This is a genomic window from Streptomyces sp. NPDC044064 (genome assembly GCF_056434245.1).
Genome location: NZ_JBWKFN010000021.1, coordinates 126,025 through 170,745 on the forward strand (window position 1 = coordinate 126,025; position 44,721 = coordinate 170,745).

At 70.2% G+C, this 44,721-nt stretch carries 43 protein-coding genes, 1 rRNA gene and 1 pseudogene (1 of these 45 only partly in view); 27 read left to right on the forward strand and 18 right to left on the reverse strand.

Annotated elements, in window-relative coordinates; translation table 11 throughout:
- The 3 genes in view from AC07DS_RS30475 to AC07DS_RS30485 are tightly spaced (at most 25 nt apart) and all read left to right on the forward strand, a layout consistent with a single transcriptional unit that may run on beyond the window.
- Positions 1–927 carry the 3' portion of an ATP-binding protein gene (locus AC07DS_RS30475; RefSeq protein ID WP_479150428.1) on the forward strand. It extends 342 nt beyond the left edge of the window, so only the last 927 of its 1,269 coding nucleotides appear in the window; the start codon falls outside the window, past its left edge; the stop codon is at positions 925–927.
- Positions 924–2,048, forward strand: a complete 1,125-nt coding sequence (locus tag AC07DS_RS30480) for a tetratricopeptide repeat protein (protein ID WP_479150430.1) — start codon at positions 924–926, stop codon at positions 2,046–2,048. The genes AC07DS_RS30475 and AC07DS_RS30480 overlap by 4 nt, the downstream gene beginning before the upstream one ends.
- Positions 2,049–2,073: 25 nt before the next feature.
- Positions 2,074–2,796, forward strand: a complete 723-nt coding sequence (locus tag AC07DS_RS30485) for a hypothetical protein (RefSeq protein ID WP_479150432.1) — start codon at positions 2,074–2,076, stop codon at positions 2,794–2,796.
- An 11-nt stretch (positions 2,797–2,807) separates the two neighbouring features.
- On the opposite strand, the gene AC07DS_RS30490 is transcribed toward AC07DS_RS30485, so the two are convergent.
- From AC07DS_RS30490 to AC07DS_RS30500, 3 genes are all read right to left on the reverse strand, one after another.
- Positions 2,808–4,589, reverse strand: a complete 1,782-nt coding sequence (locus AC07DS_RS30490) for an ABC transporter ATP-binding protein (RefSeq protein ID WP_479150433.1) — start codon at positions 4,587–4,589, stop codon at positions 2,808–2,810.
- Positions 4,590–4,684: 95 nt separating this feature from the next.
- Positions 4,685–4,807, reverse strand: a complete 123-nt coding sequence (locus AC07DS_RS30495) for a hypothetical protein (RefSeq protein WP_479150434.1) — start codon at positions 4,805–4,807, stop codon at positions 4,685–4,687.
- A 153-nt stretch (positions 4,808–4,960) separates the two neighbouring features.
- Positions 4,961–6,754: a bifunctional metallophosphatase/5'-nucleotidase gene (locus AC07DS_RS30500; protein ID WP_479150436.1), complete on the reverse strand. Its 1,794-nt coding sequence runs from the start codon at positions 6,752–6,754 to the stop codon at positions 4,961–4,963.
- Between the two features lie 169 nt (positions 6,755–6,923).
- On the opposite strand from AC07DS_RS30500, the gene mshD reads away from it, so the two are divergent.
- The 8 genes from mshD (at position 6,924) to AC07DS_RS30540 (ending at position 15,156) form a co-directional block, all read left to right on the forward strand.
- Complete coding sequence (gene mshD, locus AC07DS_RS30505) at positions 6,924–7,850, forward strand: mycothiol synthase (RefSeq protein ID WP_479150438.1); 927 nt, start codon at positions 6,924–6,926, stop codon at positions 7,848–7,850.
- A gap of 92 nt (positions 7,851–7,942) precedes the next feature.
- On the forward strand, positions 7,943–8,329 hold the full coding sequence (locus AC07DS_RS30510) for a GntR family transcriptional regulator (protein WP_145875831.1): 387 nt from the start codon (positions 7,943–7,945) through the stop codon (positions 8,327–8,329).
- Positions 8,326–9,222: an ABC transporter ATP-binding protein gene (locus AC07DS_RS30515; protein WP_479150442.1), complete on the forward strand. Its 897-nt coding sequence runs from the start codon at positions 8,326–8,328 to the stop codon at positions 9,220–9,222. Before AC07DS_RS30510 ends, AC07DS_RS30515 begins: the two co-directional genes overlap by 4 nt.
- Positions 9,219–10,232, forward strand: a complete 1,014-nt coding sequence (locus AC07DS_RS30520) for an ABC transporter permease (RefSeq protein ID WP_479150444.1) — start codon at positions 9,219–9,221, stop codon at positions 10,230–10,232. Before AC07DS_RS30515 ends, AC07DS_RS30520 begins: the two co-directional genes overlap by 4 nt.
- Positions 10,229–11,086 carry a hypothetical protein gene (locus tag AC07DS_RS30525; RefSeq protein WP_479150446.1) on the forward strand — a complete coding sequence of 286 codons (858 nt, stop codon included), beginning with the start codon at positions 10,229–10,231 and terminating at the stop codon, positions 11,084–11,086. The genes AC07DS_RS30520 and AC07DS_RS30525 overlap by 4 nt, the downstream gene beginning before the upstream one ends.
- A 222-nt stretch (positions 11,087–11,308) precedes the next feature.
- Positions 11,309–13,663, forward strand: coding sequence for an RNA degradosome polyphosphate kinase (locus AC07DS_RS30530; RefSeq protein ID WP_479150448.1), 2,355 nt, complete (start codon positions 11,309–11,311; stop codon positions 13,661–13,663).
- Positions 13,644–14,723, forward strand: coding sequence for a CHAD domain-containing protein (locus tag AC07DS_RS30535; protein ID WP_479150450.1), 1,080 nt, complete (start codon positions 13,644–13,646; stop codon positions 14,721–14,723). Before AC07DS_RS30530 ends, AC07DS_RS30535 begins: the two co-directional genes overlap by 20 nt.
- Before the next feature lie 19 nt (positions 14,724–14,742).
- Positions 14,743–15,156 carry an NUDIX hydrolase gene (locus tag AC07DS_RS30540; protein ID WP_479150452.1) on the forward strand — a complete coding sequence of 138 codons (414 nt, stop codon included), beginning with the start codon at positions 14,743–14,745 and terminating at the stop codon, positions 15,154–15,156.
- Between the two features lie 12 nt (positions 15,157–15,168).
- On the opposite strand, the gene AC07DS_RS30545 is transcribed toward AC07DS_RS30540, so the two are convergent.
- The gene (locus AC07DS_RS30545; RefSeq protein ID WP_479150454.1) at positions 15,169–15,342 is read right to left on the reverse strand and encodes a hypothetical protein; all 174 of its coding nucleotides are present in this window, start codon (positions 15,340–15,342) and stop codon (positions 15,169–15,171) included.
- Positions 15,343–15,486: 144 nt separating this feature from the next.
- Between AC07DS_RS30545 and AC07DS_RS30550 the strand changes: the two genes are divergently transcribed.
- Together AC07DS_RS30550 and AC07DS_RS30555 are read left to right on the forward strand one after the other, a co-directional pair.
- Entirely contained in the window at positions 15,487–16,356 is an 870-nt protein-coding gene (locus AC07DS_RS30550; protein WP_479150456.1) for an SCO4651 family lipoprotein, read from the forward strand.
- A gap of 95 nt (positions 16,357–16,451) precedes the next feature.
- A complete protein-coding gene (locus AC07DS_RS30555) occupies positions 16,452–16,625 on the forward strand; it encodes a hypothetical protein (RefSeq protein ID WP_186581325.1) in 174 nt (57 codons plus the stop codon).
- A 40-nt stretch (positions 16,626–16,665) separates the two neighbouring features.
- Here AC07DS_RS30555 and AC07DS_RS30560 read toward each other — a convergent pair whose 3' ends face one another.
- Complete coding sequence (locus AC07DS_RS30560) at positions 16,666–16,971, reverse strand: metal-sensitive transcriptional regulator (RefSeq protein WP_020940900.1); 306 nt, start codon at positions 16,969–16,971, stop codon at positions 16,666–16,668.
- 206 nt (positions 16,972–17,177) lie between these two features.
- On the opposite strand from AC07DS_RS30560, the gene AC07DS_RS30565 reads away from it, so the two are divergent.
- Both AC07DS_RS30565 and AC07DS_RS30570 read left to right on the forward strand, forming a co-directional pair.
- The gene (locus AC07DS_RS30565) at positions 17,178–17,798 is read left to right on the forward strand and encodes a DUF47 domain-containing protein (protein ID WP_094216994.1); all 621 of its coding nucleotides are present in this window, start codon (positions 17,178–17,180) and stop codon (positions 17,796–17,798) included.
- A gap of 7 nt (positions 17,799–17,805) precedes the next feature.
- Positions 17,806–18,804: an inorganic phosphate transporter gene (locus tag AC07DS_RS30570; protein WP_336114162.1), complete on the forward strand. Its 999-nt coding sequence runs from the start codon at positions 17,806–17,808 to the stop codon at positions 18,802–18,804.
- A gap of 455 nt (positions 18,805–19,259) precedes the next feature.
- On the opposite strand, the gene pstB is transcribed toward AC07DS_RS30570, so the two are convergent.
- The 4 genes from pstB to pstS form a co-directional block, all read right to left on the reverse strand.
- Positions 19,260–20,036, reverse strand: a complete 777-nt coding sequence (gene pstB, locus AC07DS_RS30575) for a phosphate ABC transporter ATP-binding protein PstB (protein WP_145875801.1) — start codon at positions 20,034–20,036, stop codon at positions 19,260–19,262.
- A gap of 48 nt (positions 20,037–20,084) precedes the next feature.
- Positions 20,085–21,146, reverse strand: coding sequence for a phosphate ABC transporter permease PstA (pstA, locus tag AC07DS_RS30580; protein WP_479150462.1), 1,062 nt, complete (start codon positions 21,144–21,146; stop codon positions 20,085–20,087).
- A complete protein-coding gene (gene pstC, locus AC07DS_RS30585) occupies positions 21,143–22,150 on the reverse strand; it encodes a phosphate ABC transporter permease subunit PstC (RefSeq protein ID WP_479150523.1) in 1,008 nt (335 codons plus the stop codon). The genes pstA and pstC overlap by 4 nt, the downstream gene beginning before the upstream one ends.
- Positions 22,151–22,293: 143 nt before the next feature.
- A complete protein-coding gene (pstS, locus tag AC07DS_RS30590) occupies positions 22,294–23,424 on the reverse strand; it encodes a phosphate ABC transporter substrate-binding protein PstS (RefSeq protein ID WP_479150463.1) in 1,131 nt (376 codons plus the stop codon).
- Positions 23,425–23,751: 327 nt separating this feature from the next.
- Here pstS and AC07DS_RS30595 point away from each other — a divergent pair, with 327 nt between their 5' ends.
- The gene (locus AC07DS_RS30595) at positions 23,752–25,311 is read left to right on the forward strand and encodes an FAD-binding oxidoreductase (protein WP_479150465.1); all 1,560 of its coding nucleotides are present in this window, start codon (positions 23,752–23,754) and stop codon (positions 25,309–25,311) included.
- Between the two features lie 109 nt (positions 25,312–25,420).
- On the opposite strand, the gene AC07DS_RS30600 is transcribed toward AC07DS_RS30595, so the two are convergent.
- The 7 genes and pseudogenes from AC07DS_RS30600 to AC07DS_RS30630 all read right to left on the reverse strand — a co-directional run bounded on the left by AC07DS_RS30600 (position 25,421) and on the right by AC07DS_RS30630 (position 31,358).
- Positions 25,421–26,125 carry a phosphatase PAP2 family protein gene (locus tag AC07DS_RS30600; RefSeq protein ID WP_479150467.1) on the reverse strand — a complete coding sequence of 235 codons (705 nt, stop codon included), beginning with the start codon at positions 26,123–26,125 and terminating at the stop codon, positions 25,421–25,423.
- A gap of 228 nt (positions 26,126–26,353) precedes the next feature.
- Positions 26,354–27,355 (reverse strand): C40 family peptidase, encoded by a 1,002-nt coding sequence (locus AC07DS_RS30605; RefSeq protein WP_479150469.1) that lies wholly within the window; start codon positions 27,353–27,355, stop codon positions 26,354–26,356.
- Positions 27,356–27,575: 220 nt separating this feature from the next.
- Complete coding sequence (locus tag AC07DS_RS30610; protein ID WP_479150471.1) at positions 27,576–28,346, reverse strand: trypsin-like serine peptidase; 771 nt, start codon at positions 28,344–28,346, stop codon at positions 27,576–27,578.
- A 250-nt stretch (positions 28,347–28,596) separates the two neighbouring features.
- Positions 28,597–28,692, reverse strand: a pseudogene (locus tag AC07DS_RS30615).
- 110 nt (positions 28,693–28,802) lie between these two features.
- On the reverse strand, positions 28,803–29,993 hold the full coding sequence (locus tag AC07DS_RS30620; protein ID WP_479150474.1) for a flotillin family protein: 1,191 nt from the start codon (positions 29,991–29,993) through the stop codon (positions 28,803–28,805).
- 10 nt (positions 29,994–30,003) lie between these two features.
- On the reverse strand, positions 30,004–30,255 hold the full coding sequence (locus AC07DS_RS30625) for a hypothetical protein (protein WP_403956395.1): 252 nt from the start codon (positions 30,253–30,255) through the stop codon (positions 30,004–30,006).
- Positions 30,256–30,401: 146 nt separating this feature from the next.
- Positions 30,402–31,358 (reverse strand): oxidoreductase, encoded by a 957-nt coding sequence (locus AC07DS_RS30630; protein WP_479150476.1) that lies wholly within the window; start codon positions 31,356–31,358, stop codon positions 30,402–30,404.
- Positions 31,359–31,456: 98 nt separating this feature from the next.
- Here AC07DS_RS30630 and AC07DS_RS30635 point away from each other — a divergent pair, with 98 nt between their 5' ends.
- The 10 genes from AC07DS_RS30635 (at position 31,457) to AC07DS_RS30680 (ending at position 43,171) form a co-directional block, all read left to right on the forward strand.
- On the forward strand, positions 31,457–32,071 hold the full coding sequence (locus tag AC07DS_RS30635; protein WP_479150479.1) for a TetR/AcrR family transcriptional regulator: 615 nt from the start codon (positions 31,457–31,459) through the stop codon (positions 32,069–32,071).
- Between the two features lie 138 nt (positions 32,072–32,209).
- Positions 32,210–33,571 (forward strand): S53 family peptidase, encoded by a 1,362-nt coding sequence (locus AC07DS_RS30640; protein WP_479150483.1) that lies wholly within the window; start codon positions 32,210–32,212, stop codon positions 33,569–33,571.
- 229 nt (positions 33,572–33,800) lie between these two features.
- Positions 33,801–34,085, forward strand: a complete 285-nt coding sequence (locus AC07DS_RS30645; protein ID WP_479150485.1) for a hypothetical protein — start codon at positions 33,801–33,803, stop codon at positions 34,083–34,085.
- A gap of 135 nt (positions 34,086–34,220) precedes the next feature.
- Positions 34,221–35,642: a hypothetical protein gene (locus AC07DS_RS30650; protein ID WP_479150488.1), complete on the forward strand. Its 1,422-nt coding sequence runs from the start codon at positions 34,221–34,223 to the stop codon at positions 35,640–35,642.
- Positions 35,643–36,050: 408 nt separating this feature from the next.
- On the forward strand, positions 36,051–36,359 hold the full coding sequence (locus AC07DS_RS30655; protein WP_014673544.1) for a hypothetical protein: 309 nt from the start codon (positions 36,051–36,053) through the stop codon (positions 36,357–36,359).
- Positions 36,360–36,527: 168 nt separating this feature from the next.
- On the forward strand, positions 36,528–37,346 hold the full coding sequence (locus tag AC07DS_RS30660) for a DUF8175 domain-containg protein (protein ID WP_479150492.1): 819 nt from the start codon (positions 36,528–36,530) through the stop codon (positions 37,344–37,346).
- Positions 37,336–38,661, forward strand: coding sequence for a hypothetical protein (locus tag AC07DS_RS30665; protein WP_479150495.1), 1,326 nt, complete (start codon positions 37,336–37,338; stop codon positions 38,659–38,661). The genes AC07DS_RS30660 and AC07DS_RS30665 overlap by 11 nt, the downstream gene beginning before the upstream one ends.
- Positions 38,658–40,217 carry an SCO6880 family protein gene (locus AC07DS_RS30670; protein ID WP_479150499.1) on the forward strand — a complete coding sequence of 520 codons (1,560 nt, stop codon included), beginning with the start codon at positions 38,658–38,660 and terminating at the stop codon, positions 40,215–40,217. The genes AC07DS_RS30665 and AC07DS_RS30670 overlap by 4 nt, the downstream gene beginning before the upstream one ends.
- Before the next feature lie 14 nt (positions 40,218–40,231).
- Positions 40,232–41,644 (forward strand): ATP-binding protein, encoded by a 1,413-nt coding sequence (locus tag AC07DS_RS30675; protein ID WP_479150502.1) that lies wholly within the window; start codon positions 40,232–40,234, stop codon positions 41,642–41,644.
- Positions 41,645–41,653: 9 nt separating this feature from the next.
- Entirely contained in the window at positions 41,654–43,171 is a 1,518-nt protein-coding gene (locus AC07DS_RS30680; protein WP_479150504.1) for a type IV secretory system conjugative DNA transfer family protein, read from the forward strand.
- 27 nt (positions 43,172–43,198) lie between these two features.
- On the opposite strand, the gene AC07DS_RS30685 is transcribed toward AC07DS_RS30680, so the two are convergent.
- A complete protein-coding gene (locus AC07DS_RS30685; protein WP_479150507.1) occupies positions 43,199–43,759 on the reverse strand; it encodes a GNAT family N-acetyltransferase in 561 nt (186 codons plus the stop codon).
- 82 nt (positions 43,760–43,841) lie between these two features.
- On the opposite strand from AC07DS_RS30685, the gene AC07DS_RS30690 reads away from it, so the two are divergent.
- Positions 43,842–44,390: a cysteine hydrolase family protein gene (locus AC07DS_RS30690; RefSeq protein WP_479150509.1), complete on the forward strand. Its 549-nt coding sequence runs from the start codon at positions 43,842–43,844 to the stop codon at positions 44,388–44,390.
- A 58-nt stretch (positions 44,391–44,448) separates the two neighbouring features.
- Here the strand turns inward: AC07DS_RS30690 and rrf are convergent.
- Positions 44,449–44,565, reverse strand: a 5S ribosomal RNA gene (rrf, locus tag AC07DS_RS30695).
- Between the last annotated feature and the right edge of the window lie 156 nt (positions 44,566–44,721).

The following is a 44,721-nucleotide window of genomic DNA, read 5'->3' on the forward strand; positions in this document are numbered from 1 at the left end:
CCGGCCCGGGCCGACGGCGACGACGACCCCGGGGAGGCCGAGGCGTGGGACGTCGAGCGGCCCGGCGGGGTGCGGCTCGCCGACGTCGGCGGGATGCAGGAGGTCAAGGACCGCCTGGAGGCCGCCTTCCTCGCACCGCTGCGCAACCCCGAGCTGCGCAGGCTGTACGGCAAGAGCCTGCGCGGCGGACTGCTGCTGTACGGTCCGCCCGGCTGTGGGAAGACGTTCATCGCGCGGGCGGTCGCCGGTGAACTCGGCGCCGGTTTCCTGTCCGTGTCGGTCAACGACGTGCTCGACATGTGGATGGGCAACTCCGAGCGCAACATGCACGAGATCTTCCAGACCGCCCGCCGGCAGGCCCCCTGCGTGGTCTTCCTGGACGAGCTGGACGCGCTCGGCGCCAAGCGCAGCCGTACCGCGCACAGCGGCATGCGCAACACCGTCAACCAGCTGCTCACCGAGCTGGACGGCATCGACTCCGCCGCCAACGAGGGCGTGTTCGTACTCGCGGCCACCAACGTCCCCTGGGACGTGGACAACGCGCTGCGCCGCCCCGGCCGGCTCGACCGCACCCTGCTCGTGCTGCCGCCGGACGCCCCGGCCCGCGAGGCGATCCTCCGCTACCACCTGCGCGAACGCCCCATCGAGAACATCGACCTGGCCAAGCTGGCCAAGGTCACCGACGGCCTGTCCGGCGCCGACCTCGCTCATCTCTGCGAGGCGGCCGCCGAGCGTGCGCTGCTCGACTCGGCCCGCACCGGCACCGTCCGCCTGATCGGCATGAAGGATCTGCTCGGTGCGGCCAAGGAGATCAGCCCGTCGGCCGAGCCGTGGTTCACCTCCGCCCGGAACGTGGCCATGTTCGCCAACGAGGGCGGCATGTATGACGACCTGATCGCCTATCTGAAGAAGAGGCGCAAGCTGTGACCGCCGTGCACCCCGCCCTGGAGCGGGCCGACATGCTCTTCGAACTGGAGCGGTACGACGAGGCCAAGGAGCTGCTCGGACAGCGGCTCGCCGAGGACCCGGAGGACGTCCGGGCCTGGGTGAGGCTCGCACGGTGCCATCTCGCCCTGGAGAACGAGGCCGGCCAGGCGCTGGAGGCGACCGAACGCGCGCTCGCGCTCGACCCCGAGGACATCGCGGCGCTCATCCAGCACGCCCGCGTCCTGCAGGCGGTGGGCGGCCGCTTCCCGGAGACCGAGGGCGTTCTGCGCGAGGTCATCCGGCTCGCGCCCGAGTACTGGTACGGGTACGCGATGCTCGCCAACTGGCTGTTCCGCATCAGGATCATCCAGTTCGGGCAGGCCAACGGCGGGGAGGTCACCCGCGAGGCCATGGACCGCTTCCTCCAGGAGTCGGCCGAACTGGCCCGGCAGGCCATCCGCCTGGGGCCCGAGGAGGTGTTTCCCTACGAGGTGGCGTGGCTGATCGCCGACATGGGCGGCGACCGGACCGTCGCCGACGAGATGGACCGGGCCATCCTCCGGCTCGACCCGAACCACCGGCAGGCGCTGGCCCGGCAGACCAGGAAGGCCGCCGCCGCACCCGGCGTCAAGGCCGCCGAGGCCGCCACGCTCTACGCCGACGCCCTCGCCGCCGCCCCGGACTCGGCGCCCATGCAACAGGGCCTGGACGACGCCTCGTACCGGCTGCTGCGCGGAGTGCGCTGGCTCGCCGTGCTGTGCGTCGGCCTCGCCGCCGCCGGACTCGACCTCTTCGCCACCGACGGCCACACACAGCGCGCCCTGCCGCTCCCCCCGGGCCAGCGCATGTGGGACCTCGTCCCCATGGCCGCCGTCTGGGCCGTGGGTGCCCTGCTGCGCTACCGCCGGCTGCGCATGGGAGTCCGCTACAACCTCCGCTCCCTGATCAACCGCCGCCGCTGGCCCCGCATCGTCCTGGGCCAGGCCGCCTGGGCGATGTTCTGTGCCCTGCTTCTCACGCAGATCCCATGGACGGACCGGGCCGTGCCGCAGATCATCTTCTGGGCGGGGCTGGTGCCGACGGCGGCCACGATCTGGTTCGACCGGCGGAAGCGGACCTGAGGCGGCACACGGAGGCGGGCAGGGCGTGGACACGTACGGCGGCGGGATCGAACGCGAGTACCGCAAGCGCAGGAAGACACCGCGCTCCTTCGTCCTCGGCATGGGGCTGCTCGGCCTGAACGGCGTCATCCAGCTGTGGCGGCAGCACAGCACGCCCTCATGGGTTCCGGTGTCACTCGCCGCGTTGTACGTCGTGCTGTTCGTCAAGATGGGGCTGTACTTGCTGCGCGGCCGCACCCTCGTCGGGGCCCGGGGGATCACCGCACGACGGGCGGTGACCGAACGCGGCCGGGCCTGGCACGAGATCTACGACATCCGGGCCGAGCCGGTTCCGAAGGCCCCCGCGTCCGCCCGCAAGTGGCTCACGTACCTGTACGACACCGAAGGCCGCCGGTTCGTGCTGCCGCATCTGGACGACTGGCAACTGGACGACGTGCCCGCCGAGGTCGCCGCGCTGCGCGAGGCCGCCGCCCTGCACCGCGGCGCCGGCTGGGAGCGGCGGCCGCAGGTGGAGGCGCTGATCCGACGGCGGACCGGGCACCGCAAGGCGTGGGAGCGGGCGTCCGTCGGCGGGGTCGTCGCCGTGGGCTGCGGCTTCCTGCTGTGGGTGGCGTTCCTGTTCACCACGGACCACCCGCCCACGCTCCTGCTGTTCCTGTGGCTTCCGCTGGGCACGTTCGCGGTGCTCGCCGCACTGCTGAACTGGCGCTGGGAGTCCCAGGTCCCCAAGACGCTGCAACATCCCTGAGCGGTGGCCGCCTACCGGCGTAGGACCATCGTCCGCTCCGGTGCCGGTGTCGCGGCCGCCTCCGGCAGCGGTGACGCCAGGCGCGCGTAGGCGCCGCCCCGGGCGAGCAGTTCCCCGTGTGTACCCGCCTCCACCAGGCGGCCGTGGTCGACGACCAGGATGCGGTCGGCGTCCGGGGCGAGGCTCAGGTCGTGCGTGATCATGATGGTCGTGCGGCCGGCCATCAGGCGGCGCAGGGGCTGTACGACCTGACGGGCGGCCACCGCGTCCAGTCCCGCCGTGGGCTCGTCCAGGACCAGGACCGGGGCGGCGCGCAGCATCGCGCGGGCGATGGCGATGCGCTGGAGCTGACCGCCGGAGAGGGCTGCCGTGCCCGGGGCGATGTGTGTGTCGTAGCCCTCGGGCAGGGCGGCGACGAAGTCGTGGGCCGCCGCGTCCCGGGCCGCCTGCTCGATCTCGGTGCCGGTGGCGCCGGGGCGGCCGCAGCCGATGTTCTCGCGGATGGTGCCGTTGAGGATCAGCGTCTGCTGCGGCAGCAGGGCGACCTGCTCGCGCAGGAAGTGCAGCGGTACGTCGGTGAGGGGGACGCCGTCCAGAGTGATCACGCCGGCCGAGGGGTCGTAGAAGCGGGTGAGGAGCTTGGCGAGGGTGGACTTTCCGGCGCCGCTCGCGCCGGTGACCAGGACCAGCTCGCCCGGACCGGCGGTGAGGCTCACGTCCCGCAGACAGGCGCGGCGGGACTCCGGGTAGCGGAAGGACACCCCGTGGAAGCCGACCCACCCGCGCACCGGCCACGCGGCCACGGGTTCGGCGGGGTCGGTGACGGCGGGCTCGGCCTCCAGGATCTCCCCGATGCGCTGCGCGCCGGCGGTGGCCGCGGTGACGGTGAGCCCGAGCTGTCCGAGGCTGCGGACCGGCGGGTACAGGTAGCCGAGAAAGGCGGCGAAGGCGAGCAGTTGACCGAGGCTCATCCGCCCGGCGGAGATCTCCCACACCCCGAGCCCGATCACGGCGAGCACGCACACCGTCTCGACGACCTCGACGAACTGCTCGTACATCTCGCTCAGCCGCGCCCCGCGCACACTGGCCCGCATCCAGGAGCGGGCCTCGCGGTCGAGCCGCCGCTCCTCGTCCCGCTGCCGGTTGTAGGCCTGGGTGAGCACGATGTTGCCCAGTGACTCCTCCACCACCGAGGTGATCGCGCCGTCCGCGGCCCGCCCGTCCCTGGACGCCTGCTGGATACGGCCGGAGAAGCGGCGGGCGGCGAGCAGGAACAGGGGCGCGAGGACGAAGGCGGCGAGCGCCAGGTCCCAGCGCAGCCAGAAGGCGGCGCACGCGTAGAAAACGGCGGAGAAGGCGGCGGAGACGGCCCCCACGACACCCGACACCACCAACTGCTCGATGGATTCGACGTCCCCGGTGAGCCGTTCGACCAGATCCCCCTGCCGGTGCTTCTGGAAGAAATGCGGGGGCAGGTCCTGTACATGCCGGAAGACGGCCGCCCGCAGCCGGAGTACGAATCTCTCGGCGGTCCAGGTGGCGAGGGAGTTGCCGAGGTAGCCCACCAGCGCGGCGAGTGCGGCCACCCCGAGCCAGGCACCGGCCGGCCCCCAGAAGGCGGCCACTGAACCGGACTTCAGGGCGTGGTCGGTCAACTCGGCGAACAGCAGGACCGCCGAGGTCTCCGCGACCGCGGCGACCACCACGCACGCCACGATCGCCACCAGCCACCTGCGGTCCCCGCGGGTCAGCGGCCAGAACCGGCGGAAGGCCTCGCGGGCTTCCCTCACCATCGACAACTCCTCCTCCACAGCTGTGGACATGGCCGAGGCGGGGGCACCGGTGCGTCCACGCGCCACCGGGCGGCCCCGCCTCGCGGCGTGCTGTCTCAGCCCTTGCCACCGACCGGCCGGCGCTTCGGCGCGGGCTCCGGCTTCTTCGGGGCCGGCTTCTTCGGGGCGGGGGCGGGCTTGTGGTGCTTCTTCACGGGAGCGATCCTGTGGAAAGACATTGGCTTTTCCTTTCGGTGCCGTTCGGTTTCGACACGGAAAACATTACGGGTCCCGAAAGCAGGAAAATGCCAATTCCGATGAGACCTCAATGAAATAGCCCTGAGAGAAATTCTCAGGGCTATTTCGGAACCGCGGTGCCATTCACACAGATTTTACTGCACGACGGTGATCCGGTCCGCGGCCGGAGGCGCGAGGGGCGAGCCGGCCGACGAGTGCGCCGTCAGGTACTTCTCCAGCGCGGCCAGGTCGTCCCCGCCCACCAGGTCACCGGTGCCCTGACCGAGGGTCGGGAAGCCGTCGCCGCCGCCCGCCAGGAAGCTGTTGGTGGCGACGCGGTAGGTGGCCGCCGGGTCGACCGGCGCGCCGTTCAGCCGGATGGAGCCGGTGACCACGCGGTCGGCGCCGGTCTTCGTCATGTCCAGCGTGTACGTCAGACCCGCCGAAGGCTGCAGGATCTTCGGGGCCGCCGCGTTCGCCCCGCTCACCTGCTCCTTGAGCACCTGGATCAGCTGGGCGCCGGTGAAGTCCTGGAGGTTCACGGTGTTGGCGAAGGGCTGGACGGTGAAGCCCTCGGCGTAGGTGACGACCCCGTCGCCCTCGGCGCCCTTGGCCTGGTAGGTCAGACCCGCCCGCACGCCGCCCGGGTTCATCAGGGCGAGGCTGGTCCTCGGGTCCAGCTCCCGGCCGTGGGCGAGCTGCGCGTCGGCGATCAGGTCGCCCATCGGGGACTCGGTGCCGGTGTTGTTGACGTCGGCCGAGATGTAGCCGATGGCGCGGTTGCCGATGGGTGCCGCCAGGGTGTTCCAGCGGGAGATCAGGTCCGTCATGTCCGGGGCCTTCGGGACGTCCCGGGTGACCACGTGGTTCGCGGACTTCACGGCGGTACGCGCGATGTCGCCGGTGAAGCGGTCGTACGTCAGCGTGGTGTCGGTGTACAGGCGGCCGAAGGAGGCCGCCGAGGTGACCATGCGGGGCTTGCCCGACGGGTCGGGGACCGTGCAGACGTAGGCCTGGTGGGTGTGGCCGGTGACCAGGGCGTCGACCGCCGGGGTCACGTTCTTCGCGATGTCGACGATCGGGCCCGAGATGCCGGAACCCGCACCCGCGGAGTCACAGTTGTAGTTGTACGCGCCCGAGGCCGGGAAGCCGCCCTCGTGGATCAGGGCCACGATCGACTGGACGCCCTGGCGCTGCAGCACCTTGGCGTACTTGTTGATCGTCTCGACCTCGTCCTTGAAGGCGAGCCCCTTGACGCCGTCGGCGGAGACGATGCCCGGGGTGCCCTCGAGCGTGACGCCGATGAAGCCGATCCGTACGTCCTTCTTCTTCCAGACCCAGTACGGCTTCAGGATCGGCTTGCCGGTCTTCTCGTCCTGGACGTTCGCGGCCAGGTACGGGAAGTCCGCGCCCTCGAACTCCTCGTCGTTGTAGCAGCCGTCCGTGGGGTGGCAGCCGCCGTTCTGCAGGCGGGCCAGTTCCCGTGCGCCCTCGTCGAACTCGTGGTTGCCGACCGAGGTGACGTCCAGGTCCAGCTTGTTGAGCGCCTCGACGGTGGGCTCGTCGTGGAAGAGACCGGACAGCAGCGGGGAGGCACCGACCATGTCGCCGCCGGCCGCGGTGATGGAGTACGGGTGCCCCTGGCGGGCCTTGCGCAGGTGCGTGGCGAGGTACTCGACGCCCCCCGCGTCGACCGTCTTCGTCGTACCGTCCGGCTGGAGTTCGGTGACCCGGCCGGAGGAGCCCGACGGGGGTTCGAGGTTGCCGTGCAGGTCGTTGAAGGACAGGAGCTGAACGTCCTGGTAGCGGCTCGGCAGCGGGTGATGTCCCCTGCCCCCGTGGGCCTGCGCGGGAAGCGCGGCGGCCAGGGCGGCGGCCGTGGCGAGAGCCGCGGTCGCGCCGAGGAAGGCGTAGGTACGACGTCCGGTGCGCCGGGGCGCGGCTGGCATGGGACCCCCCTGTGGGTCGGCTGTGGCGAGTGGCCGTTCCGGCGCAGCCTAGGGTCAACGCGCGTAGCGCGACAGGGGGTTCGTGGTTACGTCCTGGTTTCCCTTTGGTGATTCCTTTACGTGCTTCGCTGTCGGCACTTCGGCCCGCCCGCCCCGTACCCTCGTACGCATGAGCAGCGACGACGCCGTACGGCCCTCCCCCTCCCGCTCCATCGAGACCTTCTCCGCACTCGACCCGGACCGGGCCGAGGCCGTGCTCGGGCTGCTCTCCGAGGCCGCCCGTGTCGACGGGCAGCAGCCCGTGTCCGAGCAGGGGCGGTTGCAGCTGCGCGGGGGCGCCCGCCCCGGAGTGTCGCATCTGCTGCTGACCGTCGGGGACGAACTCGTCGGCTACGCCCAGCTGGAGGACACCGACCCGGTCGAGGCGCCGGCCGCCGAACTGGTCGTCCACCCCGCGCATCGCGGGCACGGGCACGGGCGGGCGCTGGGCTCGGCCCTGCTCGCCGCCTCGGGCAAGCGGCTGCGGGTATGGGCGCACGGCGGGCACTCCGCCGCCCGGCACCTCGCCCAGGTGCTCGGACTGACCCTCTTCCGTGAACTGCGGCAGATGCGGCGGTCGTTGACCGATCTGGAACTGCCCGATCCGGTGCTGCCGCCGGGCGTGAGCGTGCGCGCCTTCGAGTCCGGCAAGGACGACGCGGCCTGGCTCGCCGTCAACGCGGCCGCCTTCGCGCACCACCCGGAGCAGGGCTCGCTGACCCAGCGCGACCTGAACGACCGCAAGGCCGAACCGTGGTTCGACCCGGCCGGGTTCTTCCTCGCCGAGCGGGCCGGGGAGCTGGTCGGCTTCCACTGGACCAAGGTGCACGCCGAGGAGGGGCTCGGCGAGGTGTACGTGCTCGGGGTTCGCCCGGGCGAGCAGGGCGGCGGCCTCGGCAAGGCCCTGACCACGATCGGCCTGCGCCATCTGGCCGCCCAGGGACTGCCGACGGCGATGCTGTACGTCGACGCGGACAACAAGGCCGCGGTGTCGGTGTACGAGCGGCTGGGGTTCGGCACGCACGAGACCGACCTGATGTACCGCGCAGAAACGTGACATAACCCCGCACTAGGGGCGGCCGTCTTGACGGCCGCCCCTCTCTTGCACCACCCTTTCACTACTCAATTAGTGAAAGGGTGGTTCAGCGCGTGGTCGAATTCCGCATCGACCGGCACAGCGGTGTCGCCACCTACGTCCAGATCGTCCAGCAGACCAAACAGGCCCTCCGCCTGGGCCTGCTGCAGCCCGGCGACCGGCTGCCGACGGCCCGCGAGGTCGTCGAGGCCACCGCCATCAACCCCAACACCGTCCTCAAGGCCTACCGCGAGCTGGAGCGGGAGGGTCTGGTCGAGGCTCGGCGCGGGCTCGGCACCTTCGTCCGACGGTCCCTGGGCGCCGCCCCCGCCGACTCCCCCCTGCGGGCGGAGCTGGAGGGGTGGGCGGCGCGGGCCGTCGAGGCGGGGCTGGACCGGGACGACGTGGCGGCCCTCTTCACCGCCGTACTCGACACGCACTTCCAGGGAGAACGTTCATGAGCGACACGGCTCTCGAGGCCACCGGCCTCGGCAAGCGCTTCGGGCGCAGGGGAGGCTGGGCGCTGCGCGAGTTCGCGTTCCGGCTGCCCGCCGGGCGGGTGTGTGCCCTCGTCGGACCCAACGGCGCCGGCAAGTCGACCCTGCTCGCCCTCGCCGCCGGACTGCTCCCGCCCACCGAGGGCCGGCTCACGGTACTGGGCAGCACGCCCGCCGGGGCCCGCGCCCGGGTCGGCTTCGTCGCCCAGGACAAGCCGCTGTACCCGCAGCTCACCGTCGCCGAGACGCTGCGAATGGGCGCCGATCTCAACCCCGAGCGCTGGGACGCGGCCACCGCCGAGCAGATCGTGGCCGGCGGCGACCTGAACCCGAGGTCCCGCATACGGTCCCTGTCCGGCGGACAGCGCACCCGCGTCGCCCTCGCCCTCGCGCTCGGCAAGCGGCCCGAACTGCTGCTGCTGGACGAGCCGATGGCCGATCTCGACCCGCTGGCCCGGCACGAGCTGATGGGCACCCTGATGGCCGAGGCCGCGCAGTACGGCACCACCATTGTCATGTCCTCGCACGTGGTGGCCGAGCTGGAGGACTCCTGCGACCACCTGCTGCTGGTCGGCGGCGGCCGCATCCGCCTCGCCGGCGAGATCGACGACCTGCTCGCCACCCACCTGAGGGTCAGCGGGGCCGCCGAGTCCACCGATCTGAGCAGGCACACCGTGGTCGAGTCCCGGGTCACCGGCCGCCAGCTGACCGCGCTGGTCCGCCCGGCCGGACCGCTCCCCGGCGACCTGCGCACCTCGACGCCCTCACTGGAGGAACTGGTCCTCGCCCACCTGCGCAACCCCGAGGCGCCCGCGCTCGGTGCCGCACCGGCCGTCACCCGGGAGAGTGCCGCGTGACCGCCGCGACGACACCGGCGGCCGTCCGGCGCCCGCACCTCGCCCGCTGGGTCCTGCGCCTGCACCGGCCGGAGCTGCTCGTCTGGGCAGGCCTGGCCGTCCTCGGCGCCGCCCTGCTGCTGTGGCTCGGGGGACCGCTCACCGACGCGGCGGCGGACGGCTGGCGGCAGTACAAGGCCTGCCACTGGTCCGAGAAGTGCGCCTACGACCAGGACGCGATCCTGCGCTACAAGGACACCTACAACTACCTCACGTTCTCCCTCGCCGCGCTGCCGCTCCTGGTCGCGGCCTGGGCGGGCGCCGCCCTCACCGGCCGCGAGCTGGAGTCCGGCACCGCACGGCTGGCCTGGGCCCAGGGCGTCACCCCGGCCCGCTGGCTGGCGACCAGGCTGGCGCTGCCGGCCGCCGCGGTCACCGCGGGGACGGGCCTGCTGGCGTTCCTGCACGACCGGGCGTGGGTGGCCGCTCGCGGCCGCGTCGACACGGTCAAGAGCCAGTGGGACGTGTGGACCTTCCAGACCAACGGCCCCACCATCGTCGTCCTGGCGCTGGCCGCCCTGGCCGTGGGCGCCCTGGCGGGCCTTGCCCTGCGCCGCGCCCTGCCCGCGCTGGCCACCTCCGTCGTCGCCGTCGCGGGCCTGTGGGGGCTCGCCCAGTGGGTCATGCCGCACCTGTGGCCGACCGTCACCCGCGTGACGGGCTTCGGGCACGGCTTCGGCGACTCCTCCGCCGGCCTGGGCGTCGACCAGGGCCTGGTCACGCGCACCGGCGGCCACATCCCCGAGCCCCGCTGCTACACGGGCACGTGGGAGGGCTGCCGGAGGCTCTTCGAGAAGCGGGGTGGCGTCGGCTTCTACTACACCTACCACCCCGACACGCACTACTGGCCGCTCCAGCTGACCACCAGCGCCCTGGTCCTGGCCCTTGCCGGAGTGTTCACGGTGGCCGCGTTCCTCGTGCTCCGCCGCCTCACCGGCGCACTCCGGCTCGCCACGGAGGCCGCCGCATGAGCGCCGCCGTCCAGGGCCTGCCCCGCACCGTGCTGCGGCTGCACCGCACCGCCCTGCTGGCCTGGGCCGCCGTCGTCGCCGGCCTGATCGGCTGGCTGGTGTACCTCGACGAGGTCACCGCGCCCGCCACCCGCAGGGCCGAGCGGGCCTGCGCCCACGCGGACGTGTGCATCGACGCCTTCGACAGCTTCGACTACGGCAACACGCTCGGCTGGATCGGCACCCTCATCTGCTACACCTTCCTCGCCGTCGCCGCCTTCGCGGGCGGCGCGCTCGTCGGCCGCGAACTGGAGTCCGGTACGGCACGGCTGGCCTGGACGCAGGGCGTCACCCCGGTGCGCTGGCTGACCGCCAAGCTGGCCCTGTCGGCCGCGGCCGTCGCCGCCGGAGGACTCGCCCTGGTCCTCGTCTTCCGCTGGGGCTGGTCGGCCAACGAGGACCTGATCCCCCTCACCCAGTGGTACCAGAGCGACATCATCGTGGCCCGCGGCCCGCTCACGGTGGCGTACGGCCTGTGCGCCCTCGCCGTCGGCGCGCTCGCCGCGCTGCTGCTGCGCCGCACCCTGGCCTCGCTCGGCGGCGCGTTCGCCGCGATGTGGCTGCTCAACTTCCTGCTCACCCGCTACCGCGCCGACCTGTGGCCCGCTGTCACCCTCACCTCACGCGGCGAGCCGGACCTGGCCGACAACGTCTGGCGCGTGCACTGGGGACGGAACGCCGACGGCTATTTCGCCGTCTACCACCCCGCGTCCCACTTCTGGGCGATCCAGTGGGTGGAGACCGGCATCGTCCTGACCGCGGCGGCACTGACCACCGCCGCCGCGTACGCGGTGCTGCGCCGCCGGGCGGCCTGACACCGGGGCGAACCGGGGCTCCGTACGCCCCTTCGGTCCCGTACGTCCCTTCCACGGGGGGAGTGACGTACGGGACCGTCGTTCTCGCCGGCACGGGAACGCCGATTTCATGCCCACCGGATCATCACGTGCCCACCGCGGACCCCTTCGGGCCGCCCCCCGATATCCCGCACGTCATGTCTCCGTAACCATCGATTCAGACGGTCTTGCGACGCTCAGCCAATGAACCCCGCCGTGCCAGAGCCTTCGCCGCCCCCCGAGGGGCTCGCGGGAAACGGGACCGTGAAGCTCCCTCCCGCACGTTCCGACGCGCCTGTCTCGCCCTTGGCGCGGAAGAATGGGTTCATGAGTCAGCAAGACACCCAGGCAGAGGTCCAGCACGTCCAGCCCTCCGTGGGCTCCATCGCCGCGCACCGGCCACACACCGTGGCGGCGAACGTATCCGACCTCGAGCCCGACATCGATGCGGACCTCGACGCGTACGAGGAGGCACCGGGTGAGGGGGCACCGCTGCCGCAGGGGCGTTTCCTCGACCGGGAGCGCAGCTGGCTCGCGTTCAACGAGCGCGTCCTGGAGCTGGCCGAGGACCCGAACACCCCCCTGCTGGAGCGCGCCAACTTCCTCGCGATCTTCGCCAGCAACCTGGACGAGTTCTTCATGGTCCGGGTGGCCGGTCTGAAGCGCCGGATCGCGACGGGCGTCGCCACCCGTTCCGCCTCCGGACTGCAGCCGCGCGAGGTCCTGGAGATGATCTGGGCCCGCTCCCGCGAGCTGATGGCCCGGCACGCCGCCTGTTACCACGAGGACGTCGCCCCCGCGCTCGCGGAGGAGGGCATCCACCTGGTCCGCTGGAACGAGCTGACCGAGAAGGAGCAGGCGCGCCTCTTCACGCTCTTCCGGCACCAGATCTTCCCGGTCCTCACCCCGCTGGCCGTGGACCCCGCGCACCCGTTCCCGTACATCTCCGGCCTCTCCCTGAACCTGGCCGTCGTCGTACGCAACCCGGTCAGCGGCCACAAGCACTTCGCCCGGGTGAAGGTGCCGCCGCTGCTGTCCCGCTTCCTGGAGGCCGCGCCCGGCCGGTACGTCCCGCTGGAGGACGTCATCGCCGCGCACCTGGAGGAGCTGTTCCCGGGCATGGAGGTCGTGGAGCACCACGCCTTCCGGCTGACCAGGAACGAGGACCTGGAGGTCGAGGAGGACGACGCCGAGAACCTGCTCCAGGCCCTGGAGAAGGAGCTCATGCGGCGCCGCTTCGGGCCGCCGGTGCGCCTGGAGGTCGAGGAGTCCATCGACCGCGAGGTGCTGGACCTGCTGGTGCGCGAGCTGAAGATCAGCGAGGCCGAGGTGTACCCGCTGCCGGGTCCCCTGGACCTCACCGGTCTCTTCCGCATCGCCGGCATCGACCGTCCCGAGCTGAAGTACCCGAAGTTCATCGCGGGCACCCACCGTGACCTCGCCGAGGTCGAGTCGGCGTCCGCGCCCGACATCTTCGCGGCCCTGCGCAGCCGGGACGTCCTGCTGCACCACCCGTACGACTCCTTCTCGACGTCCGTGCAGGCCTTCGTCGAGCAGGCGGCCGAGGACCCGGACGTCCTCGCGATCAAGCAGACCCTGTACCGGACCTCCGGCGACTCCCCGATAGTCAACGCGCTCATCGACGCCGCCGAGGCCGGCAAGCAGGTCCTGGTCCTGGTCGAGATCAAGGCCCGCTTCGACGAGCACGCCAACATCAAGTGGGCGAAGCGGCTGGAGGAGGCCGGCTGCCACGTCGTGTACGGCCTGGTCGGCCTGAAGACCCACTGCAAGCTGTCCCTGGTGGTCCGCCAGGAGGGCGAGACACTGCGGCGCTACAGCCATGTCGGCACGGGCAACTACCACCCGAAGACGGCACGCCTGTACGAGGACCTCGGCCTGCTCACCGCCGACCCGCAGGTCGGCGCGGACCTCTCCGACCTCTTCAACCGTCTCTCCGGCTACTCCCGCCGCGAGACGTACCGCCGGCTGCTGGTCGCCCCCAAGTCCCTGCGGGACGGCTTGATCGCGCGGATCGACAAGGAGGTCCAGCACCACCGGGCGGGCCGTCCGGCCTTCGTCCGTATAAAGGTCAACTCGATAGTCGACGAGGCGCTCATCGACGCCTGCTACCGGGCGTCCCAGGCGGGCGTGCCGGTCGACATCTGGGTGCGCGGCATCTGTGCCGTCCGCCCCGGCGTCGCGGGTCTGTCGGAGAACGTCCGGGTCCGCTCGATCCTCGGCCGGTTCCTCGAACACTCCCGGGTGTTCGCCTTCGGCAACGGCGGCGAGCCCGAGGTGTGGATCGGCAGCGCCGACATGATGCACCGCAACCTCGACCGCCGGATAGAGGCCCTGGTCCGGGTCACCGACCCCGGCCACCGGGCAGCCCTCAACCGGCTGCTCGACACCGGCATGTCCGACACCACCGCCTCCTGGCACCTCGGCCCCGACGGCGAGTGGACCCGGCACGCGACCGACGCGGACGGACAGCCCCTGCGCAACGTCCAGGAGATGCTCATAGACGCCCGGAGGCGCCGGCGTGGCACAGCAACACCTTGACCCGACGGACCCCACAGCCACGGAGGTGACGGGGGACGCCCTGGCGGGCTATCTGCGCGCCCAGGCAACGGAGTTCCTCCGCGCGCTGCGCCTGCAGCGGGAGAACGGGGGCGCGGCGGGCGGCGCGGAGGAGTCCGTCGACGCGGCCCGGGCGCTGCGCCGCTCGGCCCGCCGCATCAGCGGCAGCCTGCACACGTTCCGCCCTCTCCTCGACGCCGACTGGTCGGAGGAGATGCGGCCCGAACTGGCCTGGCTGTCCGGCACGTTGGGCCTTGAACACGCCTACGAGTCCCGGCTGGAACGGCTGTTGCAGGCGCTGCATCGGTTGTCGGGCTCCACGACGCTGCCCGCACAGGTGACGACGCTGGGCGCCGTCGACGTGGCCGCGGGCGGTCGCGCCGGTGGTCCGGCCCGCCCGGCGCCCACCGTGGAACGCGGCAACCTGACGGTCGGCGCGGCAAAGGCAGGCGCCCTGCTGGAACGCCAGCTGACCCTGGCCCGCACCCGCGCCCACTCCACGGCCCTCCAGGCCCTGGGATCGAGCCGCTTCCACGCTGTCGCCGACAAGGTCGCCGTACTCGCCAGCGAGGTCCCCCTCACCCCGGCCGCCCCCAGCACCGGGCTGCGCCCCCTCGCGGCCGCCGCCGAGGAACGCCTCACGGACGCCGTCGCCGCCCTCCCCCTGCTCACCGCGGGCCACCCCTACAACGCGGAGGCCCTGGTACACGGCCTGTCCCCGGACCCGTCCCCGCACCCCCAGGACGGCCCCTGGCACCAGGTCCGCCTGCTGCTGCGCCTGCACCGCTACGCCATCGAGGTGCTGTGCGGAGGCAGCATCCCCGTGGACGTACGTCTGCTGGCGGCGGGCCGGGCCCTGAACCGGCACCGGGACGCCTCGGAGGCGGCGGCCGCGGCCGCGCAGGCCGCCCGTACGCCCCGCATCGCACCGGCGACGGCGTACGCGCTCGGCGTGCTCCACGCCGACCAGCGGCACGAGGTCGAGGCGGCCCGGTTCGCCTTCCAGCAGGCGTGGCAGAAGCAGACGGTCAACGCACCCTGAACCCTCCCGAGGAGACGGTGTGAACGACACCTTGGTCCTGGCCGCGGGCTGCGTGCTGTGGCGCCGCTCACCGGTGGACGACGTGCTGGAGGTCTGTCTCGTCCACCGGCCGAAGTACGACGACTGGTCCCACCCGAAGGGCAAGCTCAAGCGGGGTGAGGACGCGCTCGCGGGTGCCCTGCGCGAGGTCGCCGAGGAGACGGGTTACAGCGCCGAGCCCGGCAACGAACTGCCGACCCTGCACTACCTGGCCAACGGCCGCCCCAAGCAGGTGCGTTACTGGGCGGCCGAGGCGGTCACCGGGCGGTTCACCCCGAACAACGAGGTGGACCGCATCCTGTGGCTCTCCCCCACCGCGGCCCGGGGCCGGCTGACCCAGCCCCGCGACCGCGACCTCGTGGACACCCTCGTGCGGGAGTTCGAGCACAGATAGCGGCCGGGGCCCTCACACGCCCGACGAGTGGCCGTCCGCGTCCGTTCTGGCCTGGCTGCGCGCCCGGCGGGCCGGGCCGCGCCAGCCGCAGGTGCAGCGGGCCACACAGAAGCGTCCCTGCTCGGTCGTCGTCGTGAGGTGCTCCTGCCCCTGCCGGAATCGCTCCGGCCCCTCCTGCTGCGCCACGCCGACAACGTTACCGACATCCCGGTTAAAGCGTTTGTATGCCCTTTCCCAGCCTTCCGCAGCGCGTGACGGCACTCCCTACTCGTCGTTAACCGGAACGACAGGGGGCCCGTGACGGACGTACCGGCTGGGGGTAGGCAGGCGATGGATCGGCGGCAGCAGAGGCGCGCGGGCAGGACGGTCGTCGCGGTGGGGATCATGATCGGGCTCGGCGCGGGTGCCACGGGGTGCTCCAGCAGCGGGGCCGCGGCCGAGGGCGTGAACGGCGCGGGCGGCGACCCCGTGGCCACCCTGCAGCGGGCCGCCGACACCCTGCGCGGCGCGGGCAGCTCCAAGGCCACCACATCCATGGAGATGGCGACCGGCGGCACCCGGGTCACCATCCGCGGCAGGGGTGTCTACGACTACCGGCACCGGCTCGGACAGCTGACCGTGATCCTGCCGGAGGACCCCGCGGGCACCTCCGAGCACCGTCCCATCACCGAGCTTCTCGCCCCCGGCGCCCTGTTCATGAAGAACCGGGGCGCGGGGGTGCCCACCGACAAGTGGGTGCGGGTGGACACCGCGAGCCTGTCCGACGGCAACCTCGTCACGGGCGGCGCGACGGACCCGTACGCCGCCGCGGAGGTGCTGCGCGGGACGCGTACGGCGACGTACATGGGGCGGACCGAGGTCGGCGGCACACAGGTGCGGCACTACCGCGGGACGGCCGATCTGTCCCACGCGTCGAGGAATGCCTCGGCCGACGACCGGGCGTCCCTGGCAGCGGCAGCGAAAGGGTTCGCCACGGCCGAGGTTCCGTTCGACGCCTATCTGGACGACGCGGGCCGCATCCGCAAGCTGCGCCAGCACTTCAGCTTCGTCAACGGCCGCGAGAAGACCGCCGTGGCGGTCGCCTCGACGACCCTGCTGTACGACTTCGGCACCCCCGTGGACGTGCGTCTGCCGAGCCCGAAGGACATCTACGCGGGCCGTATCGCCGACAGCGCGGCCGAAAACCGGTCGGCGCACTAGTCCGGGTCGCCACCCACGAACTAGCCCGTCCGTGCCATGCGCGGTGTGTAGACCGCTCCCTACTCTAGGAAGTCGGTGACGGTTGAGAAGAGGTGATGCACGTGGCTCCGGTCGGCGGTACGGCAGTTCAGGACCACGTGGCCCTCGCCGAGATCGAGCTGTGCGGAGAGCTGATCATCGCCGCCTCGGCCGCCGAGGACCGGCTGAGCCTGGCGAGCATCGACGAGGTGCTGCGGGTGGCCGAGGAACGGGAGTCCGCCGAGGTCTGATCGGGCCCTGCCGGACCTGATCACGCCCCGCCGGCTCCGGTCAGGTGCGCAGGAGCCGGCCGATCGCCTTCGTGGCCTCGTCCACCTTCGCGTCGATCTCGTCCCCGCCCTTGAGGGCCGCGTCCGCGACACAGTGCCGCAGGTGCTCCTCCAGCAGCTGCAGGGCGAAGGACTGCAGGGCCTTGGTGGAGGCGGACACCTGGGTGAGTATGTCGATGCAGTAGGTGTCCTCGTCGACCATGCGCTGCAGACCGCGGATCTGCCCCTCGATCCGGCGCAGCCGCTTGAGGTGCTCGTCCTTCTGCTTGTGGTAACCGTGCGTGGCGCCGGCCTCGGTCGTCGTCATCGCGGGCCTCCATCTCGGGACGAACTGAGGAAATATACCCCTGGTGGGTATATGGTAACGAATTTTGCTGGGTAGAGGGCCCTTGGTACGCCCCGGTGCTGATCACCATGCCCGATGGGTGACACTGGGGGACGACCCGATAGCCGTGGCCGGATGTTGCGCCTAGCATCAGCCTGACCGAAACCGAAGCACCCCGAGGACCACACGTGCGCTTTCGTCTGACCCCCAGGGAGACGAGCTTCTACGACATGTTCGCCGCATCCGCGGACAACATCGTCACCGGCTCGAAACTCCTGATGGAACTGCTCGGGGCGGACGCGTCTGCCCGGGCCGAGATCGCAGAGCGTATGCGGGCCGCGGAACACGCAGGTGACGACGCCACGCACGCGATCTTCCACCAGCTGAACTCCTCGTTCATCACGCCGTTCGACCGCGAGGACATCTACTCCCTCGCCGGTTCCCTGGACGACATCATGGACTTCATGGAGGAGGCCGTCGACCTCGTCGTCCTCTACAACGTCGAAGAGCTGCCGAAGGGTGTCGAGCAGCAGATCGAGGTGCTGGCGCGCGCTGCAGAACTGACGGCCGAAGCGATGCCCAACCTGCGCACGATGGACAACCTCACCGAGTACTGGATCGAGGTGAACCGTCTGGAGAACCAGGCGGACCAGATCCACCGCAAGCTGCTGGCCCACCTCTTCAACGGCAAGTACGACGCGATCGAGGTGCTCAAGCTCAAGCAGATCGTGGACGTCCTGGAAGAGGCCGCGGACGCGTTCGAGCACGTGGCGAACACGGTGGAGACCATCGCCGTCAAGGAGTCCTGAGGCGTCGATGGACACCCTCGCTCTCATCGTGACCATCGCGGTCGCGCTCTTCTTCACGTACACGAACGGTTTCCACGACTCCGCGAACGCGATCGCGACGTCGGTGTCGACGCGGGCGCTGACCCCGCGGGCGGCGCTCGCCATGGCCGCGGTGATGAACCTCGCGGGTGCCTTCCTGGGTTCCGGGGTCGCCAAGACGGTCAGCGAGGGTCTGATCGAGACGCCCCAGGGCTCGCGCGGGATGGGAATCCTCTTCGCGGCCCTGCTCGGCGCGATCGTCTGGAACCTCGTCACCTGGTACTTCGGCCTGCCCTCCTCCTCCTCCCACGCCCTCTTCGGCGGTCTGGTGGGGGCGGCGCTGGCGGGCGGCACCGAGGTGCTCTGGAACGGCGTCCTGGACAAGGTCGTCATCCCGATGTTCCTGTCGCCGGTCGTCGGCCTGCTCGTCGGCTACCTGGTCATGACGGCGATCCTGTGGCTGTTCCGCAGGTCCAACCCGCACAAGGCCAAGCGGGGCTTCCGCATAGCCCAGACCGTCTCGGCGGCCGGCATGGCCCTCGGTCACGGCCTCCAGGACGCCCAGAAGACCATGGGTGTCGTGGTGATGGCACTGGTGATTTCCGGCCACGAGACGTACGGCGACCCGATCCCGGTCTGGGTGAAGATCGTCTGTGCCGTCATGCTGTCCCTCGGTACGTACGCCGGCGGCTGGCGGATCATGCGCACACTGGGCCGCAAGATCATCGAGCTCGACCCGCCGCAGGGCTTCGCGGCGGAGACCACCGGTGCGTCGATCATGTTCACCACCGCGTTCCTCTTCAAGGCGCCGATCTCGACCACCCACGTGATCACGTCCGCGATCATGGGCGTCGGCGCGACGAAGCGAGTGAACGCCGTCCGCTGGGGCGTGGCCAAGAACATCGTCATGGGCTGGTTCATCACGATGCCGGCGGCGGCCCTGGTGGCAGCCGCGTGCTTCGGCCTCCTGAACCTGACGATCCTGTAATCCACGGACTCGCCCCACCACACCCACCCACCTCGGTCCGCTGAAAGCCGGCCGAAGGGGGTGGGTGTTCGCTTTCCCAGCCACCCGAAACACCCATCCCCCTCACCCGGCACGCTGACCGACCGAGACACCCGCCCCCTCACTCGACCTCCCAGCCGCCCGAGACACCCACCCCAGCCCCTCGTCCGACCTCTCCGCCACCCGAAGCCCCCCCCGCCCGGCCTCCCAGCCAACCGAAACACCCACCCCCTCGCCCGGCCTGTCAGCCGACCGAGACGGGTGGGTGGGTGGGAAAGACGGGGACCAGGGGCGAAGCCCCGGCGGGGTCGGGGGCGGAGCCCCCGGACCATCACCGAGGCCGAAAGCAGTGGGCCCGCCCCCGGGAGCCAGGGGCGGGCCCTCTTGCATCCTCGCGGTGGCACCGCCATGCAGCACCGCGAGGGGATCGGGGAGGCTCAGCCGAAGCGGCCCGAGATGTAGTCCTCCGTAGCCTGGACCGAGGGGTTCGAGAAGATCCGCTCGGTGTCGTCGATCTCGATCAGCCGGCCCGGCTGACCGACCGCGGCGAGGTTGAAGAACGCCGTACGGTCGGACACACGCGCGGCCTGCTGCATGTTGTGCGTCACGATGACGATCGTGAACCGTTCCTTCAGCTCACCGATCAGGTCCTCGATCGCGAGCGTCGAGATCGGGTCCAGGGCCGAGCACGGCTCGTCCATGAGCAGCACCTTCGGCTCGACCGCGATCGCACGGGCGATGCAGAGCCGCTGCTGCTGACCACCGGACAGACCGGAGCCCGGCTTGTTCAGGCGGTCCTTCACCTCGTTCCAGAGGTTCGCGCCCTTGAGGGACTTCTCGACGATCTCGTTCAGCTGGGACTTCTTGTAGCTGCCGTTCAGCCGCAGCCCCGCCGCCACGTTCTCGAAGATCGACATCGTCGGGAACGGGTTCGGGCGCTGGAAGACCATGCCGACCTCGCGGCGCACCGACACCGGGTCGACGCCGGCGCCGTACAGGTCCTCGTCGTCGAGCAGCACCTTGCCCTCGACGCGGCCACCGGGCGTGACCTCGTGCATACGGTTCAGCGTGCGCAGGAACGTCGACTTGCCACAGCCGGAGGGGCCGATGAACGCCGTCACCGAGCGGGGCTCGACGGTCATCGAGATGTCTTCGATCGCCTTGTGGGAGCCGTAGTAGGCGGTGAGTCCGCTTACGTCGATTCGCTTGGCCATGTCTACTTCACTTCCAGAAATTCAAGCTCGGTCGCTGTATGGCCGCAGTCAGCGACCGGTCTTCGGGGCCTTCCAGCGGGCGATCGCCCGGGCCACCAGGTTGAGGATCATCACGAAGGCGATCAGCGTGAGCGATGCCGCCCAAGCCCTGTCGTACGCCGCTCCGGAACCCGCGCTGTTCGCGAACTGCTGGTAGATGTACAGCGGCAGCGACGCCTGCGCACCCTCGAAGGGGTTGTTGTTGATGAACGGGTTGCCGAACACCAGCAGCAGCACCGGCGCGGTCTCACCGGCGATGCGGGCCACCGCCAGCATGACACCGGTGGTGATGCCGCCGATGGAGGTCGGCAGGACCACCTTCAGGATGGTGCGCCACTTCGGCACGCCGAGCGCCAGGGACGCCTCGCGCAGCTCGTTCGGAACGAGCTTGAGCATCTCCTCGGTGGACCGGACGACGACCGGCATCATCAGGATGGCCAGGGCCAGCGAACCGGCGAAGCCGAACGGCTGCATCTTGAAGATGAGCATCAGGCTGAGGATGAACAGACCCGCGACGATCGACGGGATGCCCGTCATGACGTCGACGAAGAAGGTGACCGACTTGGCGAGCCTGCCCCGCCCGTACTCCACGAGGTAGATCGCGGTCATCACGCCGATCGGGGCGCCGATCAGGGTGGCGAGGCCGACCTGCTCCAGGCTGCCGATGATGGCGTGGTAGATGCCGCCGCCGGGCTCGGTGTCGGCGACGACGCCCATCGAGTGGGTCAGGAAGTAGACGTTCAGGACCTTCGCACCGCGCGCGACGGTCACCCAGATCAGGGAGACCAGCGGCACCACGGCGATCACGAAGGCGACCCAGACCAGGCTGGTCGCGATGCGGTCCTTGGCCTGCCGGCGGCCCTCGACGCTCGCGGCGATCACATACGTGCCGAGGACGAACAGGACCGCGGCGATCAGACCCCACTGGATCTTGCTGTCGAGACCGGCGGCCAGCGAGATGCCGATACCCAGGGCGATGGAGCCCGCGGCGATCGCCCACGGGGACCACTTGGGCAGGTTGGCGGCGCGCAGCGTGCTGGGGCGCTTGTCGGTGACGGCTGCGGTGCTCATGCGTTGGCCCCCGAGTACTCCGCGCGACGGGCGATGATCAGCCGGGCCGCGCCGTTGACCAGCAGTGTGATGACGAACAGGACGAGACCGGACGCGATGAGCGCGTCCCGGCCGAACTCGTTCGCCTCGCTGAACTTGCTGGCGATGTTCTGGGCGAAGGTGCCGCCGCCCGGGTTGAGCAGGCTGGCCTGGATGTCGAAGGACGGGGAGAGCACGGTGGCCACGGCCATCGTCTCGCCGAGCGCGCGGCCGAGGCCGAGCATCGACGCGGAGATCACGCCGGAGCGGCCGAAGGGCAGCACGGCCATGCGTACGACCTCCCAGCGCGTGGCGCCGAGGGCCAGGGCCGCCTCCTCGTGCATCCGCGGGACCTGGCGGAAGACCTCACGGCTCACGTTGGTGATGATCGGCAGGATCATGATCGCGAGCAGGATGCCGACCGTGAGCATCGAGCGCGGGGCGCCCTGGTCCCAGGAGAAGAGGCCGGTCCAGCCGAAGAAGTCGTTGAGCCAGCCGTAGAGGCCGTTCATGTGCGGCACGAGGATCAGCGCGCCCCACAGGCCGTACACGATGGAGGGCACGGCGGCGAGCAGGTCGATCACGTACGCGACGGGGCCGGCCATCCGGCGCGGTGCGTAGTGCGTGATGAACAGCGCGATGGAGACCGCGACCGGGACCGCGAGGGCCATGGCGATGATCGAGGAGACGATCGTGCCGAAGGCCAGCACCGCGATGCCGAAAGTCGGCGGGAGGATGTTGGTGTTCCACTCGAAGGTGGTCAGGAAGTTGCCGTGGTCCTTGCTGATCGCGAGCGAGGCGCGATAGGCGAGGAAGATCGCGATCGCGGCCATGACCGCGAGCAGCAGGATGCCCGAGCCGCGCGACAGACCGAGGAAGATGCGGTCACCGGCGCGGCTCGCGGAGCGGGACCCGCTCTTGTGCTGGGCCGCTTTCGGCTGGGGGGTGGGAGGAGATGCGTCTGTTGTCTGCGTCGATATGTCCATCGGGTTCTCCGGTCTGCGGAGCCGCGCGATGGGCGGCTCCATGGAGACGCTCCCCAACGGTGCGGGGGTGCGACTCCGGGCGGCGGTGCACCGGACGGTGCGGCCCGGATCGGTGAGAACCGGGCCGCACTCCTCGGATCAGGTCAGCTCAGGCCCTCGATGGTGGTGCGGACCTTGGCGATGATCTCGTCGGGGACGGGGGCGTAGTCGATCGTGGAGAGGATCTTCTGGCCGTCCTCGCTGGCGATGTAGCGCAGGAACGCCTTGGTGGCGGGCAGGGTGTCCGCCTTGTTGCCCTTGTCGCAGGCGATCTCGTAGGTGACCAGGGTGATCGGGTAGGCGCCGTCGGCCTTGGTCTTGTAGTCCAGCTGGAGCGTGAGGTCCTTGCCGGTGCCGACGACCTTCGCGGCGGCGATGTCGGCGGTGGCGCTCTCGGTGCTGGGGGCGACCGGCTTGCTGGCACCCGTGTTGATGGAGACGGCCTTGATGCCGTCCTTGACGTAGGACAGCTCGAAGTAGCCGATGGCGCCGGAGGTCTGCTTGACCTGCTGGGCCACACCCGCGGACTGCGGAGCGGACTGGCCGCCCTTCGCCTGCCAGGCCTTGCCGCCGGAGTACTTCCAGTTGCCCGGGGTGGTGGCGATCAGGTACTTGGTGAAGTTGTCCGTGGTGCCGGACTCGTCCGAGCGGTGGAACGCCTGGATCTTCAGGTTGGGCAGCTTGACGCCCGGGTTGAGCTTGGCGATCGCCTTGTCGTTCCAGTTGGTGATCTTGCTGTCGAAGATCTTGGCGAGCGTCGGGGCGTCCAGGACCAGGTTGTCGACACCCGGGACGTTGTAGCCGAGCGCGATCGGGCCGCCGACCATCGGGAGGTCGATGCCCTGGCCGCCGTTGCAGATCTTCTTGGAGGCCGCAACCTCTTCGGGCTTCAGCGCCGAGTCGGAACCGGCGAAGGCCACCTGGCCCTGGGTGAACGCGGTGACACCGGCACCGGAGCCGCCACCCTTGTAGTTGATCTGCACGCCACAGGCCTGCGAGAAGTTCTTGACCCAGGCGTCGATCGCGTTCTTCTGCGCGGAGGAGCCGTCGGCGAGCAGCTGGCCCTTGGCGTTGTCGCACTTGATGGCGCCCGCGCTGGCCGAGGAGGCCGGCTTGCCGGAGCCCGTGTTGTTGCCGTTGTCGTCGGAGCCGCACGCCGTGAGGGCCAGGGCGCCGGAGACGGCGAGAGCACCGAGAGACAGGGCGCGCAGCCGGTTCTTGCGCTGAAGCATCACTTTCGGAAGTTCCTTCCAGGAGCCGCCGCAGGCAGTCGGCGGCGTGCGAAGCACTTTGTGCGTGAGCGCATTCCTGAACCGCCCCCGCACCGGGTAAGGCCGAAATTAGGCAGATCAGATGAAGCGGCCGATGGCCAGAAGTGAACGGCGGGTGAACCCCTGCCGTCGGTGCGGTGAGGTCACGGAATGCTTACGGGGAGGGCACGCGTAGGTTCCGACAACCAGGTCAACCGGACGGATATTCGAGACTCGTTCCTCTGTCGACTGGAACCCCTGTGCGCATGGCGTCGTCTCGTTCCAGGAGAGCCGAGGAAAGGCGACGAACACATGGAACGGCGTACGTTCATCTCGGGCGGCGCGGCCGCTGTGGCGGCGACCGCGCTGGCCGGGTGCAGCACCGGCTCGGGCACCTCCGCCAGGTCCTCGGCCCACACCCTGACATCCTCCGGTACGGCACTGAAGACCACCAGCCAGGCGGCCGCCGCGAACTGGGCGGCCCTCGCCCGCGACCTCGACGGACCCCTGGTGCGCCCCGGGGACGCGACCTGGAAGACGGCCCACCAGCTGTACAACACCCGCTTCGACGGCCTGAAGCCGGCCGCGGTCGCCTATGTCGCCCACGCCGACGACATCCGCACGACCCTGTCCTACGCCCAGTCCCACGGGATACGCGTGTCGATACGCAACGGCGGCCACTCCTACGCCGGCTACTCCTCGGGCGACAACCGGCTGATCCTCGACGTGTCCAAGCTGAACCGCGTCCGCGTGAGCGGCGGGACGGCGGTGGTCGGCGCCGGCTCCAAGCTGATCGACGTCTACCGGGCGCTGGGCGCGAAGGGCGTGACCATACCCGCGGGCTCCTGCCCCACGGTCGGCGTCTCCGGCCTGGTCCTCGGCGGCGGCCACGGGGTCGCCTCCCGCGCCTACGGCCTGACCTGCGACAGCCTCACCCAGGCGACGGTGATCACGGCGGACGGCACCCAGGTCACCGCGAACGCCACCTCCCACTCCGACCTCTTCTGGGCACTGCGCGGCGCGGGCAACGGCAACTTCGGTGTCGTCACCGAGCTGCAGTTCAAGACCCACGCGGCGCCGCAGGCGGTGACCGCGTACATGACGTGGTCCTGGTCCAAGGCGGCCGCGGTGATCAAGGCCTGGCAGGAGTGGGGGCCGAGCCAGCCGGACGAGATCTGGTCCTCCCTCCACCTGTCGAACACCCCGGGCGGCACGCCGACGATCTCCGTGGCCTGCTTCTCCCTCGGCACCTACGGCGAACTCCAGAACGCGGTGGACCGCCTCGCGCACCAGGCCGGGGCGAACGCCCGGAGCGTCTCCCTGCGCCGCCGCGGCTACGAGGAGGCGATGGAGATCTATGCCGGCTGCTCCTCCTTCTCCACGGACGCCCAGTGCCACCTCCCGGGCTCCACCCCCGGCCGCTCGCCCCAGGGCCGGCTGGGCCGGGAGACCTACGCGGCCCGGTCCGACTTCTTCGACCGCTCCCTGTCCGCGGCGGGCATCCAGACCCTGCTGAAGCAGATCGGTTCCGTCCGGGGCGGCGGGGGCAGCATCGCCTTCACCGCCCTCGGCGGCGCGGTCAACCGGGTCAGCCCCACGGCGACGGCCTTCGTCCACCGCCGCTCCCGCATGCTGGCCCAGTACATAGCCTCCTGGGGCGCGGGTGCCTCCGGCAGCACGGCCCAGTCGTGGCTCACGTCCGCCCACGACGCGATGAAGCCGTACGCCTCCGGCGCCGCCTACCAGAACTACACCGACCCGACGCTGACGAACTGGCGCAAGGCGTACTACGGCGACGCGGCGACCCGCCTCGGCAAGGTGAAGAAGCAGTACGACCCGGAGAGGTTCTTCTCCTACGCGCAGGGGCTGTAACAGGGGCGGTGAGGGATCGCGGGGACCTGCGACCGGTGAGTGCCGGTCGCGCCCACGCGGCGGAGCCGCATGTCGATACGGCCCCGCGCCCGCCCGGCAGCCGTACCGGCTACGCGGCCAGGTCCTTCTCCTCGGACTCCACCGGTCGACGCGCACCGGGCACCAGCGCATCGTCCTGAGCCCCGCTCGCCGGCCGGCGGCGGACGATCCACCCCGCCCGCGGCGACCGCTCGACCGCCTTCATCAGCGGGGTCAGCAGGGCCGAGGCCAGCGGGGACAGCAGCAGTACGACCGCCGTGCCCAGGGCGAAGCCGCCGACCACGTCGGTCGGGTAGTGGACGCCCATGTACACCCGGCAGAAACCCTCCAGCAGGGCCAGACCGATGCCCGCGAGGCCGAAGCGGCGGTTGGCGACGAAGAGGCCGACGCCGAGGGCCATGGTGATCGTCGCGTGGTCGCTGACGAAGGAGAAGTCGGTCTTGCCGGCGACCAGGACGTCCAGGCCCCGGTGGTCGACGAAGGGGCGGGGGCGTTCGACGAAGCCGCGGATCGGTACGTTCACCAGCACCGCGACACCGGCCGCGAGCGGCGCCCACACCAGCGCGGCGACGGAGGACGCGGCGTCCTCCTCGGACCGGCGGCGCACCGACCACCAGCACCACAGCACGAGCAGCACCATGGCCAGAAGCAGTCCGTACTCACCGACGAACTCCATGACCCGGTCGAACCAGTGCGGCGCGTCCTTGGCCAGGCCATTGATGTCGTAGAGCAGGTCGACGTCGGGGTTCGATCCGGATTCGGCGAGTACAGCCATCGTGCTGCGGCCCCTTCGTCGTTTTCCCGGACGCACCTCGTGTGCGTCGCTCCAGCCCCCCGTGGTTCGTAGATCCGCTTCCGCTGCACTGCCGCTGACGTCCGCTCGGCTACGTCAACAGGAACGCACAGCCCCCATTGATACGTTCCACTCTCCACCGAATGATCACTCAGACGTTATCGAAGAGAGACTCATCACCGCAGCTCAGGGGGTTGGTTCACGCTCGGTTCACACCGCGGTCGGGAGCGCTTTCGCGCCATCTTCGGTGACCCGAGTGGCACCGAAGTAGTCGGGGGTGTCGACCGGGTCGAACCGGATCACGGCGCCCGACCGCGGCGCGTCGATCATGTACCCGCCGCCCACATAGATTCCCACGTGCCGGATGGCCCGTGAGTCGGTGAGGTTGTCGGAGAAGAAGACGAGGTCACCGGGGAGCAGTTGGTCGCGCGAGGGGTGCGGGCCCGCGTTGTACTGGTCGTTGGCGACCCGGGGCAGGGTGATGCCGACCTTCTCGTACGCGGCCTTGGTCAGACCCGAGCAGTCGAAGCGTCCCCCCTGGTCGGCGGTGCCGTCGCCGCCCCACAGGTAGGGCGTGCCGAGCTTGCTCTGGGCGAAGGCGATGGCGCCCGCGGCCTGCCGGGTGGGGTCGATCCGCCGGACCGGCGCGGCAAAGCTCTTCTCCAGGCTGCGGATCCGCTGGACGTAGTTCTGCGTCTCGCTGATGCCCGGGACGCCGCCCGCCTTGATGACCCGGTAGGCACCCGCGTTGTAGGCGGCGAGCATGTTGTCGGAGACGTTGCCGGGAACGTCCTTGACGTACTTGGCGAGTTCGCAGTCGTACGACGCGGCCGACGGGATCGCGTCACTCGGGTTCCAGATGTCGCGCTTGCCGTCGCCGTTGCCGTCGATGCCGTGCGTCGCCCAGGTGCTCGGGATGAACTGGGCGATGCCGCGCGCGTCGGCGGGGCTGACGATCGTCGGGTTCCAGCCGCTCTCCTGGTACAGCTGGGCGGCGAGCAGCGCCGGGCTGAGCGCGGGGCAGAGGTTCCCCCACTGCTGCACGAGCTGCTTGTAGGCGGCCGGCACGGCTCCCTTGGCGAGCCCGCGGCTGCCCGTGGTCACGCTGTTGACGAGGTTTCCGGCGACGATGTACACGCCGACGACCAGCAGCATCACGAACGCGAGCCCGGCACCGAGACCGGCCCCGGCCGCGATCCATGCCTTACGCACCGTCAACCGCCCCTCGCCGACCGGGAGTACGCCGGGGGTCAGTCTACGGCCGGGAGTCCCCGAGGCGGCCGCAACCGGCCCTGGTCAAGACCCTGTCCAGTCGGGATCCCGCCCAATCGCGCGGCACCTCCGGCACGACCGTGTGCAACTCGGCGTACCGCTCGGCGAGATCGGAGCACCGGCCGAGCACGTCCGAGACGTGCTGCCGCCTCCGCGGGGCTCACGGACCGGCAATGGCGTCCTTGTACAACTCCGCCGCCTCCGCGCCCAGCACCACGCTGTAGGAGATGTCGGCGGTGGCACCGCCGTGCTCATGCCCGCCCAGCACCCCGACGATCTGCTTGGCCCCGTTCACCCAGGGACTGCCACTGGTCCCTCCGGTGAACTCGGGACAGTTGATCCGCTGCTGGGTACGGCTGTGCAGGGCCGGCTTGTTGGTGCAGGTGACCGGCACCTCGCGCTCGTCCGGATACCCGGTGACGGTCACGGCGGTGGCCCCGGTGGCGGTCCCGGTGACGAACCGGTTCCCGCCCACCACGTCCTCGACCCGCCTGCCGCCCAGCTCGTCGACGTAGGCGAAGGCGATGTCGCTGTCCTCGTTCTGCCCCTTGGCCCACCCGTCGGGCAGGAACCGCTTCCCCACCTTCCACACCCCGTACGGCGCGTGCCCGTCCCGGTACCCCGGCGCGAACACCAGGTCCCCGGAATCACCGTCCACGCAATGCGCCGCCGTGACGATGAGATACCGCTGCCGGCTGTGCACGACCGAGGCGGTGCAGAAGTGCCCGCCGGCCAGCTTGCCGACCCGGTCCGCGCCGAACAGCGCGCCGACCCGCGCGCTCTGCCGCGACGCACCCGTGGCGGCGGTGACCCCGAAGGGCCCCGGCCCGTCGGACGCGGAGGCCACGGACGCCGACGTCAGGCCGAGCGTCACCACGCCGCACAGCAAGGCGGGACGCGAAGTGAGCCAGATGCGTGAGATGCGCTTCATCAGGCGTCACTCTCTCCCATGAAGGTGAGAAACCCGTCCCGACTTCACTGAGATTTTCCTGTGAACCGTCCCTATGGCCGCTGGGCCTGCCCATGGACCAGGACGTCACGGTGATCCCGATGGTCTCGGTGGCAGCCCGACATCCCACTCGGCGCCGAACCCACCGTACTGGCCAACACCCTCCGCCGCCTCTCCGTCACGCTCCGCACACGCCAGAGAGGCCTCAAGTCGGGCCGACGATCCGTACCGGCGGAGAGGGCAGGATTCGAACCTGCGTGGGCCCTTGCGGGGCCCGACCTCGAGGCGTGCTCGCTGGTCCCCGATCAACCACTCCGGGCACCTCTCCCCGTGACCGGCTTCCGGTTTCCCGTGCCGTTCACAAGTACAAGAGTGCCCGGAGGCGCTGACAGCCCGCTGACGGAGCGCTGACCGTCAACGGGCGTCAGGAGAGGGCTTCTAGTCGACGTCCACCGGACCGTCGTCCGACTTCTTCTCGCTCCGCGCGGGCAGCTGGATCAGGCCCTCGAGCTTGTTCTCCGCGGGGCGGCGGCCCTGGCCCTCGGAGTCCCCGCCGTTCAGGTTCTGCCGGACCGAGTCGAGGATGGTCAGGCCCTGGGACACCAGGCCCGCGGCGATCTCGCCGAGTCCGTCCGCGCCGTTGAGGACGTTGACGTTGGCGCCGGCGAGGCCACCGGCGGCCTCCTTGACGATCTGCGGGAGCTGGTCGATCAGCATCCGGTCGAGTGCGACCCGGTCGTACGAGGCCGCCGCCTCCGCCTGGACCTTCATCCGCTGCGCCTCGGCGGCCGCGAGGATCCTCACCCGCTCCGCCTCGGCCTCGGCGGGCTTCACGACCTCGGCCACCAGCTGCTGCTGGCGCAGCTTGGCCTGGCGCTGGGCCAGCTCCGTCTGGGCGGCGAGCACCTCCTGCTGGGCGTGCGCCTGCGCCAGCGGTCCGGCCTGCGAGGAATGCGCCTGCGCCCGGTCCACCTCGGCCGAGTACTCCGCCTTGACGATGGCGGTCTGCCGGGCGTACTCGGCCTGCTTGCGGGCCGCCGCCTGCTCCGCCTCGACCGCGGCCTGGGTGGCCTGCGCCTGGGCGATCTGCGCCTGCCGCTGGATCGCCGCCTTGTGCGGCGCGGACATCGCGTCGATGTAGCCGGTGTCGCCGTCGTCGATCGACTGGATCTGCAGCGAGTCCACGATCAGGCCGATCTTCGCCATCTCCGTCTTCGAGGTGTCCAGTACCTCCGCGGCGAGCTTCTGCCGCTCGGTGACGATCTCCTCGACCGTCATCGAGCCGATGATGGCCCGCAGGTGGCCGGCGAAGATCCGGCCGGTCAGCACCGACATCTGCTCCTGGTCGGAGAGGAACCGCTGGCCCGCGTTGATGATGCTCTCGTGGTCGTTGCCGACCTTGAAGGCGATGACCGCGCGGACGTGCAGCGAGATGCCCTGCCTGGTCACACAGGTCTCGGTGACCTCGGACTCGCACATCGACAGGGTGAGGAAGCGGACCTTGCGGAAGACCGGCAGCACGAACTTGCCGTGCCCCGTCACCACTCGGAACGGCGCGCCCCCCAGTCCCCGCCGGCCGCCCGAGATCAACATCGCCTCGTCGGGCGCGGGAACGCGGTATCCGAACATCCTGTACTCCTCAGCCGGCGTCGGCGGTGTCGCCGCCGAGCGCATCCAACGGATCCACCCACTCGATGACACCGACCTCGCGGCATCCACGGGATTCGATCACGAGTACCGTCGCGCCCGTCGGGAGGGGTTGCTCCGACCACGCGAGGAAGGTTTCCGAGCCTCCTCTGACCCGCACCAGGACCTCACCGGGGCCCGCGGATCCACGCGTTCCGATGAGTACTTTCCCCGTGCAGCCGATCACGGCCTCGTCCTGCGGCATCACCGGCCGTCCTCCTCGTCCTGACCCCAGGATTCCGACGATAGACCCAGTCGGGTCGGGGGCCCAACGGGCCGTAGGACTCGGTTCCGCAGGACTTCGTGGGACCCGGTTCCGCCGCCCGCACGGACCGGCCCCGACGTGCTCTCTCAGCCCTGGCGCAACCCCTTCGCCCCGGACGGCCCCGCCACCGCGGCGAGCCCCCACTCGACCCCGGTCATCTCCTCCGACAGCGTCCACAGCCTCCGCGCCGCCCCGGGATCGCTCGCCGCCGCGCTGCGGCCCACCAGCGTCGGCGCGCCCCGCATCTCGCCCAGCCCGTCCGGGCCGACGTACGCCGCCCCCGGCAGATCCTGGCCGGCCGCGTAGAGCGTCGGCAGGGCGCCGGACTTGTCGTCCTGGGCCAGGACCTTGTTGCCGACGGCCATGAACACCCGCATGAGGGGGTTCGCCGTGTGGCTCTGCAGGTTGGTCGCCGCGTAACCGGGGTGGGCCGCCAGGGCACGTACGGCGGAGCCCGCCTCGGTCAGCCGGCGCTGGAGTTCCAGGGTGAACAGGAGGTTGGCCAGCTTGGACTGGGCGTAGGCGCGGGTCGGGGAGTAGCGCCCCCGCAGGTTCACGTCCTCGAAGTGGATCACTCCGTCGCCGCCGCGGTGGAGGCCCGAGGACACCGTCACCACCCGGTCCGTGACGTACGGCAGCAGCAGGTTGGTGAGCGCGAAGTGCCCGAGGTGGTTCGTGCCGAACTGCATCTCGAAGCCGTCCTTGGTGCGCTGCTCCGGCAGCATCATCACGCCGGCGTTGTTGATCAGCAGGTCGATCGGCCCCTGCCATCCGGCGGCGAACTCCCGCACCGAGGCCAGGTCCGCCAGGTCCAGGCGGCGTACCTCGACGCTGCCGCTCACGTTCGCCGCCGCGGCGCCGCCGCGCGCGGGGTCCCGTACGGCGAACACCACATGCGCCCCGGCCCGGGCCAGCGCCTCGGCGGTCGCGAGGCCGAGGCCGCTGTTGGCGCCGGTGATCACGGCCGTACGGCCGGAGAGGTCGGGCAGGTGGGTCGCGTTCCACTTGTGCGCGGGGCGCGTGGTCTTGCTCGTATCAGCCATAGCCTCAATGTAGGCATCGACAACAATGCTGTCAATGACAACAATGATGGCGATGCCAACTAAATTGACGCCGTCTACATCGGGATACGATGGCACCCATGTCGCGCATGTCCCCGTCACCCTCGAGCCGCCCCTACCACCACGGAGATCTGCGCGCCGCCCTGCTCAGGAGCGCCGAGCGCACCCTGCGGGAGAAGGGGGTCGGCACGCTGTCGCTGCGCGAGCTGGCCCGCGACATCGGCGTGAGCCACGCCGCCCCGGGCCGGCACTTCAAGGACAAGCAGGCCCTGCTCGACGCCCTCGCGCTGGACGGGTACGAGCGCCTCAACCAGGCCCTGGGCGCCGCCGCCGAGCAGCCCGGCCTCACCTTCGAGCAGCGGATGACGGCGCTCGCCCGCGCCTACCTCGGCTTCGCCGTCGAGAACCCGGAACTCCTGGAGCTGATGTTCGCGCGCAAGCACGACCCCGACAGCTCCGCACAGCTCGCGGCGGCCGTCGACGAGTCCCTCGGCTCCTTCGCCCGGATGATGGCGGACGCCCAGGAGCAGGGCGAGATCATCCAGGGCGACCCCGAGCGCCTCACGATGGTCGCCGCCGCGAGCCTGCACGGACTCGCCGCCCTGATCGCCAGCTGCGCCCTGGAGGCGGAGGAGGCCCTGGCCGGCCTGGACGAACACGTCCATCTGCTGCTGCACGGCCTCAGGCCCAGGTGAGCAACTGACCATCTGTGCGCTCTCTGTGCACCTGGTCAAGCACAGGCCGGCACAGAGCCAGCACAGAGCCATTGATCGGTAAGCCCCCAACCCCCTTCGGTATGGCGGAAGTCAGGATTCCGAGACCCGCCTTGTACGTTGCGTACGCCCACCCCCACCCCCCGCATACGCGGCAGATGGCGCCATGTCGGCTCCGCCGCCGCGGCCACCACGGCGCTGCTCCTCGCCGGACTCGGCACCGCCGTCCACGCGGACGCGGCCACCCCCACGGCCACGAAGTCCGTCAGCGCCAAGGCCGTCGCCGCCCAGGTCGCCAAGGCCCATGTGCACTACACCAACGCGTGTGACGCGACCCCGAAGAAGGGCTACGCGTCCTGCCACGCGCTGCGCGTCACCAGCGGCACCACCGCCTTCCAGGAGGAACAGGCCGCCAGGAAGGGCGTCGCGCCCGGGACCGTCTCGCCGAAGGCCGCGTCCGACTCCCCGACGGGGTACGGCCCGAGCGACCTCCAGGACGCCTACGGCCTGACGTCCGCCGCCGCCTCCAACGGCTCCGGCGAGACGATCGCGATCGTCGACGCGTACGACGACCCGAACGCCGAGGCGGACCTGGCCACCTACCGCTCGTACTACGGCCTGTCGGACTGCACCACCGACAACGGCTGCTTCAAGAAGGTCGGCCAGACCGGTTCGACGACCTCGCTGCCCAGCGCCGACAGCGGCTGGGCCGGTGAGATCTCGCTCGACCTCGACATGGCCTCCGCCGTCTGCCCGAACTGCAACATCCTGCTCGTCGAGACCAAGTCGTCGAGCATGGCCAACCTGGGCACGGCCGTGAACGAGGCCGTCAAGCTGGGCGCCAGGTTCGTCTCCAACAGCTACGGCGGCTCCGAGTCGTCCAGCGACACCTCGTACGACTCCTCGTACTTCAACCACCCGGGCGTCGTCATCACCGTCAGCGCGGGCGACGAGGCCTACGGCGCCGAGTACCCGGCCGGCTCGAAGTACGTCACCGCCGTCGGCGGCACCGCTCTGAAGTCCTCCTCCAACAGCCGCGGCTGGACCGAGAGCGTCTGGAAGACCTCCAGCACCGAGGGCACCGGCTCCGGCTGCTCCGCGTACGACGCCAAGCCCACCTGGCAGACCGACACCGGCTGCACCAAGCGCATGATCGCCGACGTCTCGGCCGTCGCCGACCCGGCCACCGGTGTCTCCGTCTACGACACCTACGGCTCCGACGGCACCGGCTGGAACACCTACGGCGGCACCAGCGCCTCGGCCCCGATCATCGCCGGCGTCTACGCCCTGGCCGGCACCCCGGGCTCCAGCGACCACCCCGCCTCCTACCCGTACGCCGCGGCCGGCACGTCCGCCCTCAACGACGTCACCAGCGGCAACAACGGCACCTGCTCCACCAGCTACTTCTGCACCGCGAAAGCGGGCTACGACGGCCCGACCGGCTGGGGCACCCCGCAGGGCACGGACGCCTTCACCGGCTGACACACACATGAACCACCCCGTCGGGTCACGGGGAGCCGCCATCCGAGGGGGACGTGGGGTCCCTTCGGCGGCAAGGAAGAGGAAGACGGGCCACGGCATCCGGCCGCGGCCCGTTTTCCCGTTCCCGTTGCCGGCTCGACCGGTGCGGCCCCCGCCTTCCGGGCGTGACGGTGCACAGGGCACCATCGAAGAACGCCGCCTCACTCACGATGCCCCGGGGGAAGACCACATGAAGCGCACTCTGGCAGTCCTGGCCACCGTCGCCGTACTCACCGCTCCGCTGGCCGGTTGCAGCAGCAAGCCGAAGACCGTCACCGGCACCGTCGTCGGCAAGGACACGGACCACGAGTGCTCGACGAAGAAGAAGGGCAGGAAGAAGACCCGCAGCTGCCACACCGAGTACGAGTTGACGGTCCGTACGAAGAGCGGCGACGAGGAAGAGGTCGACGTCAGCAGCGGCGCCTACGGCAACTGCGCCGAGGGTTCGCGCTACCCCAAGTGCACCACGCGCTAGCGGTTCTGCGTCAGGCCCGCCTCGGTCCCGTGTGTGCCGAGGCGGTGCAGATCTCCGGAGCCTGCCGGCCGGGCTCGGCCCGACACCTATGCTGCACTGAACATCTCAAGATCATCTGCAAAAACACACGGGGACATGAACAAGTACACAGTGACGGCCGTCGGCCTCGTCCTTACGCTCGGGCTGGTCGCAGGCTGCGGTTCCTCCGACGGCGACGACTCCGCCTCCGGGCCGAAGGGCGGCAGCTCGGCCCGCCCGGACGGCGCGAGGCCCACAGGACCCGCGTACAGCGGACCCGGGATACCCGGCCTTGCCGCCCGGCCCGCATGGAGCCTGCCGCCCGCCCACGCCATCGACCTCGGTGACACCCTCCTGTTCGCCAAGGACGCCCAGGGCAAGTACGCCATCGGTCACGGATACGCGTGGGAGCCGGCCGACGGCTCGGTCGGCACCCTCCACTTCACCGACGACCCCGAACCGGCCACCTTGGAGTTCCGGGATGTGAAGACCGGCCGGGTGCGCAAGACCCTCAAGGTGAAGACCGATCGCGTGGCCGCCACGACCTGGCACAACGGCGTCCGGGCGGTCGCGGTGTTCGCCGCTGCCACGACGGAGTCGGACGGTCTGAGCGAGGAGAAGACCACCACCAAGGTCACCGTCTACGGCAGCGACGGCGCCGAACTGGGCAAGGCCACCGCCGAGGGCGACAAGTTCGACGTCCACGAGGGGTACATCATCGAGCAGGACGGTGACGAGAGCCTGAAGCTCACGCCCATTGACGGCGGCGCCGCCCGCAAGGTCACCTGCACCGGACAGCTGGCGCGGTGCTCCTTCGACCCGCGCAACAACGAGATCGACGGCGGGCAGGCCCACGCGCCCCTGGTCACCGGCAAGTACGCCTTCCACGTGGAGAACGCGTCCACCTACGAGAACGATCCCGAACAGCTCGTCATGACGGACCTCACCACCGGCAAGAAGGCCTGGAGCACCGCGGACGTCACCCCGCCGGCGGGCGTGGAGCTGGACGAGGACGGGAAGCGCACCAGCGGCGCCCTCCGGGTCCTCGACGTGCGCGACGGCCGTGTCCTCACCGCCTGGGGTGCGGGCGCCTTCTCTCCCGACACCTGGGTGACGGCGACGTACGACATCGCGAGCGGCAAACAGGTCGGCGGCTCCTCGAAGTACTCGTACGAGGACAGCCCTGCCGACACCCTCAACACCGAGGGCTCCTCCGTCTTCACGCCCGACCACACCCTGGCCGCCGCGCACACGGAGCAGGGCACCGCCGTGTGGCAGCCCGCCGACGGCAAGGAGGTCTGGGCACAGAAGGAGGGCGAGAAGGCGATGCAGCCGCTGCGCTTCTCGCCGAACGGCACCCTCTACGGCACCACGAAGGACGACTTCAGCCCGAGCGTGTTCCTCGCGGTCGACGGCCGTACCAAGAAGGTGCTCGCCAAGAGCCTGCCCGAGGAGAACATCCCGCTCTTCTCGCAACCGTCGGGGTACGGCTACATCAGCACACAGAAGGGCTTCTTCGTCTTCCCGGCCCAGGGCTGAAGCGTGTTGTGCGGGTGGAGACGCTCACCGGGCCGGGGGGCCGCGCGGCCGGACGCCGCGAGCGGTACCTTCGTAGCGCTTGCCACAAACGCGGCCAGGTCCCATTCACCCGTCCGAGGGGGATGACGGCCGACCGCGACCAGCCGCTGCCTGCCCGACCGGCCGTCAGAAACCCTGCCGGGCCGTAAGGGGGTCAACGACGGAACCACACGACAGGTTCCGCTCAGGCCTCGTTGCCCGGCGTGACCTGCCGTGATACACAGAGTGACCGTACGAGGTATTCGTACGAAACCCGCCAGTCAATGACGTCAAGTCGACATACGACGGCGACGTTGTCAGCGAGAATGATGCCTGACCTTTGCACACCGCGAGGTCCAGCGGAACTACCCACCAGGGGCGGTGACTTACATGCTCTTTGCGGCCGACAAGGGAGACATCAACACCATCATCGGCGGGATCGCTCCGGACTGGGGCCCCTTCGGCAGCCTGGGCAACGAGGCCAAGGTCATGATCGAGGTGGTGATGGCCGTGGCCATCCTGCTCTGCCTCGGCATCGCGGTCTGGGGTGCGGCCAAACAGCGGATCGGCGCGACGGCACTGCGCGACACCTTCAGCGCGGAGCAGGGCAAGGGCCTGATCATCGCCGGCCTCACCGGGGTCTTCATCATCGGCTCCCTCGGCACACTGTTCACGATCGTGTACGGCATGGCGGTCTGACGCCCCTTCTGCTCCCGGGCGCGCCCGGTCGTCCCCTCCACCCCACCCACCCGTCGTGCCCACCGGCAGAGGTTGCGTTTCCCTGATGTCGAGTCACCACACCGCGCCCGCGCGGGAACCAGCACGGCTACCGTCGTATGTCTACAAGGTGGAGGGGGCGTACGCGGCATGAGTCCCACAGACGAGCAGGATTACCCCGAAGCGGGCCAGACCCGAACCCGCCTGCCCGGCGGCGACCCGTACGGCGGCGCACCCCGCAGAACCGGCCGCTCCTCCTCGCGGAGCCTGGTCACGGTGGTCGGCGTGGTCGTCCTCCTCATCGCGGCGATCGCCTTCGCGAACCGCGGTGACGGTTCGTCCACCGACGACACGTCCGACAAGAGCGACCGGCCCCGAACGTCCGCCACCGCAGCAAGCGGCACGAAGCCGGTGGATACGAAGAACGCCGGCATTCCCTCCGGGTTCGCGCACAGCGGGCAGGGGGCGGAGAGTGCGGCGGCCAATTATGCGGTGGTGCTGGTTTCGGCCGACATCCTCAAGCCTTCGCAGCGGAGCGAGATCGTCAAGCAGGTGTTCGCCACCTATCAGCAGGCTCCCCTGACCGAAAAGTTCAACAAGGCGTACAGCAAGCAGTTCCTGAGCAGCATCGGCCTGGACGCGAACGGCAACGCACCCGCCGGACGCACCTATGTCTCACGCACGGCGCCCCTCGGCACCAAGCTCACGAACTACTCGGACTCCACCGCCACGATCGAAGTCTGGTGCACCGGTGTGTTCGGCACCGCCGGTGACGACTCGACCAATCCAGTCACCAGCGACTGGTTCACCATGACCCTCCAGCTGCGCTGGGAGAACGGTGACTGGAAGGTCGACAACTTCTCCCAGAAGGACGGTCCCGCTCCCGTCCCCGGTGACAGCAAGGCATCCAGCGCCGACCAGATGGCCAAGGCCGTAGAGGAGTACGGAGGCTTCACTTATGCCCGGTAGTCCGCGCCGAGTACTCAAGATCGCCGCCGCCGTCTCCGCCCTGCAGGGCGCTCTCCTCCTGCTGGCCACTCGAGCCGTCGCCGCCCCCACACCGTCACCGTCGTCCAATAACTGCGACCTCATCGTCGGCCCTGCAAAGCAGTTCTGTGAGAAGGACAGCGGCTCGAAGGGAGGCTCCTCCGGCCTCACCTCCGACAGCCCCCTAGGCTCCACCCTCGACCCCCTCGCCTCCCTGGCCAAAGGCTGTGCGGATGCCGCCTCCTGGACCATCGGGAAGCTCAGTGGTGCCGTGAAGGAGACGGCGAACGTCGACTTCACGAACACGAAGTTCCTGCAGCAGTACGCGGTGGTGTTCGCGGCGTCCACCGTCCTCACCCTGCTGCTGTGGCTGCTGGCCGTGGCCAAGAGGGCCGTGCGAGGGGTGCCCCTGACCACCGCGATCGGCGAAGCCGTCGGCTTCCTGTGGCTCACGGTGCTCGCCTCCGCCTTCACCCCGCTGATCCTCTACACGGTCGTATCGGCGACGGACGGCGTGACGGACGTACTCGCGAAGGCCACCGGCGACCAGACGGACACCTTCTTCGGCACCTTCTCCGGCGCCCTCAACAAGGGAAACAACATCGGCGGCGGCCCGATCATGCTGATCGTCGTCTCCCTGGTCAGCATCCTCGCCGCCGGCGTCCTCTGGCTGGAGTTGGTCATCCGCGCCGCCCTGCTCTACGTCGGCGCCCTCCTCGGCACCGTCGTCTACGCGGGCCTGGTCGACAAGAACCTGTGGGGACACGTCAGGCGCTGGGCCGGGATCATGATCGCCGTCATCCTGGTCAAACCGGTGATCGTCATCGTGCTCGGCCTCGCCGGCGCCCTCTCCGGCGACAGCGGCCCCGACGCCTTCTCCGCCGTCGTCTCCGGCCTCGCCATCATCCTGCTCGCCATCTTCGCCAGCGCGATGATCTACCGTTTCGTCCCCGGCTTCGGCGACGAGATCGCGAACGGCCGCAACAACCGCATCATGCAGGGCGCCGAGGGCAAGGCAGCGGCCGTCATCAGCTCGCCCGCCACCCTGGTCGCCCAGGGCATCAAGACCCACAGCACCCGCGCCGACAACAACGGAGGAGGCGGAGGCGGCTCCAGCAGCGCCCGCCCCGCCAACCCCGCCTCCGGCGGTGTCGCCGCCCACAGCAGCCGTACCCCCCAGGGCGGCGGCGGAGCAGTCCCCTCCGCCGCACCCGCGCCGCGCGCACCCAGCCCGGCCAACACCCCGCACGCCAGCAACACCCGCAACAGCAACCGCTCGGGAGGTGAAGGGCGTTGACGACCGAGTCCCACCTGTCCCATCCGGTCACGCCCCGCCGTACGTATCTCATCGGCCGCGCCCGGCCGAACGCGATCGTCGGCCGGAACCGTGAGTCCGGCGAGATCGCGCTGATCATCGCCGGCGCGTTCCTCGGCATGATGTGCGGCCTCCTCGTCCCGGTCCTGTCCCTGCGGATCGTGTTCCTGACGGGCTTCCCGCTGCTCGCGCTCGCCGCGGTCTACGTGCCGTACAAGCGCCGCACGTTCTACAAGTGGTTCGAGATCAACCGCTCGTACAAGCGGACCGTCAAGCGCGGCGCCGCGTACCGCTCCGGTGCCGTCGAGGCCGGAACCCGGCTCGACGGGCGCGAGGTCGAGATCGGGCCGCCGCCGGGCATCGGCCGGATCAGCTGGCTCGCCGCGCCCTTCGGCCCCGACGAGATCGCCGTACTCCTGCACGCCGACCGCAGGACGGTCACGGCCGCCATCGAGATCGAGGGCCCCGGCGTCGGCCTGCGCGACTCCGAGGACCAGGAAGCCCTCGTCGACCGCTTCGGCACGCTCCTCAAGCACGTGGCCAACGGCGACGGCTTCGTCACCCGCCTGCAGATGCTCGCCCGCACGCTCCCCGCCGACCCCGACGCCCACGCCAAGGACGTCACGCTGCGCGGTGACGACAAGGCACCCGACTGGCTGTCACGGTCCTACGACCAGCTCCAGTCCATGGTGTCCACCAGCAGCGAGCAGCACCGCGCCTACCTCGTCGCCTGCATGCACTACACCCGCGAACTGGCCTCCGAGGCCCAGGCCATGGCACGGGCCGCACGGCCCCAGGCCGGCCGCAAGCTGGACCGGGACGCGGGCCTGGCCGTCGTCATGGCCCGTGAGCTGACCGACATCTGCTCACGCCTCCAGGAGGCCGACATCCGCGTCCGCCAGCCCCTCGGGCAGGGCAGGCTCGCCTCCCTCATCCACTCCATGTACGACCCGGACCACCCCATCGACCACATCCAGGCGATGACCCGGCGCAACGCCTGGCCGGCCGAGCTGGACGCCATGGAGCCCACCTACCTCCAGGCCAAGACCCGCGAGTCCGCCACCCGCGCCCCCTGGTGCCACGCCACCGCCTGGGTGAAGGAGTGGCCGATGACCCCGGTCGGCGTCAACTTCCTGGCACCCCTGCTCGTCCACACCCCGGACGTCATCCGCACGGTCGCCGTGACGATGGATCTCGAACCCACCGAGGTGGCCATCGAACGCATGCTGACCGAGAAGACCAACGACGAGGCCGAGGCCTCCCGCGCCGCCAAGATGAACCGCACCGTCGACCCGCGCGACATCGCCGCCCACAACCGCCTCGACCAGCGCGGCGAGGACCTGGCGAGCGGCGCGGCGGGCGTGAACCTCGTCGGCTACATCACCGTGTCGTCACGCTCCCCGGAGGCCCTCAACCGCGACAAGCGGACCATAAGGGCCTCCGCCGGAAAGTCGTACCTGAAACTGGAGTGGTGCGACCGTGAGCACCACCGGGCCTTCGTGAACACACTTCCCTTCGCCACCGGCATTCGAAGGTAGGGGCTGATGCGCTGATGCGGGACCCGCTGTCCGTCCTCACCGACGCCTTCACGTCCTTCCTCTTCGGCAAGGTCGAGACGACCCGTCTGCCGGTCCGCACCTCCACGGGCCAGGCCCAGGCGGTCTACCTGCCGACCGCCGCGCCCGGCCTCGGCGACTCCGGCGTCATCATCGGCCGCGAGGTGTACTCCGGGAAGGGCTACATCTACGACCCCTTCCAGCTGTACGGCCAGCAGCTGCCGGCGCCGCACTGGCTGGTCCTCGGCGAGTCCGGCAACGGCAAGTCGGCCCTGGAGAAGACATACGTCCTACGGCAGCTGCGCTTCCGCGACCGCCAGGTCGTCGTCCTCGACGCCCAGGGCGAGGACGGGGTCGGCGAATGGAACCTCATCGCCGAGGAGCTGGGGATAACTCCCATCCGCCTGGACCCGACGGCGGCCCTGGACCACGGCATCCGTCTGAACCCCCTGGACCCCGCCATCACGACGACGGGCCAGCTCGCGCTGCTGCGCACCATCATCGAGGTCGCCATGGGCCACGGCCTGGACGAACGCTCCGGCTTCGCCCTCAAGGTCGCCCACTCCTACGTCAACGAGTCGATCCTCGACCGCCAGCCGGTCCTCACCGACATCGTGGAACAGCTGCGGCACCCGGAGCCGGAGTCCGCGGAGGCGATGAACGTCGCCATAGACGACGTACGGGCCTGGGGCCTGGACGTGGCCCTGGTCCTGGACCGCCTGGTCGACGGTGACCTGCGTGGCATGTTCGACGGCCCGACGACCGTCGGCATCGACCTCGACGCCCCGCTGATCGTCTTCGACCTGTCCCACATCGACCGCAACTCCATCGCCATGCCGATCCTGATGGCGATCGTCGGTGTGTGGCTGGAGCACACCTGGATCCGCCCCGACCGCAAGAAGCGCATCTTCCTCGTCGAAGAGGCCTGGCACATCATCAACAGCCCTTTCGTGGCACAGCTGTTCCAGCGTCTGCTGAAGTTCGGCCGACGACTGGGCCTGTCCTTCGTGGCGGTCGTCCACCATCTGTCCGACGTGGTGGACGGCGCGGCGGCGAAGGAGGCGGCGGCGATCCTGAAGATGGCCTCGACCCGGACCATCTACGCCCAGAAGGCGGACGAAGCGAGGGCCACGGGCCGGGTTCTGGGCCTCCCGCGCTGGGCCGTGGAGATCATCCCCACCCTCACCCCCGGCATCGCCGTCTGGGACGTCAACGGCAACGTCCAGGTGGTCAAACACCTGGTCACGGAGACGGAACGCCCACTGGTCTTCACCGACCGCGCCATGACCGAATCCTCCAGCGACCTGGCGGCCGACGACGCCCTGCACGCGGCCGAGCGGGAGGCCGAGCAGCGGGCGGCGGCCTTCGTGGAGCAGCACCTGGGCGACTCCGAATCGACGGTGGCGTAGGGGGAGAGCGTGAGACCGGACGACCGCGACCGTCACGACGGCCGTGACAGCCGTGACAGCCGTCGGGAAGCCCAGGGCGGCATCCCCGACGGCCTGCTGATCGGCATACTCGGCTTCCTCCTCGGCATGACCCTGCTGGTGTGGACGGCCACGGGTCTGGCGGGCCTCTTCACCAAGGGCGCCTGGCCCAAGGGCGTCACCTTCACCCACACCCCCTTGGCCATGCGCCACCTCATCGGCAGGCCCCACGACATCACCGGCGCCTGGCCGGACACCCCCGCCGGCCAACTCTCCGGCTGGGGCCTCTTCTGGGGCCTGTTCATCGGCCAGCTGATGGTCCTCTTCGTCCTGGCCCTGTTCGTGATGGGGACGGTGGCACGGTGGCGGGCGGGGAAGGTACGGCGGGCGTTCGACCGGGGGGCGGCGAAGGGGCGGGCCCAGTCCCCGGCGCCATCTCCGACGCCCTCTCCTGCACCGGAACAGCGTCACGAGGTCCCGGTGCCCCGCACAGAGCCGGAACCGGAACCCGCGCCCGAGCCCGCTTCGTTGGAGCACCTCCCAGCCGACGGCGGACCGGTGAGTGGGTGGGAAACGAGCAGCGCCGAACCCGGGGTGCACTACGGCACACGGGAAAGCCGCCACTCAGCCGCAGCCAGGGCCATCCAGGACGCCCCCGGCCCCACCCTGGTCGTCACCTCGAACCCCGCCCTCTGGCAGGACACGAAGGACGCCCGAGCCAAACTGGGCCCCACCCTCCTCTACGACCCCGCCCACCTCTGCGACACCCCGGCCCGCCTCCACTGGTCCCCCACCACAGGCTGCGAGGACAAACAGACGGCCGTACAGAGAGCCACCGCACTCCTCAGCCCCGTCCAGCCCACAGCCAAGATCGACCAGGCGGTCGCCGACACGGCGACGACGCTCCTGCGGAGCTACCTGCACGCCGCCGCCCTGGAGTCCCGCACCATCCGCCACGTCCACCGCTGGTCCCAGGGCACCCAGATCCAGGACGCCGTACGAACCCTCCGTACCAACCCCAAGGCCGCCCCCGGCGCCGCGGGCGAACTCGAGGCCGCGCTCACCGCGCACCCGGAACGCCGTGACATGGCCCAGGAGTTGACCAGCCGGGCCCTCGCCGCCCTCTTCACGGTCAACATCCGCGAAGCATGCACACCAAACCGAACTGATGCGCTCGCCTTGGATTCCTTCGTGGACGAAGGGGGCACGCTTTATCTGGTAGGTGAATCCATCGAGGACCCCAGGACCAACCCTGGTGCGATGCCCCTCCTGACGGCCCTCGTCTCCAGCGTGGTCGAGCGCGGCCGGCACATGGCCGAAAGGTCATCCTCCGGTCGGCTCGACCCACCACTCACCCTGGTCCTCGACGATGTCGGGGCCGTGGCGCCGCTCCCCCAGCTGCCGGAGCTGCTGGCCACCGGCGCCGACCGGGGCATGCCCACCCTCGCCCTGCTCCGCTCCCGCGAGCAGGCCAGGTCCCGCTGGCCCCACCAGGAACTGCCGGCCTGACCCGAACTCCCGGGAGCCGCTCCGGAACTACCGCTCCAGAACGAACTCCAGCTCGTTCTCGGCCTCGTCCTTCTCGAACGACACGACCAGCCCGCTCGGCGCGAACCCCACCTTGCGGTACGCACCCTGAGCCCGCGCGTTGTCCGTGTGGACGAACAGCCGTACCCGCTCGGCACCCCGCTCCCACGCCCAGGACACACCCGCGTCGAACAGGGTCTTGATCAGCCCGTTCCCACGGTGCTCCGGCCGTACGAACACACCGACCACGTGTCCCTGCCGGCGCTCCACCGGATACCCGGCCCAGTCCTTCGTCCCTGGCTCCTCCAGGAGCACGGTGACGGTGCCGACCCAGCTCCCGTCCGGCACCTGAGCGATGAACTGCCGCGCGGAACCGCTCTCTTCGGCGGATCCGACGGCCCTCGCCCGGTAGAAGGAGTCCGGCCTTTCCATGGCGTCCTCGTAGGTCTCCAGGAAGGCGATGGACGCGACCGGATCCCGCAGCGCGTCCAGACGCAACTGCTTCACGGCGGCCCACTCGTCGGGTCGTATCGCTCGGACGACGTAGTCATCGCTGGTCGGGCTACTCATGGAGCCACGGTAGCCCGCACCCCCCACCCGCCTCACCCGATATTCAGGCCCCGCTGTCAGTGGCCGGTCCTAGGGTGACCCCATGACCACGCTTCCCGATCGACCCAACACAGCAGTACTCGTCATCGACGTCCAGAACGGTGTGGTGGCGAACTCCCACGACCGCGAGGGCGTCATCGCGAACATCAACACCCTGATCGACAAGGCCCGCGCGGCGGACGTGCCGGTCATCTGGGTGCAGCACTCCGACGAAGAACTGACGTACGGCAGCGAGACCTGGCAGTACGTACCGGAGCTGACCCGCCAGGACGGCGAGTCCCTGGTCCACAAGAAGTACCCGGACTCCTTCGAGGACACCGAACTGGAGACGGTGCTTGCCGACCGGAAGGTGGGCCGGCTCCTCGTCACGGGCGCGCAGACGGACGTGTGCATCCGCTCGACCCTGCACGGTGCGATCGTCCGCGGGTACGACGCGACGCTGGTCGCCGACGCCCACACCACCGAGGACCTGTCCAAGTACGGCGCCCCCGCCCCGGAGCAGGTGATCGCCCACACCAATCTCTACTGGAGCTGGCACAGCGCGCCCGGTCGTCAGGGCGGGATCACCAAGGCGGCTGAGGTGACCTTCTAGCCGGCCATAAACGCAGAAAACCCCCGCATCCGAAGATGCGGGGGTTTTCTCAAAATTTGTTCGGCGGCGTCCTACTCTCCCACAGGGTCCCCCCTGCAGTACCATCGGCGCTGTGAGGCTTAGCTTCCGGGTTCGGAATGTAACCGGGCGTTTCCCTCACGCTATGACCACCGAAACACTATGAAACTGTAGACCGGGCCGCATATTTCAGCGACGTGGTCGTGGTTTCAGAACCAACACAGTGAACGCGAGCATCAATGGACAAGCCCTCGGCCTATTAGTACCAGTCAACTCCACCCGTTACCAGGCTTCCATATCTGGCCTATCAACC

What these genes read in the sequence shown, in the direction of transcription:
- AC07DS_RS30595 (WP_479150465.1), top strand. Translation starts at nt 23,752, where the DNA reads ATGGAACGGCGTACGTTCATCTCGGGCGGCGCGGCCGCTGTGGCGGCG.
- pstC (WP_479150523.1), bottom strand. Translation starts at nt 22,150, where the DNA reads ATGGACATATCGACGCAGACAACAGACGCATCTCCTCCCACCCCCCAG.
- AC07DS_RS30600 (WP_479150467.1), bottom strand. Translation starts at nt 26,125, where the DNA reads ATGGCTGTACTCGCCGAATCCGGATCGAACCCCGACGTCGACCTGCTC.
- AC07DS_RS30555 (WP_186581325.1), top strand. Translation starts at nt 16,452, where the DNA reads ATGCACGTGGCTCCGGTCGGCGGTACGGCAGTTCAGGACCACGTGGCC.
- AC07DS_RS30530 (WP_479150448.1), top strand. Translation starts at nt 11,309, where the DNA reads ATGAACCCCGCCGTGCCAGAGCCTTCGCCGCCCCCCGAGGGGCTCGCG.
- AC07DS_RS30610 (WP_479150471.1), bottom strand. Translation starts at nt 28,346, where the DNA reads ATGAAGCGCATCTCACGCATCTGGCTCACTTCGCGTCCCGCCTTGCTG.
- AC07DS_RS30655 (WP_014673544.1), top strand. Translation starts at nt 36,051, where the DNA reads ATGCTCTTTGCGGCCGACAAGGGAGACATCAACACCATCATCGGCGGG.
- AC07DS_RS30495 (WP_479150434.1), bottom strand. Translation starts at nt 4,807, where the DNA reads ATGTCTTTCCACAGGATCGCTCCCGTGAAGAAGCACCACAAGCCCGCC.
- AC07DS_RS30525 (WP_479150446.1), top strand. Translation starts at nt 10,229, where the DNA reads ATGAGCGCCGCCGTCCAGGGCCTGCCCCGCACCGTGCTGCGGCTGCAC.
- AC07DS_RS30660 (WP_479150492.1), top strand. Translation starts at nt 36,528, where the DNA reads ATGAGTCCCACAGACGAGCAGGATTACCCCGAAGCGGGCCAGACCCGA.
- AC07DS_RS30515 (WP_479150442.1), top strand. Translation starts at nt 8,326, where the DNA reads ATGAGCGACACGGCTCTCGAGGCCACCGGCCTCGGCAAGCGCTTCGGG.
- AC07DS_RS30490 (WP_479150433.1), bottom strand. Translation starts at nt 4,589, where the DNA reads ATGGTGAGGGAAGCCCGCGAGGCCTTCCGCCGGTTCTGGCCGCTGACC.
- AC07DS_RS30665 (WP_479150495.1), top strand. Translation starts at nt 37,336, where the DNA reads ATGCCCGGTAGTCCGCGCCGAGTACTCAAGATCGCCGCCGCCGTCTCC.
- AC07DS_RS30500 (WP_479150436.1), bottom strand. Translation starts at nt 6,754, where the DNA reads ATGCCAGCCGCGCCCCGGCGCACCGGACGTCGTACCTACGCCTTCCTC.
- AC07DS_RS30645 (WP_479150485.1), top strand. Translation starts at nt 33,801, where the DNA reads ATGAAGCGCACTCTGGCAGTCCTGGCCACCGTCGCCGTACTCACCGCT.
- AC07DS_RS30685 (WP_479150507.1), bottom strand. Translation starts at nt 43,759, where the DNA reads ATGAGTAGCCCGACCAGCGATGACTACGTCGTCCGAGCGATACGACCC.
- AC07DS_RS30675 (WP_479150502.1), top strand. Translation starts at nt 40,232, where the DNA reads ATGCGGGACCCGCTGTCCGTCCTCACCGACGCCTTCACGTCCTTCCTC.
- AC07DS_RS30550 (WP_479150456.1), top strand. Translation starts at nt 15,487, where the DNA reads ATGGATCGGCGGCAGCAGAGGCGCGCGGGCAGGACGGTCGTCGCGGTG.
- AC07DS_RS30630 (WP_479150476.1), bottom strand. Translation starts at nt 31,358, where the DNA reads ATGGCTGATACGAGCAAGACCACGCGCCCCGCGCACAAGTGGAACGCG.
- pstB (WP_145875801.1), bottom strand. Translation starts at nt 20,036, where the DNA reads ATGGCCAAGCGAATCGACGTAAGCGGACTCACCGCCTACTACGGCTCC.
- AC07DS_RS30570 (WP_336114162.1), top strand. Translation starts at nt 17,806, where the DNA reads ATGGACACCCTCGCTCTCATCGTGACCATCGCGGTCGCGCTCTTCTTC.
- AC07DS_RS30620 (WP_479150474.1), bottom strand. Translation starts at nt 29,993, where the DNA reads ATGTTCGGATACCGCGTTCCCGCGCCCGACGAGGCGATGTTGATCTCG.
- mshD (WP_479150438.1), top strand. Translation starts at nt 6,924, where the DNA reads ATGAGCAGCGACGACGCCGTACGGCCCTCCCCCTCCCGCTCCATCGAG.
- AC07DS_RS30635 (WP_479150479.1), top strand. Translation starts at nt 31,457, where the DNA reads ATGTCGCGCATGTCCCCGTCACCCTCGAGCCGCCCCTACCACCACGGA.
- AC07DS_RS30690 (WP_479150509.1), top strand. Translation starts at nt 43,842, where the DNA reads ATGACCACGCTTCCCGATCGACCCAACACAGCAGTACTCGTCATCGAC.
- AC07DS_RS30650 (WP_479150488.1), top strand. Translation starts at nt 34,221, where the DNA reads ATGAACAAGTACACAGTGACGGCCGTCGGCCTCGTCCTTACGCTCGGG.
- AC07DS_RS30560 (WP_020940900.1), bottom strand. Translation starts at nt 16,971, where the DNA reads ATGACGACGACCGAGGCCGGCGCCACGCACGGTTACCACAAGCAGAAG.
- pstA (WP_479150462.1), bottom strand. Translation starts at nt 21,146, where the DNA reads ATGAGCACCGCAGCCGTCACCGACAAGCGCCCCAGCACGCTGCGCGCC.
- AC07DS_RS30625 (WP_403956395.1), bottom strand. Translation starts at nt 30,255, where the DNA reads ATGCCGCAGGACGAGGCCGTGATCGGCTGCACGGGGAAAGTACTCATC.